Source organism: Bacillus sp. JJ1566, assembly GCF_036962685.1.
In the GTDB taxonomy this organism is placed as follows: Bacteria; Bacillota; Bacilli; order Bacillales; family Bacillaceae_L; genus Ferdinandcohnia.
In genome coordinates this window covers 79057-119474 of the sequence record NZ_JBALOP010000003.1, presented here as the reverse complement: position 1 = coordinate 119474, position 40418 = coordinate 79057, and the positions used below count along the sequence as shown (strand labels likewise).

Below are 40418 nucleotides of genomic sequence, written 5' to 3'. Positions count from 1 at the left end.
TAAAAAAATCGGGCGCAAATACGCCATGGCGCATTTGATTATTACAACTGAAAACAGGAGGTTCATTGAATATGAGCTGGATGGAAACGTATAACCAATGGCTTAATACGCCTGGGTTAGATCAAGAAATCAAAAATGCATTGCTTGAAAAGAAAGACAATCAAAAAGAACTTGAAGATTGCTTCTATAAAAATCTCGAGTTTGGAACTGGTGGAATGCGTGGGGAAATCGGACCAGGGACAAACCGGATGAATTTATATACAGTAAGAAAAGCATCTGCAGGGCTAGCTGCTTTCATCGAATCATTTGGAGAAGAAGCGAAACGTCGCGGCGTTGTCATTGCATTTGATTCCCGTCATAAATCACCTGAATTCGCAATGGATGCAGCAAAAACCCTTGCTACTCATGGAATTCAAACCTATGTTTTTGATGAACTTCGACCAACTCCTGAGCTTTCATATGCGGTTCGTCATTTAAATGCATTTTCAGGAATCGTCGTGACAGCGAGTCATAACCCACCAGAGTATAATGGCTATAAGGTCTACGGCTCTGATGGTGGACAGCTACCGCCAGAGGCTGCTGATACGGTAATTGAAAAAGTAAATGCAATTGAAAATGAGCTTGAGTTAAAAGTAGGCAGTGAGGAAGAATTAAAGGCTTCTGGACTCATTCAAATTATTGGTACAGAAATTGATAATGCATACACAGAGAAGTTAAAAACAATCTCGATTAATCCTGAGCTTTCACAGGTAGGCGTAAAAGTCGTGTTTACACCTCTTCATGGAACGGCAAACAAGCCAGTTCGTAACGGTTTAAAGGCATTTGGTTACGAGAACGTTTCGGTAGTTAAAGAACAAGAACTTCCGGATCCAAATTTTTCAACTGTTAAATCACCAAACCCTGAAGAGCATGCAGCTTTTGAACTTGCGATTAAAGAGGGGAAAAAGATTGATGCTGACATTCTAATCGGAACTGACCCAGATGCGGACCGTTTAGGGGTTGCTGTTAAAGATGACAAAGGTGAATATGTTGTATTAACAGGGAACCAAACAGGGGCTATTTTACTTCACTACATCTTATCTGAAAAGAAACAGCAAGGAATCCTTCCTACCAATGGAGTTGTTCTTAAGACCATTGTTACGTCTGAAATAGGACGAGAAATTGCCAAATCATTTGGTCTTGAAACAATTGATACACTTACAGGTTTTAAATTCATCGGTGAAAAAATTAAAGAATTTGAAAAGACTGGAGAGTATAAATTCCAATTCGGATATGAGGAAAGCTATGGCTATTTAATCGGGGACTTTGCTCGTGATAAGGATGCAGTCCAAGCTGCGCTATTAGCGGTTGAAGTCTGTGCTTATTATAAAAATAAAGGCATGACCATGTTTGAAGGCTTAGTAGAACTTTTTGAGAAATATGGTTATTATCGCGAAGGCCTAGAATCCTTAACGCTAAAAGGAAAAGAAGGTGCTGAGCAAATTAACAGTCTCCTTGCAAGCTTCCGTAGTCAGCCACCAACTGTTGTGGCTGGTCGTAAGGTAACTCTGATAGAGGACTATAAGGAAAGTGTTCGGACAAACGTTGAGGAAGATCAAAAGGAAGAAATTAAGCTTCCTAAATCAAATGTGTTAAAATACTTCCTTGAAGATGGCTCATGGTTCTGTTTACGTCCATCTGGAACTGAGCCAAAAGTGAAATTCTATTTTGGTGTTAAAGGAAATTCGCTTGAGGACAGCCAAAATGTTTTAACAAGCATTTCTTTAGATGTCATGGAACAAGTTCATAGTACTTTAAAATAAAAACAAGGCCCTCGGGTCTTGTTTTTTTATGTAAAAATAAGTGGGGAAATGATATTCCCCACTTACATATGAGCAGCTAATTCTTCCATGCTTTCTGTGGATGCATGGTCGATATACCGGAGTAGAGAATATAACTGTCGTTCAATCACAGAGTAGTCTTTTTCAAAATTATATGCATGTAAAAAGTGTTCGATTTTTTTTGAAAGGAAATCATCCTTTGTGCGAACCATTAAAATAAGTAGGTTATCCCACTGAGAACGATGTGTGTAGTAAAGTGCTTTGTCGTAGTCAACAGTATTCACTAATTTTCCCTCCTTCTAAGGAGTTGATTATAGTTTGTGAAGAAAACAATATTTTTCTCGGTGTAAATCTTGGACAAGAAACCAAAACAATTTAGATACATAAACGCAAGCCTTGGTTCTTTGGGAAAAATAAAATGACTAATTTCTCCTCAAATAGGGCAAAATACAAGTGATTTTTTACATAGGAGGTAGTGACATTGGCTAAAAAATTATTGATTCCAATTTTGTGTAGTATGTTTCTATTCGCAGGAGGTGGCATCGGGAGTGCACAACAAAAGCCGCCTCAAAAACCACCACAACAGGACCAACAACTTCCAACAGATTATGAAAAATGGGGTAAGATTGCAGTTGATATTGCGAAGTTGAATTACCCGGACAGTAAAATTAGTGATTATCAATATAAGGGGCGAGAGGAAATCACTGATAAGCAATCGAAGGATACGTTTGAATTAACAGTTCAAACAAAGGGTCGTACGCTTAAAGCTAGGGTGATGATCCTGTTTAATCCGCAAACAGAGTCCCTTTTATCGTTAAGTATTGAAGAAGTAAAATAAGACATGAAAATGGCCACAATTCGTGGCTATTTTTGGTTAAAAAAGTGTAACATTGAAATCCCCCATTCATCATTTTGATCAATTCCTCATAAATTGTGATAAGGACGAAAAGGGGGAGATCAACTGTGAGAGATTCTGATCGTCAGGCACTCCAGTATGCAATTGATGAAATTACAGAAATTGCAGAAGGGTTTGGGCTTGATTTTTATCCAATGAGATACGAAATATGTCCTGCAGATATCATTTATACATTTGGTGCATATGGCATGCCAACACGTTTTTCTCATTGGAGTTTTGGAAAGCAATTTTACCGAATGAAGCTGCAGTATGATTTGGGATTAAGTAAGATTTATGAACTCGTCATCAATTCTGACCCTTGTTATGCATTTTTACTTGATTCTAATTCCCTCATTCAAAACAAATTAATCGTCGCCCACGTACTTGCTCACTGTGATTTTTTCAAGAATAATTTTCGTTTTAGCAATACAAAACGAGATATGGTCGAAAGCATGGCTGCAACAGCTGACCGGGTTAAACATTATGAACATTTGTACGGAAAACTTGAGGTGGAGACATTTTTAGATGCTGTATTGGCAATCCAAGAGCATATTGATCCTTCACTTATGCGGCCAAAGCTTGCATGGAGTCTTGAGGATGAGGAAGAGGAAGAAGTAAAACGAAAGCCGTCACCTTATGATGATTTATGGAATTTAGATAAAAAGGCAATAAATTCAACACCGACTAACCGTAAGAAAAAGAAATTCCCTCCTCAGCCTGAAAAAGATATTTTATTGTTTATAGAACAATATAGTCGAGAGCTTGAGGATTGGCAACGCGATATATTAACGATGATGCGCGAGGAAATGCTTTATTTTTGGCCACAGCTTGAAACGAAAATTATGAACGAAGGCTGGGCTTCGTATTGGCACCAGCGTATTATTCGAGAAATGGATTTGACGTCTGATGAAGCGATTGAGTTTGCAAAGCTTAACGCAGGTGTTGTTCAGCCATCAAAAACAAGTATTAATCCCTATTATTTAGGATTAAAAATCATTGAAGACATTGAAGAACGCTATGATCATCCATCAAAAGAAATGCTAGAGAGAGGCGTAAAGCCTGGTTCTGGTCGGGAAAAAATCTTTGAGGTCCGTGAAGTGGAATCCGATATTTCATTCATTCGAAATTATTTAACGAAGGATTTAGTTTTACGAGAGGATATGTATTTGTTCCAAAAGCAAGGTCGTGATTATAAAATCATTGATAAGCAGTGGGAGCAGGTACGCGACCAGCTCGTAAACATGCGAGTTAATGGAGGCTTCCCATATATCACGGTCAATGATGGTGATTATCTAAAAAGTGGAGAGCTCTACCTAAAGCACTGGTACGAAGACATAGAGCTAGACTTAAAATACCTTGAAAAAGTACTGCCTTATATCTATCAACTATGGGGCAGACCTGTCCACATGGAAACTGTACTGGAGAATAAAATGGTTGTGTTTACGTTTGATGGGAAGACGGTGCATAGGAAGTATATCTAATAATGATGAAGCTGCCTTAGGGTGGCTTTTTTACTTTTTAAAACAATTCTGAAAAGGGTGAGGTTTCTCACAGAATTAAAATAGAAAATAGACTAAAATAGATTTCAATGAAAATCGGGAGGGAAATGAAAGTGGATAGAAAAAGTTTACCTTTAGTGTACTCGTGCTCAGGATGTTCATCTGCTGCGCAAACTGCCAATGCGATTGCGATTAAAATGGATAGAGAAGATGTAGCTGAAATGTCCTGTATTGCTGGTGTCGGGGGGGATGTCAAACCACTTGTTAAAACAGCAAAATCAGGAAGGGATATTATTGCGATTGATGGTTGTCCATTAGCATGCAGTAAGCATATTTTAGCAAGACATAATCTTGAACCAAAGCATCACTTTGTTCTAAGCAATTTTGATGTTCCAAAAAAGCAACGTGAAGATCCAGACCCTCAACTAACGGAAAAAGCTTACAACCAGATTTTGGAGCTTGCAAAATAATGGTAGAATAAAAAAAGAGTAAGGCAGTTAGGCTTTTCAATGGAAAAGTTCTAATTGCCTTTTATTTTGGAATACTGCATCTAAAAACTACCATGAAAGATTTAAGTTTCTTATAGTGTCATGGTGAAAATAAGAGAAAGATGAAGGATAAAGAAGATAATATGACCTGTGCGCGTTTACATCATGATTTCACAGAACAGCAACAATCCTATATACTTTGATATGTTCACAACGGACCCGACTTTCATGAGAGTTGAAAGTCATTAGAAAAGTGGAGACGAGCGTATAGCGACGTACGGACTGGACTGAACCCGCAGGAGATAAAGGAAACACGGAGAGTAATCGAGCCGATGTTATCGTACGGAGGGTGAGGGAAGTCTCGCTAGTCGCTGCGAGCCGGAGCTAGATAAAAAAGTTATAAACAGAAAGAGGTGCTGATTTGAATTTATCAACATATAAAAATGAATGGTTTGGCAATGTCCGAGGAGATATCCTGGCAGGGATTGTTGTTGCACTCGCACTAATACCAGAGGCGATTGCTTTTTCACTTATTGCAGGGGTTGATCCGAAGATTGGATTATACGCTTCATTCTGTATAGCGGTAACAATCGCATTTGTCGGGGGAAGACCGGGCATGATTTCTGCAGCAACAGGTGCGACTGCACTTTTAATGGTGACATTGGTTGCTGATCACGGTCTCCAATATTTACTTGCCGCAACGATTTTAACAGGGATTATCCAAATTATCATGGGTGTTTTAAAGCTAGGGAGACTCATGAAATTTGTTCCACGTTCGGTCATGACTGGCTTCGTGAATTCACTTGCGATCCTAATTTTCGCAGCACAGTTGCCACATTTTGCCGGTGAATCATGGCAAATGTACGCAATGGTAGCAGGAGCTTTAGCGATTATTTATATCTTCCCACGTTTTACAAAAGCTGTACCATCACCATTAGTTGCGATTGTAGCCATGACGATTGTTGCAGTCATGACAAATAGCGGAGTACGTACGATTGGGGATATGGGTGAACTCCCATCAACATTACCAATCTTTTTATTACCTGATATTCCGTTAAATTTTGAAACACTAAAAATTATTTTTCCTTATTCTTTATCTATCGCTATTGTTGGATTAGTTGAATCTTTATTAACGGCTTCGATTGTCGACGATATGACAGATACGGAAAGTGATAAAAATAAAGAAGCACGTGGGCAAGGTATTGCGAATATTGTCTCTGGTTTCTTTGGAGCTATGGCCGGTTGTGCAATGATTGGACAATCTGTAATCAACGTAAAATCAGGTGGCCGTAAAAGGCTCTCTACATTAGTTGCCGGTGTCTTTTTAATGGTGTTAATTCTTTTATTACAGGATTTCTTGGTTATGATTCCAATGGCAGCCCTTGTTGGGGTTATGATAATGGTTTGTATCGGAACATTTGACTGGTCTTCATTACGTACACTTCATAAAGTTCCAATCACGGATACAATTGTTATGATCGTTACAGTCATTACAGTTATACAAACCAATGACCTTTCAAAAGGTGTTTTAGCCGGAGTCATTTTAAGTGCTATTTTCTTTGCATCTAAGATTTCAAAAGTGAAAGTCACAAGTCTTTCAGCAAAGGATTCCCATAAAAAGGTGTACCATGTTTCAGGACAGCTGTTCTTTGCATCTGTCACTGATTTTGTAAATAGCTTTGATTTCAAAGAAGATGTGAAAGAAATTGATTTAGATCTGTCAAATGCCCATCTTTGGGATGATTCAGCAGTGGGTGCGATTGATAAGGTCGTTATTAAATACAATCAAAATGGAGTAAGAGTAAACATTAAGGGCTTAAATACTGAAAGTAATAAATTAATTGAGAAACTAGCGGTTTACACGAAGCAAAAGGCTCTTGATAAGGTAGTGAATCAATAAGATTGGAAAACACGCTGTACATACGCAGCGTGTTTTTGTTTATGTATTTTACGCTATAGCGTCTTCCTTACCAAAGGTTAGGATAATCTTTCTTATGAGTAGTCCAAGTACAATCCCTGGAATAACACAAATCATTGGGAAAAAGACTGGTCCAAATGTGATTCCAAAAAAAATAGCTTTCGGTGCAACCATTAAGCCGACCGTCACACAATAAGCACAGAAGGCAAATGGTAAAAAGGAATAGGGTGATTTTCCACCTCCAGCTTCTTTAAACGCATCCCACATGGCGAAAAAGTAAAGACATGGGTAAAACATGAGCCATCCATAATCAATAGATGAGAGTGCTTGCTCTGTTTCACCTAGGAAGCTAAGCATGATCGCCTCATTAAAATTTGCATAGGTATTGACCAAGAACTCTAAGAAAATAAAGGTAAGACCTTTCACATATTGTTTATTTAATAATTGTCCGAACCCCGGTAATGCAATACTCCAAAAAATACGTTCAACGGCCTTCACATTCGTTTAATCCACCACACTTGTCGTTTCTATATATATATTTTCTTATATTTGCCAGTTAATTATTCATCAAATGATTGAAAAAGCACCTAAAGATGAAGGTGCTTTCTTTTTAGCCCGTTACATATGCTCATTTGGCGGTGCTGGCATCCCATGAATTTTTGTTCTGTCAAAGGATGTGTTGTCTGGTGTTTGCTCTTGAAATGAAGGTTCTGCATATTGATCGGTATGTGTATTCACTTCTGGCTGAACCTGTGTTTGTTCGACATCATTTGAATGAGTGGCTCCGTTTGGATTAGCATCGGTTTGCTGAACCTCATTAGGTCGAGTTGGGTAGCCTTGATATTCATTTTGTTGAAAGTTTGATGGGTTCGAGGAGTTTTGTATTGCATTTTGATGTTGTTGATTGACATTCGTTTGTTGTGGTTGCGGATATCCTTGTGATTGTTGATTATTACCTGGGTTTAGATTATGTGGTGACAAACCACTAGTGGGTGGCTGATTTTGTAGTTGCTCAGTAAGTTGTGAAATAGCTTCAGCTGGTGTATCAGGAATCTTATCGAAAAATCCTTTTCCTTTTTCAGGGTTAGAAATAATCCCTAGTGCGGCAAGAAAACCGATGATAGCCGTCACATATGTTTCCCATGTCGTTAAATCGATTTGCATGCCTAAGTCTTTAAACACCATATATAGAATAGATGCAAGAGAGACCCATAATCCGTAATTTTTCCATTTCATAAGTTAATAGCTCCTTTTGGTAGTCTCTTTTTATCCTATTCAGTTTATGAAAAAAAGTGAAAAACAGGGTTAGCTTGTATTTTTAATTTTAAAAAAGCCCCTACGAGTGAGGCGACAAGGAGGCTGTAGATTCATCCTGCAGTCTTTCTAAAATTCTTCTTTTGCGGTATAGCATATTTCCAGCTTCGGTAAGATCCTGAATCATGGAGCGGTTTGAGATGGCTCCAAAAATAATACCTGCGATTGGAATCATTTGAAGAAGCTTCTTCCAACCAAATTGATCACGATATGTATACACAACCTCACGCCATCCTTGAAGTTGCGACATCATTTCGTTAGAAGAATTTCTGCCGTGATAAAAGGCTGAAAGTTCCTTTAGAATCGCTTGCTTTCCAACGACATCTGCAGATGAAAACTGTAAGCATTTAATGATAAAGATTCGTTCATTTTTTTCTTTAGGGTCAAATCCATGAATAATGGCTATTTCTTGTAGAGTTTTTAATGACATTCCCAGTAATGCAGGAATATCGACTGCAAGTGTAAAAATTCCACCGATTCCTGTTGTTGCTCCTTGAAGTGTAGCCACTTTTGTCCATTTTTCAGCATGATCATGACTGGCTTCAATCATAGCTTGAAGTGGAATTTGCCCAATATCTGAGATGCTTTCGATTGAAGTATTGGATTTGCTTTCGACAAGATTTAAAATCGATTTTTCCTGAATCAGATATTTCCCACCGGTTTGTATATAGCTGCCAATTTCATCGAGGAGTAGACCAATTTTTTCATGGATAAACTTTGGTGTCAGTTTATCAAGAATTTTAAATGGGATACGCCCAATCCGTTCCCAAAACCATAATCCACTTTGGCCTTTTTCCCAGGCTTCTATTTTTGCTAATTCAGTTTCAAGTACTTGTTTGGATTCCATTTGCATACCTCTTTCTTTATTATCCATATGTGTATTACGTATGTAGGAAAAAAATAGTTTCAAAAATTTCAGGACCCACATTGAAAAATGGTATAATATTCTAACCATAATAAGGGCAGTGATTAGATGAATGTATTTTTTGTGATGATCGGTGGATTTCTTGGGGCTATTAGCCGTTATTTACTTGGCGAGTGGGTACCTGCCCCCAATGGTTTTCCGATTGGAACTTTAACTGTGAATTTAATTGGTTGTTTATGTTTAGGATGGTTATTAACCTTTCTGGCTAATCAAAAAAATGTAAATCCGAAAATATCCTTGATGTTTGGTACAGGTTTTATTGGATCGTTCACGACATTTTCTACTTTCTCAGTTGAAGTGGTTCATTTATTAGAAGATGGAAATGTCAGACATGCCTTATTATATGTCGTTATTAGTCTCTTTGCGGGAGTCATGCTTTCTTTTATTGGCTATCGATTGGCTATTTTGCGAAAAGCAGGTGAGGAGTCTTGATGATATTAGTTGGAATCGGAGGGGCAGTCGGAGCCGCATGCAGATATCTTGCGGGAATATGGATTGGTAAGATAACCGGAACAAAATTCCCATATCCAACCTTATTCATCAACATTGCAGGATCCTTTTTATTAGGAATCTTAACAGGGATGAAGCTAATTCAAATCCTTCCTGAATGGTGTTGGTTACTACTAGGAATAGGCTTTTGTGGAGCATTCACGACTTTTTCAACTTTTGGTTATGAAGCCATTCAATTATTTCTTTCTAATCAATCAAAGAAAGCTTTTCTATACATTGCCTCATCGACGGTTATATGTACCATTTCTGCCTTTATAGGTATCCTTATAATAACGTAAAAAATCCAGGTGTACATTAAAGTCACCTGGATTTCATATGCAAATTATTATTTTTTCAATACGTCATGGTCAACATAACGTTCGCCATTTATTTCACTGATTACATTAATTGCGACCTTAGCACCGTCACCAGCTGTAATAATTGTGTGAACACTTACACCTGCACATGTACCTGCAGCCCAAATGCCATCTACATTTGTTTTACCAGCTGCATCAACATCAAGAACTGTTTTAATACGTGGCTCCGTGCCTTCTTTAGTTGCAACACCTGCTGCTGCAGCGACATCCGTTAAAGCACCTGTTGCAAAAATGACGTATTTCCCTTCGTGTTCACCATTTTCAGTTACTACCTTAAAACCATTTTCAGTTTTTTCAACAGAAGTAACCGCTTGTTGGACAACTTCAGCACCGAATTTTGCAGCTTGTTTTTGCCCAGTTTCCACTAACGCTGGACCTTCAACTTCCATAACGCCATAATGGTTTTCAACCCATGCGCGTTTAGTCATCCCTTTATCACTATCTAAAAGTAATGTTTTCTTTCCAGCTTTTGCAGTAAATAATGCTGCACTTGCACCAGCAGGTCCAGCACCCACAATAATAATATCGAACATTGCCCAATCACTCCCTATGTAAAATAGTATTCAATGATAATTATACCCATTTATACCATGCCAATCTAATTTTTTGCTTAAAAAAAGGTATAAAAAGGAACTCCTTTTTATCCTACATTGTCTCTGATGTCTGGTTATAGGTTTGTTTTGTTTGAACAGCTGGCTTTGTGTTACGGTCATGAAGAAAATAATAAAGCACAATACCGAGAAGCACATAAAAGCCACTAAAGAAATAAAACGTACCAAGCCCGATTTTTGCGCTAAGAAGTCCGACAATAGAGGATCCTAAACCAATTCCGGTGTCATAGATTGATAAGAACGTAGCTGTTGCTGTACCTCTGCGTCTTGGCGCCGCAGCTTGAACAGCAATTGTTTGGAAGCTTGGAAATAAAGTTCCCCAGCCTAAACCGATTAAAGCCGCAGCAATTAAAAACATAAAGGATGTTGATGAAGTACCTAGGAACAGCATTCCAATCGCAAACACTACTATTGATGGATAAACAATTTTATTTGCTCCATATTGGTCAAACCATCTTCCTGTGAACGGTCTTGATATCAGAAGTACAACTGCATATACCATGAAAAAGAAGCTTGAAACCTCTAATAATCCAATTTCCTGAGCGTATACGGAAACGAAGGATAGGAGGGATGAGTAGACAATCCCTAATAAACCACCGACAATTGAGATTTTAATCGCTGGAACTTCAAACAGATCCGAAAACGATAATTTTGTTTTCGCTGCTACTTGATGTGTTGGTTTTTCTTTTCCTCTTGCAGGTACTTTTACAAAATAGCCTGTTAGTAATGCAAGAATGGCACAAATTGCACCCACGATAAACACGCTATTCATTCCAGATTGATTCATTAGTGTTAAACCTAAAAATGGGCCAATTACCATAGCTAGGTTGTTTGACATTATAAAGTATCCCATTCCTTCACCTTTGCGAGAATCTGGGATAATGTCTGCCACGATTCCTCCAGCTGCTGTTGTTGCCATACCAAATCCGATTCCATGAAACAAACGTAAAAGTAAAACGGAATAAATGGAAGGAGTGAAAAAATAAAAAAGCGAGGAGATCATGAAAATAAGTAAGGAAAGAGAAAGGACTTTCTTTCTTCCAATCGTATTTAACCATTGTCCCGCAAATGGACGGATGATAATTGCAGAAAATAAAAATACAGTAATCATGAGTCCTGCTTCTAATTCATTTCCACCTAAATCATTTAATGTATAAACCGGTAATGTAACCAATAAATAATAAAACGTTAAAAAAACAAAGAAGTTACTTAAAGAAAGGTTGAGAAAATCTTTCGTCCAAAGCTTTTGTTTCCCCATAATGACTCCTCCTGTTGTTATTTGGTAATTTGATGGAACCAATGGTTTAAAAGCCCATTGAGCTGGTCCTGCATTTCTTTTGGGAAATTCTCTACTAGCCTTTGATTCATTTCAACCATGGCTAGCTCCCAATCTGGGTACTCAGCTAAAGCCTTTTCGGTCAATTCAATATGTTTCGTCCGCTTGTCCGTTCCTTGAACTTGTCTTACATATCCAAGCTTAACAAGCTTTTGAATATTTCTTGTCATAGGCGGCGCTTCAACCGTTAAATAGTCACATAGCTCAGTTTGTGTTAAGGTTCCTTTTGTTTTTAAAACAAATAAAACGGACCATTGTGCGCTAAATAGTCCGAAGGGTTCCAAAGTTTCATTCACATGTTTCGTAAGCTGACGTGACAATTGATGCACTGCGTGAAACAGGGTGTGACCTATTTGCATAAAATCACCTCAATGCATATTTCTTCGCAAATTAGTTACCTAGGTAACTATATCCCTTTTTCGATTAAAAAGCAAGTGGAATGATGTAAACAATTTAGCGCCAATGGGATAATTCATATACATAAATCAAAAACTAGCCATAACGAATTCATTAGGGGGACTTTTAAGTGATATCTAAAGAAATTATTTCAATTCTACAAGAAAAAATTCAGCTAATTGAAAGAGGAGATAAAGCCATTTATTTAGTTGGACCAATCAAGCTTCCTGTTAATTTAGATGGGGAGACTGTCCTCTTCAATTGGTATTGTTGGCTTCTTTGTGATGAAGTGACACTTGATGCAAATCGAATCATTGAAAAGCTTTCATCTACAAACCTAGCTGAAAGGCAGCAATCGAGTGTTTTAGTATATGGGGATTTTGAAAATGCGGATGAGGCTCTAATTCGGATGCACAGCATATGTCACACAGGTGATATTTTTGGAAGTAAACGGTGTGATTGTGGATATCAATTAAAACAATCGATGCGAATCATTGTAGACCATGGGGTAGGGGCATTGTTTTACCTAGCTAATCATGAGGGGCGTGGGATTGGATTATTCAGTAAAGCGATGGCCTATATTCTTCAGGAAAATGGCTTAGATACAGTTGAAGCGAATATCCAACTAGGGTTTAAGGATGATGCCAGAAATTATGATGATGCGATTCGCGTATTAAAAACATTACGCACGAAACCTGTTTCGCTAATAACGAATAATCCGAGAAAAATGAACGCCCTAAAGGATGCCGGAATGAATGTTTCTGAACGGATGCCAATCTGGGGAGATGTATCTGATTATAATCGAAAATATTTGAGGACAAAAGTAGAGAAAGCTGGTCACCTAATCGAAATGGCACAAGATGAACAACCATTCTAAAGTCAAATGAGCTAACCTAAATTAGGGTAGCTCATTTTAATGTCTAGCTTCAGGTGCCATCGGCTCTCTGGTCTAGCCAATCGCTTCGGAAGGTTGGGGTCGTCTATGCTTGACTTGCGCAGGACAAGGAAAGCTTCGACAGCATGATCCTCGCACGAAGAAAATGCATAGCATTTTCGAGGAAGTGCTGACATCGACGTTCGCCACAGGACGTGGCGGTAGTTAGTCGATGTTCCTCAATCCGGGCGCCTTACGCTTTTCTATTAATCATATGGAAAGTTTTCCCCTTCCGTATTTCGGAATGGAGGAAGAAATTGAATCACGATCACAACAGGTAACAAATAGCCGATCAATGCCTCAGCAATTGCCACAGCCCTTGAAATCCCAAATGGAGTCACGTCCCCGTATCCAACCGATAAAAGGGTAATGGCACTAAAATATAAAGAGCGTGTCACGATATCAAGTGGCTGCTCCTGATGGGAATCAGAGGCATAATGGTCATGCACCGAACCAAGATCAAGTAAATCTAACAAAATATATAAAATGGCAAATGTTAATAATGTATTAAGATACACAACAATAAAGATCAACGCTCGATAAAGAGTCTTCCGTCGATGAATGAACGACTTCATCATACTCACATCCTTAAAGCCAGCCTTTCTATATGTATATTAAGAAATCAGTAGAATAGACTAGCCCCTCGTAAGGCCATTTCTCAAAAATAAAACCCGGCAAAATTAAGCCGGGTAAGGTGGTTAGTATTCACGGATAGTGTTTTTCTCTTCAAGCAAGTTACTCATTTCATGTAAAAAAGCCTCTTTGTCATCAACTGTTACGTAAAGTTTCGTCATTTCTTTTTTCATTCCAAATGGGAGGGAGGCTAAAACTGGTTCCGTTAATTCAATCTCGAATTGTGGGTCCTCCTCAAATAAATTTGGTAACGTGATAGCAAAGCTATGATTTTCTCGCGCTCTTTCCTTTTTGCCGGTGATGGTTGGTTGAATAGATTTAATGGTTTTTAAATCAACTTCAATTTCACGTCTGATTCCAACCTGGGCAAAAAGTTTATCATCTTTAATTACAATGGGTGAAAGTCGTACAGCATGGTAGTCAGCGATAATCCAAAGCAACGCATACAAATCTAATGCCGTAAAAATCCACGCAGCAGTTGGACTCCAAAAATGGGCGATTAAAAAGTGGACGCCAATCACCTCAATCACCATTGCATGGACAAGCATGATAAAAAGACCAAAATATCCTGAATTTATGTGTATTGTAAATGAACGGGTATGGGTTCTGTCCACCCATTTTTTCTTCCAAGCAAAGAATCCATAATAGAAGATTGAAAAATCATAGACGAGAATATCGATTAGTTTTTTCTGTCCAAACGTAGTTTTTAGTGCCCTCCGCATTGCGGTAGGGTAGTAATAATCGATTTCTGTCTGCTTTTTATAATTTTGATAGAGTGTAGGAATTTTGCGTAATAACATTGCTGCTAATAACAGCTCAATAACAATAAATAGACCCTCAAGTCCATATATCCCGTATTTTACATAATCAAATATGGCTAATTCACGGTTTGGAACAATGAAATAAGCAAACCAAAATCCGCCAATTATGACTGGGAGTAAAGTGACTAAAGAAAGTCTGTTACGTACTACAAATAGATAGAAAAAAAGGGGTAACACAATTGTTAAATCGAATAAGGATGCCAATATGAGTGGTTCTGTAATAGGTCCTAATGGCTGAAGAATCATCAAGGTGTAGTTTGAACTAAGAATAAGTAGTGCAAGGAACACAAAAAGATAAATCGACCTGTTCTTTTTAAAAGATTGCACCATAGGATTGCCTCCCTCTCGGCTTTGCTTACAAATTCATTATACCAAATACAAAAAGGTGGCAAAAGCCACCTTTTAGAAAAATATGTTAAGAATTTGGTAAATGATTCCTGCCAAAGCTGCCGAAATTGGCAAGGTAATAATCCAAGTAAGGACGATTTTTCGAGCAACGCCCCATTTAACTCCTTTTACACGTTGGGCTGAACCAACACCCATAATCGCTGAAGAAATAACATGGGTTGTACTTACTGGTAAATGAATATAAGTGGCGCCAAAAATAATTAAAGCAGAAGATAGGTCTGCTGCAGCACCATTGATTGGCCGGATTTTCATAATTTTCCCACCGACGGTTTTAATGATTTTCCAACCACCAACAGATGTACCGAGCCCCATTGCCGTTGCCGCAGCAATTCTTACCCATAGTGGAATATCTGTCGAGGTTGTAAAACCTCCGGCAATCAAAGCCATTGTGATAATTCCCATCGCTTTTTGAGCATCATTTGTACCATGAGTAAATGATTGAAGGGCTGCTGTGAAAATTTGAAAGGTTCGAAACCCCCTATTCGTTTTATAAAGATTAGAATTTCGAAAAAGAACTTTAAAAAGGCTCATCATAAGAAAACCAACTGCTAAGGCAATAAAGGGTGAAAGAATAAGTGCTTGTAATATCTTTAAGAAACCGGTGTAATTTAAGATTCCAAATCCTGCTGCTGAAAGAGCTGCACCAGCAATCGAACCAATTAGGGCATGGGAAGAACTACTTGGAATCCCGTAGTACCAAGTAATTAAATTCCATGCAATGGCCGAGAGTAATGCTGCAAGGATAACGACTGTTCCGTTTTCTATGGCAAACGGGTCTACAATATCCTTCGTAATCGTTTTAGCCACACCTGTAAAGGTTATGGCACCGATGAAGTTCATTGTCGCTGCAAGGACAATCGCCACTCTTGGCTTTAGTGCCTTCGTTGAAACACTAGTCGCAATCGCATTAGCCGTATCATGAAAGCCGTTAATGAAGTCAAATGCTAATGCAAAAATAACAATTAAAATCGTTAATAATAGTAAAGTATCCATGTTGATAAGATTCTCCCTTATGCATTTCTCATAATAATGGTTTCGAGTGTATCAGCAACATCCTCACAGTAATCCGAAATGCCTTCAAGAATCTCATAAATTTCTTTCACCTGGATAATTTTTATTGGGTCTTTTTCAGTATGAAAAAGCTGTTTGATTGATATCCGTAAAATTTCATCACATTGGGATTCATAGTCATTAATTTTAATAGCATGTTTACGCATGTCTAATAATTTCTTGTTTGTAAGTAGTTGAATGGCAGAGAAAATTTCAATCGTGCTTTTGTGAATTAAATCAGCGTATGTAGTCATATATTCGTCAGTATCAGTTAAGGAATACATCTCAAACCGTGCCGCACATTGCTCCATTCCATCTAATACATCATCCATCTTCATAGCCAATTGTAGAATATCCTCACGCTCAATCGGAGTGATGAAAGATTTATTAAGTTCAGTAATTAAGCCATGAATGATATCGTCGCCTTTTTTCTCGAAGATTTTCATTTCACTTGAAAATTCTTTCAGGTCGCTTACATTTTTTATTTTAAATTGTACAAAATAGTCTGCGGCTTCCTTTACATTTGTAGAGATTGACGTAAGTGCATCAAAAAATACATCTTTTTTCTTTTTAGCGAACATATGATTGTTCCTCCAATAATGAGATTAATAAACACAAAGTAGATTTTCCTCTAAATTTGTCGAATTTACAATGGGAAATTTACAAAGTTTACAAAAATGTAATAAAAAATTTACTAGGTGTTTTTCTAGAGAGTACAACTGTAATTTTAAGGAGTGCATATATAAACTTTGTTCTTTTATTATCTATTGAAAATTAAGGAAATATACTTGAAATTTATCTAGAATAGTGTAAAATTACACTAAATAGAATGGTGTAATTTTACACTGTAGGAATTGGTTGGTGTGAATGTATGGCACAAGCATTGAATATTGAAAGGATCGATACAAAGGGATTATTAATAAAACAGAAAGAAGAAATGATATCGCTCTCAAAGCGTGTTTGTAAAGTCCGAGAAGATTACCTTCTTTCAAGATTTGAAATATATGATCAAGTCATTTGCTTAAGGCGGAATCAAAAGCTTCTTGCCTTTCAGCTTGTTCAAACCTTTGAACAGGAAGATGAAAGGTTTATATACTTTGGTCCTTTGTTTTCAAGAATGAGTTGTTTTCTTGAGCTTTTTTTAACATATCTTCAAGTTGTAATGGAAGAGAATCATGGTCGGAAGACCCATCTTCTTGCTGAAATCGAGAATCCAGAAGTGTTGTTGCTTTTTAAAGCATTGTTTGAGGATTACGCTTATCCGAAATTTCAGGAACGTCTGGTGCCAGATAAAATTAAAGAGAAAGTTTTCATTTTTTCAGAAAAACTTACCCATATTCACGAACTTGATGTTGAAAAAATGACCACAAAATCAAAGGAATCACTTGGTCAATTTCAGCCTACTCAATCACCAGTAGGGAATTGGCTGCTTTCAAGACAAATCGATTTGTCACAAGGGATGAATGTTGTACTGTATTCTCACATACCAGCCGAATCAAATACACGTGAAGAATTATTGCTTCAACTTGAACGCGGAAGAAACCGGATGGCCAATTGGAAGGAAGGGAAAAAAGAAGTGCTAGCTTTATTTGAAGAAGGGGTGATCAGCAATGTCTAATATCTTTTTTTCTCAAATTAGAGAGGATAGTTTAGTAGAAAGAGAGATTTCAAAGGTTGTAGAACCGAAGAAAGTTCTAGTGATTGGTTCTGGAGGATGTACGGCATTTTCGCTCCTAAATGACTCAGTTGTTCAAGTTCTTTGTGTCGATGTGAATCCAGCACAATGTGCTTTAATTGAGCTGAAAAAAGCAGTAATCGAACATTTTACGCGGAAGGAGTTTCTCGCTTTTATCGGGGAAATTACTTGTAATAATCGTGTGGAAATGTATAAAACAGTGGACGAAAATTTACCTGACTATGCCAGGGATTATTGGCAACAGCATCTTCCTGAAATTGAATTAGGTATTAATCACTGTGGTGTAAATGAACGCTTTTATAGGTTCATAGGGGAAAATATTTGCCGGAATATATATGACGAATCCGTTTGGGAAGTGTTGTTTTCTGCAAAAAATCTTGAGGAGCAACGGGATTTTTATGAACAATACTTGACTACATCTGAATGGAGAACAGCTGCGAAAATCTTGTTAAGTAAAACGACACATCTCCAATTCTTTCCGAGTTTTATGTTTGCGAATGCAAGTGAAAATGACTTCGCAACTTTCTTTTTAAGTCAGTTTGAGAAAGAAGTGAAAACGAAGCCGATTCACAATAATTACTTTTTAACTCAGATTTTGTTTTCATCCTATCTGTATGACCAGGACGAGGGAGTGCCATTTTATTTATCTGAGGAAGGATTTAAAGCTGCTAAAAGGAATATGGGTAAACTTTCAATTCATCCTGTGAGTATTCAAGAGCTTTTAAGTAAGGAAGATTCCATTGATGCTTTTTATTTGTCAAATGTATTTGATTGGTCAGATATAAATGGAAAGGAAGCGATTTGCAACGGAATTTTACGGGCGAAGTCTGATAAAGCGGTAGTTCTGTTCCGAAATATGCTCAGTTCGAGTCAATTGCCTGACGTTTTTATGAAGCGATTTATTCTTGATAAGGAGCTTTCAAAGCGTTGTGAAGGGTTAGAACGTTCGATGTTATATCAAAAAATAACAGTGGGGCAGTGTGTATGACCTATGAATTTTTGGAGCTTGATGAAACCCATCATCAACAATTACTTTATTTAACGAAAAAGACAAATACGGGAAGCGAACTTTTCTATGTTGACCGTTCTCCCAATTTCTTTGGCTTGTCTCAAGAATTTGGTATGACAAGGCATTTCGGGTTGTTTAAGAAAGATGAATTAATCGGCTGTGTCGCCGTTAGTGAGCAAAAGCGGGTCCTTAATGAAGCTTGTGAAAAAGTGTATTACTTAAATGATCTACGAATTCATCCTGACTATCATCGGACTTTTGCTTTTTACCGCTTGGCAGAACAATTATTGTCTCATTATCAAAACGAAGGAACTGTGAAATGGATGTTTTCCACCGTTCTTGATAGCAACACCAACAAAACATCTATGACAAAAGGAAATGAACTCCTTCCGGGTGGAATTGAAATTGGTAAAACCATTCATATTGGTGCACCGATGTTTATGAAATATCGGAAAAGCCGTCATCATATAAACGAAGTTGACGGAGAAGAAGCATGGGAAATTTATAAAAATTTGGCGAGACATCAGCCATTTGCTCCATGTGGAAAACAAATGTTTTTTAAAGAAAATGGTGTGTTTTTAAGTTTGAGGGATGAGAAAAACGAAAGCCTTGCCATTTGCAAGCTCGTGGATCAATCCAATGCACGAAAGCTCAGGCTTTCTAGGAAACTTCCTTTTTCGTTCAAAATAGTGAATTTGTTTTGTAGGATAGCAGGTTGTCCACCGCTTCCAAATCAAGGGGAGGAATTTCGGCATGGCTATTTGGCGTTTTTCGCTGCAAAGGAAGAGCCACAAAACTATCAAAAGGAATTCATCTCTTTTATTCAAAACAAGTTTAAGCAAAAGTTCACCTATTTGTTTTTTGGAGTATCGGGTGAGGAAGCTGAGCACTACCGAAGTAATCCATTTTATATAAAACTTTCATCAACGACGTTTGCGTATGGCGATATTCCGGCAAACCTTTCAATGGATTTTCACGAATTAACACTTATTTAGGGGGATTTTATGATGGAGAAATTTGTAGAGCTAAAGAAAGTAACAGATCGAATGTTTCAAGAAAAGAAAATTGAAGAGCATCCATTGTTTATAGCGTTAGGTAATGGTGAATTCTCAATAGAACAACGAAAGGTAATTGCCCTTCAAATTTATCATGTTGTTCTTTATTTTCCACGGTTTTTATCAGCGATTATAACAAATATGTCAGACTACCGGATGAGAATGCCTCTAGTGGAAAATTTGTTTGAAGAGCATGGAAAAATGAACGAAAAATATGTTCATAGCCAGACCTATAAGGAATTTTTAATAGGGATTGGTGTTTCAGAGGATGAAATAAAAAGAAGTGAGCCAAGCATCCCAGTTATCGCTTATAATCGTGGATTGACTGACTTATGCCTTCATTACCATTATTTAGAGGGACTTGCAGCACTGGGTGTAATCGAAGAAATTGTTGCCCGAGTGTCTCCATTGGTTGGTCAATTTGCAAAAAGTAATTATGGTAGCGAAAACAAATCACTTGTTCATTTTTCGGACCATGAGGTACTAGATGTTCAGCATGCTAATGAAATTTATGAAGTTGTTGCGTTAAGTTATGAAGGAGACCAAAAGCAAATCATTGAACGTGGCTTGCAGTTTGGCATGTACTACCATTCAAGAATGTACACTGACATCCTAGAATGCGTACGCTAATACAATACCTCCTCAGGGTGCCTATCACATTAGGCACCTTTTGCTTCCGAAATTTACTGAGCGACCATAACTTTGACAGGATACTGTTAAAAAATATCTCACGTGTTGAAAAGTTGGAGCATATTTTAGTTTAGTAGCCTGTGGAGGTGTTGAAAATGGGGATAATATCTGGTAAAGACTATATTGATAGAATTAATAAACTTCATTCCAATCTATGGATTGATGGGGAGAAAGTAAAAGGGAATATTTCTGAGCATCCTGCTTTTTGTGGAGTGATGGAAAGTCAGGCAAAGCTTTATGACATTCAATGTGATTCGACAATCCAAGACATCATGACTTTTACCTCTTCTAAAACAGGTAATCAGATTGGTACCTCTTATCTAGAACCAAAGACTAAAGAAGATTTAGAAAAAAGACGCCGGATGATTCAAACATGGGCAAAAAGTACACTTGGAATGATGGGGCGCTCTCCCGACTATATGAATACGTCCTTAATGGCGATTAATGCAGCTGCTGATTTATTTTCTTCTAATAATCCGGAGTTTGTGAAAAATCTACACAGATTTTATGAGGAAGCATGCGAAAAGGATTATTCATTTACACATACATTTATCAATCCACAAACAAACCGTTCTCTTTTCCATATGGATGACGAAGATAATATTATAGCGGCCAAAGTTATCGATGAAAATACAGATGGGATTATTGTCCACGGTGCAAGATTACTAGCTACACAAGGTGGCATTACAGATGAATTAATCGTCTTTCCATCAGGTGGAAATTTATTTAATAAAGACTATGCTTATGCTTTTTCAATCCCAAGTAACACGCAAGGATTAACTTTTCTTTGCAGAGAATCATTTGCATATCGAGAGTCATCCTTTGATCATCCCCTTGGCTCGAGGTTTGAAGAAATGGATACAATCATCGTGTTCAACAATGTTCATGTTCCGCGGGAATGAATCTTTATGAATGGATGTATGGATTGTGCGAATAAAATGTATACTGAAACAAGCTTTTTCCCATTAGTCCTGCATCAGGTTATTTCTAGACAGGTTGTAAAAGCGGAAAGTCTGTTAGGGGTAGCTCAAGCTTTGGTTGATACCATTAACATCGGGGGCTACCAGCATGTTCAAGAAAAAATCAGTGAAATTATCATTGGACTAGAGACTATGAAAGCATTATTGTTAACATCAGAAATTCAAGCGAAAATGGATAAATGGGGTACAATGGCCCCTGCACTTCACCCTCTATATACTGCAATTAATTTATTCCCTCGTCTGTATCCTCGTTTTACTGAGATATTACAACTATTGGGTGCTAGCGGCCTTGTTTCAATTCCAACTGAAAAGGATTTTGCTGGTGAAAGAAGAGCCGATCTTGATCAATATTTACAGGCTGCAAACGCTAATTCATATGATCGAGTCAAACTTTTTAGACTTGCATGGGATCTTTCTATTAGTACATTCGGTTCTAGGCAAACCTTGTACGAACGCTTTTTCTTCGGTGACCCAATACGTCTTGCAAGTAATCTATACAGCAGCTATGACAGAACTGAACTAACAGACCGAATCAATAAATTCTTAAAAAACTAATTTAAATTTTATTTCCGTTTGTATGCTCATAAATTTTTTCTTTGTTCGAATAAATATATGTAGCGCTATTTTTGCCTTATTTTTTATTTGTACAATCTGGAGGGCATTCGAATGGGAAAAAATTTCATCAAGACTTTGTCCGGGGTGGGAAGAGTAAAAATCATCCTGTTAGTGGGGCTGCTTTTTATTTTATTCGTTGCGATTGGGCTCAACATGTATATCAATTCTCGGGATGTTAGTGCTTTAAATAATCCGTTACCGGAACCAACTATTATTTATGATAAAAATGGGGAAATTGCAAGCAAGGTACCTGGACCTAAAATTGAAGGCGTCGGCTATGAAAAAATTCCCCCTCATGTGATTCAAGCGGTAATCGCCATCGAAGACCGGAGATTTTACAAGCATCCTGGTGTCGATTACATCGGGATCTTTCGTGCGCTTTTCCGGAATTTAAAAGCGGGTGAAATCGTTGAGGGTGGAAGCACGATTACCCAGCAATTAACAAAGAATGTATTTCTAACGCATGAACAAACATTGAAACGTAAAATAGAAGAATTCTTCCTTGCACAAAAAATTGAACGTACTTTCTCAAAAGAGAAAATCATTGAGATGTATTTAAACCAAATTTATTTTGGTGAAGGGGCATGGGGGATAAAAAACGCCGCAAGAACGTATTTTGGTAAAGAGGTTAATGACTTAACGGTGAGTGAGGGTGCCATTCTTGCTGGATTAATCAAATCACCATCTAGAATGAATCCGTTAATCGACCAAGAAAAATCATTAAACAGAAGAAATCTTGTCTTAGCCATGATGGAAGAGGAAGGATATCTGACTTCCAATCAAGTAAAGGAAGCAAAAGCGCAAGAGATGGTGTTTAAGGGGCGTCAGCTTGACCCCTATGAAGGAAAGTATCCATACTATGTTGATCATATTATTGAAGAAGCGATTGAAAAATATGGTCTCACACAAAATGAAGTTATGTCTGGCGGCTTAGAAATCTATACGGAGCTTGATCCTCATATGCAGGAATCTGTGGAAAATATCTATAAAAATGACAGTTTATTTCCTGCTAGCCCTGAGGACCAATTGCTTCAAAGTGGTGCTATATTAGTAGACCCTAAGACTGGTGGAATTAGTGCATTAGTTGGGGGACGAGGTGAGCATGTGTTTCGAGGTTTCAATCATGCGACCCAATTAAGAAGACAGCCAGGTTCAACAATTAAACCACTTGCTGTGTATACACCAGCACTTGAGCATGGCTACAGCATATATGATGTATTGCCGGATAAACCAATGAGCTTCAACGGTTATCAACCATCAAATGTCTCTGGAAAATTTAAAGGCAGTGTGACCATATATGATGCAGTAAGGGACTCAGATAATGTTCCGGCGGTATGGCTTTTAAACAAAATTGGCCTGAAAACAGGTATAGAATCTGTAAAAGAGTTTGGACTTCCAATTACAGAAAATGATCAAAACTTAAGTATTGCCCTTGGCGGCCTTGATAAAGGGGTTGCCCCGATTCACATGGCCGAAGCCTTTACAACTTTCCCGAATGAAGGGAAAAAGACAAAAGCCCATGCCATTTCAAAAATTGTTGATACAAGTGGAGAAATCATAGCCGAGTGGAAGGAAGAACCGGTCCAAATTACGACCTCCGAAGTTTCCAAAAGAATGACATTTATGTTAAAGGGTGTAGTTGAAAACGGATCTGGTAGCCATGCTAAAATTGAAGGAAGAGAAGTGGCAGGAAAGACTGGTTCTACCCAGGTACCCATCGATGGTATTAATGGTGCAAAGGATATTTGGATGGTCGGATATACACCAGAGCTTGTTGGTGCAGTCTGGCTTGGATATGACAAGACAGATGAGAGTCATTACTTAACAAATACCAGTTCTACTGCCGCCACGATTTTTAGGGAAATGTTCCAACAATCTTTAAGTAATGTACCGCCAAGTTCTTTCAATCTTCCTGCCTATCAGCCTCCTATTAAAAAGAAGGAAAATGAATGGAAGGAAAGCGAAGGGCAAGAAAAGAACAAAGATAAGTGGAAAGATGAAAAGAAGAACCAGAAGGAAGAAGAGAAAAAACGGAAAAAAGAAGAGAAGGAACGGAAAAAGGAAGAAAAAAAGAAAAATAAAGATGATGACTAAGAGCAAGTCCCTAAATAAAGGGGGCTTGCTCTTTTTTTATGATTATAATGAAAAAATTATTTATTTCGGTATGATTGTAGAGTATTGTAAAAATAGGGATAATTTGTATGTTTCTTGAAACGATACCAAATCGACAACCTTTTACATAGATTTCAAAAATAATTCATAAAAAAGTGAAACCTTTTGCTTCTTATTATCGTAAATGAAAATGTAAAGAAAATTACAAAATTACAACTTTATTCAGTCGGGTTTTAATTCCGACTGAAAAAAAGTTAAGTCTCCGGAGGATGCATCAAATTTTAAAAGGGCGTTTTTTGAGTAAGTTCGCATAAAATCTGGGTACAAATGCGCCAAGGCTCATTTGATTATAAATATGGAGGTGAAGCTATGGAGTTATTTGGATACGATATTCAAACCATATATCTTATTGGGTTAGTCTTAAGTGGGATTGGTACTCTGCTTTTTATCCTATTTGGTGATTTTTTAGAGGGAATCTTCCCAGACAGCTTTTTGAGCCCGACACTCATTTTCTCATTCCTCACATTTTTAAGCGCATCTGGTTACATTTTTGAAAAATTGCTTTCCTTTCATAGTTTTTTAATTTTTGTTATTTCACTCGTATTAGCACTCATTTTAGTCACATTATTGAATGTATTCGTCTTGATTCCATTGTCGTCTGCAGAGGAATCAATGGTTTACAAAGAAGAGGATTTGAAAGGACGAATTGGCAAGGTCATTACGTCAATTCCTGTTGATGGCTTCGGTGAAGTGGTCATTGAAGGAATCAGCGGAACCATCGCGAAATCAGCAAAAAGCTTTGATAATGAACCTATTCCCTACGATGAAAAGGTTCTTATTATAGATATCAAAGAAGGCGTTGCATACGTCTTACCTTATCAAAACATGACAATTAAAGGGGGAAATCATTCATGACAACAGGAATTTGGATCGTTATTGGTGTAGTTGCATTTTTACTTCTTGCACTTATTGGAGTATTTGTTACAAAGTACAGAACAGCGGGTCCTGATGAAGCTCTTATTGTAACAGGAAGCTACTTAGGAGGAAAAAATGTTCATGTGGACGAAGCGGGTAATCGAATTAAAATTGTCCGCGGTGGCGGTACATTCGTACTTCCAGTCTTCCAGCAGGCTGAACCACTAAGTCTCTTATCTAGTAAACTTGATGTTCAAACACCTGAAGTATATACAGAACAGGGTGTACCGGTAATGGCTGATGGAACGGCGATTATTAAAATCGGTGGATCGATTTCTGAAATTGCAACCGCAGCTGAACAATTTTTAGGAAAACGAAAAGAAGACAGAGAAAATGAAGCAAGAGAAGTATTAGAGGGTCATCTTCGTTCGATTCTCGGTTCGATGACAGTTGAAGAAATCTATAAAAACCGTGAAAAGTTTTCACAAGAAGTACAGCGTGTTGCATCGCAGGATTTAGCAAAAATGGGGCTTATCATTGTATCGTTCACAATCAAGGATGTTCGTGATAAGAACGGCTACCTCGATTCATTAGGTAAACCAAGAATTGCTCAGGTAAAACGTGATGCAGATATTGCGACCGCAGAGGCTGATAAGGAAACACGAATTAAGCGTGCAGAGGCAGATAAAGAAGCCCAAAAATCTGAATTAGAGCGCGCAACAGAAGTAGCAGAAGCAGCAAAAATAAACCAATTAAAAATGGCTGAGTACCGCAGAGAGCAAGATATTGCAAAAGCACGAGCTGACCAAGCCTACCATCTAGAAGAAGCTAGAGCAAAACAAGAGGTAACCGAGCAACAAATGCAAGTTCAAATCATTGAAAGACAGAAGCAAATTGAACTCGAAGAAAAAGAAATTTTACGTCGTGAAAAGCAATACGATTCAGAGGTTAAGAAGAAAGCGGACGCTGATCGCTATGCAGTCGTTCAAGCCGCAGAGGCGGAAAAAGCGAAGCAATTGGCAGAAGCAGATGCAAATAAATATCGTATTGAAGCAATGGCGAAAGCAGAGGCTGAGAAAATCCGTATCGATGGTCTTGCAAAAGCAGAAGCCCAGCGTGCACAAGGGGAAGCAGAAGCAGATATTATCCGTTTAACGGGTCTTGCCGAAGCGGAAGCAAAGCAAAAAATCGCCGAAGCATTCGAGCAATATGGAAGAGCAGCTATCCTCGATATGGTTATTAAAATGCTTCCTCAATATGCGAAAGAAGTGGCTGCGCCATTATCAAATATTGATAAAATTACAGTTGTGGATACTGGTAGTAGCGGGGAAAACGGCGGTGCCAATAAGGTAACTGGCTATGCAACAAACTTAATGTCTACCTTGCAAGAATCATTAAAGGCATCTTCAGGTATCGATGTAAAAGAAATCATTGAAAACCTGTCAGGAAAAGGGAATGTCAGAAACAGCATCGACAATTTAACCGAAGAAATAGCCCAAACAAGAAAAACTACAACAGCAGATAACGAATAAACTATTAAAAAGATGCCAGACCTATCTATGGTTTGGCTTCTTTTTTGGGTTAAACAGGGTAAAATGAATGTAATCAAATTTTTTTTAGCTGAAGTGAACTTTTTAACTTTCTTATTCGTATTATTAATGAAAATCTAGATAAAAAATCTTCTTAGGGGAGAATTCATTGCATGGATGAAAAGGAACTAATTCGGAGTGCAAAGCGTGGTGACTCGCTCGCGTTTGCAATGCTTTTTAAGGAGCACTATCCTTTTTTAGTGAAATATCTAATAAAAGTTACAATGAAGCCTGATATTGCCGAAGACCTGGCACAGGAAGCAATGATGAAAAGCATGGAAAAAATCAAAATGTATAATGGAAAAGCAAAATTCTCCTCATGGCTCATCACAATTGCGACGAACTTATACATTGACGATCTACGTAAAAAGAAACGCGAACAAAACTATCAGCATCAGGAACAGGCATTACGCAAAATGAAATGGCATTTTGAAAACCAGTCAGAGGATTGGAATGATGTTCTTAATGCACTAGGCAGGCTATCAGATGAAATTCGGATTCCTATTGTTCTAAAACATTACTATGGGTATTCATATGAAGAAATAGCGGAAATGCTTCATATCGCAATCGGTACTGTTAAATCGAGAATACATAACGGAATTCAAACAGTAAGAAAGGAGTTGAGACCCAATGAAGAAAAACAAGCTAGTCTTACTAAAGAACGAACAACAACATGAAGAAGACGTGGAAACGATTCGGGAAATAAATGAAGCACTAACTAAAATAGATCATCATTATTCGGTTTTCACTCCTGATTTGCGAGCTTTTGAACAAATGGCAGAAGCTGAACAACAAAAACAAAAGAAGAAATTTAGACGAGAGCTAACTGCTTTTATATTAATTGCTTTATTCATTATGACGGGTTTAATCACTGCATTTTTCCAACTTCCCTTTGCCTTTATCATTATTCAAGGCATTGCAACTATAAGCTTTCCAGTATATAGCTTCTATCGATATCGGAAACGGGTGATGCGTACATGAATACGTATGATATCAAATTCTGGATCTTAATCGTCATTATCTTACTTATCCAAAGCTTTTGGTTATTTTTAGACGCAAGAAAACGGGGCCATAATTACTGGTTTTGGGGAATTTGGGGATTAATTCAAACACCAATGCCAATTGTTTTTTATCTTTTATTTGCAAGAAAAATATATCGAGGCAGAAGCAGGTAGGGAATGATGAGAAATATTGCGAAATATATTGTATTGATGATAGCCGTTGTTGGACAAATCGTAGGAATAGTTTTTTTGTTCATTGATATTTCAAAGGCGCTGACGTTCTATGCGTTTTACATGGTTGCCATTGTTTTATTGTTTGCTTTATTAGTTTGGGAACGAAAACGTGAGAAAGAGGAGGATGACGAAAATGATTATCGTGACTACTGATTATGTACCAGGTAAAGAAGTGAAAGAACTAAAGGGGTTTGTAAGAGGGGGAACGGTTCAGTCCAAGCATATTGGTAGAGATATTATGGCGGGATTGAAAACAATTGTCGGTGGAGAAATTTCCGATTACACCGAAATGATGGAAGAAGCTCGTCAAAAAGCAATTGGTCGATTGGTAGAAGACGCGAAGGCAAAAGGAGCAAATGCAGTTATCGGGTTGCGCCTACAAACCTCATTCGTTATGCAAAATGCATCTGAAATTATTGCATATGGTACGGCCGTATATGTAGAATAATACTTTCTGAGCTGGGAACGTTTTTCTATCCTAGCTTTTTCTTTTATATATAAGTCTTTCCTATGGTACTATAGCAACAAGAACTATATTAGAAGGAAGGAATACGAGTTGACTGAACGCTACTCTCGGCAAGAGTTATTTACTCCAATTGGAATCCATGGTCAAAAGAAAATTAGAAGTAAACATGTTCTTATAGTCGGTGCTGGTGCGCTTGGTACGGGAAGTGCTGAGGGGCTTGTGCGTGCCGGTATTGGAAAGCTGACATTAGTTGACCGTGACTACGTAGAGTGGACGAATTTACAAAGGCAGCAGCTATATAGTGAAGAAGATGCAGCCAATCGTTTACCAAAAGCAATTGCAGCTAAAGAACGCTTGGAAAAAATAAATTCAGAGGTAGATATCCAAGCTCATGTAATGGATGTTTCGATTCAAGAAATAGAGAATATCGTTGCCGGCGTTGATTTAATCATCGATGCCACCGACAATTTCGATATTAGAATGCTTCTCAATGACGCATCCCAAAAATACAACATCCCATGGATTTATGGGGCATGTGTCGGGAGCTATGGGATTAGCTATTGTATAATGCCAGGAGAGACACCTTGTCTTCATTGTCTCCTAGAAACCGTACCAATGGGAGGACTTACTTGTGACACGGTAGGAATCATTAGTCCAGCTGTTCAAATGGTTGTTGCCTATCAGGTAACAGAGGCACTTAAAATCTTGGTTGAGGATTACGATGCTCTCCGAAAAAAATTAGTATCCTTTGATTTATGGAAAAATCAACATACTGCGATTAAAGTTGATCGCGTAAAAAAGGAAGACTGTCTTTCATGCGGAACAAATCCAACCTATCCTTTTTTATCGTTTGAGAATCAAACAAAATCAGCCGTTTTATGTGGAAGGGAATCAGTTCAAATCCGACCAAGTGAAAGAATGGAAAGAGATTTAGATTCTCTTGCAGAACTATTAACTATTCAAGGTGGCAAAGTAGAAAAAAACACATACTTACTATCATTTACAAAAGCTCCGCATAGAATTGTTATTTTCAAGGATGGTCGAGTACTTATCCATGGAACTAAGGATTTATCTGAAGCAAAGAGTCTATATCATCGGTATTTAGGATGATTTCAAATTGGCTTGCACAACGTGCAGATTCACAAAATGTTCATTCCTTTGACAAAAAACTGCCTTAATAATGAACCTGATTTTTCCACATTTGATGATACTCTTATACCATAGAACAGATAATGGGGGAGTCATTGTGGACGAATTATCAATTACATTTAATATTGCGGCAGCTTTAGTGTTAGTGTTTTTTATCGGTGCGATTATCATCGAATCATAAGAAAAATCCACGATTTCTCGTGGTTTTTTTTGTTGTCTAGCTATATTAATCAGCCGTATTAACCATTATACCTGCCACTTGTTGAAGGCGAGCATAGAAGGCTTCAGCTGCATCACTAGTCAGGCCGGTTTCCTCGAATGCTTCTTTCATACAGCGTAGCCAAGCTCTGGCACGTGTAGGTGTGACCTCAAAAGGCATATGGCGATGTCTCATTGCAGGGGCTCCAAATTCGTTGCTATATAATGTTGGTCCACCAGTAAATTGCGTTAAGAACATATATTGCTTTCTTTTAATTTCCTCAATATCACCTTCAAACAAAGGTGCTAAATCAGGATCTGCATATACCTTAGGATAAAATGTATTCACTAAATTTTGGATAGCTTCTGCGCCACCAATTTCTTCATATAAAGTATTGAGTTTAAAGTCCATGTTAATCACCGCCACGAAATATTTTACTTATTAGTACTATATCAATACTAAAAATCACTCGGTGTGATATAAATCACACCTAACTTTATTAAGTTGAGGCTCCTACTACTATAGGTGGGAATGAATGCAGAAAACTTAACAATTCAGTTGAGAGTTCAAATCCAGACTGAATAAAGTTAGAGCCTCCGGCAGATGCCACGATTTTTCAAAGGTAATTTTTCGGTCAATTAAGATCAAAGACTATGTACGCCACTTCCTGTGGCAACGTCTTTATGGCTCACTTCCTGTGGGACAAAAAAATCGGACGCAAATACGCAAAGGCGCATTTGATTAGATAATCATTCCCATATAAAAGAATGTTTGCTATTATAAAAATAATCGATATTTTTGTATGACCCTTATTATCTCCATCATAAACAAAAACAAAGTCAATTACAATTTAGGAGTGTGAAATTTAAGTGGACGATTTGCCACAGAGTACCATCATTTTGTTACTCGTTCTAATCATGTTATCAGCGTTTTTCTCAGCAAGTGAAACAGCCTATTCGAGTCTTAACCGAATACGACTGAAGAATTACGTCGATGAAAAGCGACGTGGAAGTAAGAAAGCATTTTATATTACGGAGCACTTTGATAACACCCTTTCAACTATTTTAGTTGGAAAAACTGTCGTAAATATTGCTGCTGCATCAATTGCTTCGAAGCTAGCTTTAGATCTTCTTGGAGGAAATCCTGGACTTGTTATTAGTACGTTTGTGATGACGTTACTCATTTTAGTATTTGGAGAAGTTCTTCCAAAATCATTCGCAAAAGAAAATGCGGAAAGCTTCTCATTACGTGTTTCTGGGGTATTGTTTATTTTAATGAAGCTACTAACTCCAGTTACTTATCTTATTGGATTACTAAAAGCATTTGCAGCCAAGCTTAGCAAAAGTAATATTGATACTCCGTCCTTTACCGAAGAAGAAATCAAGGTAATGGTTGATTTGAGTGAGGAAGAAGGAGTTATTGATAATAAAGAAAAAGAATTAGTACATCGCTCCCTTGATTTTAATGATATTTTAGTGGGAGAGATTTTGACGCCCCGTATCGATATGGTTGCGGTTGAAGTCAATGATTCCATTGAAAAAATAAGAGATATGTTCTTTGAGGAACGCTATTCTCGTGTGCCAGTTTACGAAGACAATACTGATAATATCATTGGGATTTTATCAGAACGTGAATTTTTAAGTCTTCTCGTTCAACAAAAGAAAATCAATGTTCGTTCAATTATCCGCAAACCATTTTTTGTGGTGGAGTCGATGAAAATCTCAACCTTACTCCCTGAACTTCAAAAAAGCAAAACACATTTGGCGATTGTAGTTGATGAATTTGGTGGAACATCGGGTTTGATTACATTAGAGGATATCATCGAGGAAATCGTCGGTGAGATTTGGGATGAACATGATGAAAAAATTAAATATATTACACAAATAGATGAAAATACATATGAAATAAATGCTGATATGCCACTTGATGATTTTGCGGAAATCATCGGTATTGAAGAACCGGAAAGCTCACACCATTCAGTTGGTGGTTGGATATTTGAAACCTTTGAAAAAATTCCTATTTCTGGAGACACCTTTGATTACCTGCATCTAACCTTAACAGTCACAGAAGTGGAAAACCGCCGTATCAGAAAAGTAAATGTAGGTGTAAACCAACCAATATAGGGACCAGAGGGACGGTTCTTGTGGTTTTCAAATAAATGGAAAACCAGCAGAACCTTCCCCTTGGTTCCCTTTTTACTGAATGATATTGGATAGGGCTGCTGGGATAGGGACTTTTTCGTCCACTCCATATTTCTTTTCGAAAGAATGGTATTCAAAAAGTTTACCTTCGTTTGACGCCACAGACAGGTCTAAAATATAGTCACTCTGTTTGCCTTTTGTTTCGAGATAAAAGGTAGTATCTGCTAACTTAAGGTGGTAAAAATGATACTGAAACCCAAGAAACTCTTTTTTATCGAAACTTGTATCTGGATGGGTTGAAATATAGTGTGCTAGGTCATCTATTGTAGCCATTGGCCTATGCAATACTGTATTTATTTTTTCTTTTACGATTTGGGATGTATTTGAAAATGTTTCTTTTGCCTTTGTTGTTATATCCCGTATAAATTGATTTACTTCGCTCAAATTAGATCTCTCCTAAAAGGAAATTCGATGCTTATGAATAGTAATCCTGGTAGCCGTCACTTGTAGCTTCTTCCTTTTTTGCCTTCGAATTATTGAAAGGTGCTGTAATTTCACCTTCCATATAAGAATCGCTCACTTGTTCATGGGTTGTTGCAAGTCCGGAGGATAATTCATCGTTCTTTTCATAATCTCCAGGCTGGTAATGTCGTGCAGCTAATCCTTCAGTGTTGTTTTGTAATTTGTCCTTCAAAGCAAACTCCTCCTAAAAAATAGTATCTTCATGGCTTAGTATTCCAACAATATTATGTAATAAATCTAGTCAAAAGTTGGGAAGAGTAATACCGAGAAAAAACAAGAGGCACCCATTGAAGGGTGCCTCTTTAGCCAAAATATTTAATTGTAATTAAGCTCTTCCACCCATAGATTGTTGAGCGAATGATACTAAACGTTTTGTGATTTCTCCACCAACTGATCCGTTTGCGCGAGATGTAGTGTCAGCACCTAAGTTAACACCAAATTCTGTTGCAATTTCATACTTCATTTGGTCGATAGCTTGTTGAGCACCTGGTACTACTAATTGGTTACTATTGTTGTTTGCCATTTTCCTTCATCTCCTTAAACTGATTTTTTTTGGTGGGTTACTCCGGAATTGCACCAGATATAAGGGTTTCCTTAGCCTCTAGGCTAACCCGTTTGTAATAAAGTTTTTTCGGTGTTGCTTGGGTGAGTTGTGTATTGCTGTGTTTGTACTAAGTATTATGTGACGAAGCAAAGATTATATTCGAAAATGGCATTGCCAATTAATTCCTATGGGAAAGAAAGCATAACAGCCATGCTTCATCGAAAAACTAGGTAAAAACGAATATGAGTAGGAGAGAAAATCATGCCTATTTGTCCATTATGTAATGGCTTTAACAACGCTAGTTTCTCATGCGCACAATGTGGGAATTCTTTAGAGGATTCTGGTCGTATTATCGATTATTTTGATGATTATAGTGCATATATGCAAATTGATGACATGAAAAAAATAGATGGCATCCAAACAACCTTACAAAACAAAGAATGTGCCCATCTATTTTATTGTACAAACTGTCATTACGAAGAGGTAAAGTTAATCAAAGAATAGGGACCATGGGGACGGTTCCTATGGTTTCCCCTCTGGTCCCATAAAAAAAAGTCGCCCAACAAATGTAAACTGTACCCTATAGAGTAGACACTAAAAAAAGGTCTGTCCTATAGGGTGCTTTTTTGTATAATGAACAAAACGGGGAATCGGAGAATAATAAAATGACAAAAAAATACTTTTCAGAGAAAGAAATAAAATTACTTTCTAATAATCCATATGCTAAATCTGTTAGTTCAAAGGGTATTACTTATTCAGATGAATTTAAAAGAATATTGATAGCTGAAACAGAGGATGGAAAGACACCTAGACAGGTTTTTGAAGACCATGGTTTTGATGTTGAACTGATTGGAATGGTCAGAGTTCAAAGGGCTGCCTATAGATGGAGAAAAGCATTTAAAGAATCTGGGGTATTGGGACTTCAGGATACACGTACGACCAATTCTGGGAGACCGTCTGAAAAAGAACTTTCACTAGAAGAAAAAAACGCAAAGTTAGAGGCTCAGATTCATCTTCTTCGTGCGGAGAACGAGTTGTTAAAAAAGTTAGACATGATGGAAAGGGGAGTGGAGATAAACAAGTAAAGGTTTCTTCTGAACAGAAGTTTCTTTTAATTCACTCGGTGATTGAAGAGTACGTGCTTAAAAATATGGTTAGCTATTTGTGCGAACTTTCGGGGGTTTCACGATCAGGGTACTATAAATATTTCTCTGTAGAATCTCAGGAAAGTAGAAATCTACTGGAGAAAAAAGATTTGTTACTGAAAGATAATATTTTAAAGGCTTTTCATTATAAACGCCGTAGTAAAGGCGCAAGACAGATTAAAATGACCTTAGAAAAGCAGTTTAATATTACATACAACTTAAAGCTAATACGAAGAATCATGAGGAAATATAATATTGTATGTCCAATTAGAAGGACTAATCCCTATAAGAAAATGTTAAAGGCTACTCAGGAACACTCTGTATTGCCAAATTTACTAAACAGAGAGTTCAAACAAGATATTCCAGGTAAAGTGCTGCTTACAGACATCACTTATCTTTATTATGGAAAGAATCAAAAGGCTTATTTATCCACTATTTTAGACGGGTCAACGAATGAAATAGTGGCCTATAATGTATCCGATAAACTTACATTGGATCTAGCTACTGATACATTAGTAAAGTTAAAAAATAATAGAAAAATAGAGTTTGCAGAAGGAGTATTTATTCATTCGGATCAGGGCGTGCATTACACCAGTCCTACTTTTCAAAAACAAGTAAAACAACTGGGGCTAAGGCAATCGATTTCGAGAAAGGGAAACTGTTGGGATAATGCACCTCAAGAATCATTTTTTGGTCATTTTAAGGATGAAGCTAATATAAAGACATGTAGTTCTTTAGATGAACTTAAAAAGGAAATAAGAAGTTATATGACTTACCACAATAATTTTAGGTATCAATGGAATTTAAAGAAGATGACTCCTGTTGAATACAGAAATCATCTTCTCCAAGTTGCATAACCTTTTTTAAATGTCCTTTACAAAGGGTACAGTTTAAATGATTCGGGCGACTTTTTTCTATATTAGCGAATTCTCTTTTCAGTTTCTGCATCAAAGAAGTGGCATTTGTTCATGTCAAATGCAAGTTCGATTGTTTCACCTGGTTTTGCTTGCGTACGTGAATCAACACGTGCAACAAAGTCATTGCCAGCAAGCTGTGAATAAAGCATTGTTTCAGCACCAGTTAATTCAGATACTTCGATTTGGGCATTGATTTTAGAACCTTGAGCAGATTCAATGAAAACAGGCTCATCATGAATGTCCTCTGGACGAATACCAAGGATGATATCTTTGTTTACATAGCCTTGTTCACGAAGGACCTTCATTTTACCTTCTGGAACAGTAACTTTTACATCACCAATTGTGAATGTACCATCCTGTAATGTACCTGGGAAGAAGTTCATCGCAGGTGATCCGATGAAACCAGCAACGAATACGTTTTCTGGATTGTCATAAACATCTTTTGGTGCTCCAACTTGTTGAATAATACCATCTTTCATAACAACAAGACGAGTAGCCATCGTCATTGCTTCTGTTTGGTCATGAGTTACGTAGATAGTAGTTGTTTGTAGACGTTGGTGAAGCTTAGAAATTTCAGCACGCATTTGTACACGAAGCTTTGCATCAAGGTTTGATAAAGGTTCGTCCATTAAGAATACCTTTGCATCACGAACGATTGCGCGTCCTAATGCAACACGCTGACGCTGACCACCTGATAATGCTTTAGGCTTACGAGCTAAGTATTCTTCAAGTCCAAGAATTTTTGCAGCTTCTTTCACACGACGGTCAATTTCATCCTTCGGGAATTTACGAAGCTTCAATCCGAATGCCATGTTATCATATACACTCATATGTGGGTATAGCGCATAGTTTTGGAATACCATCGCAATGTCACGATCTTTTGGAGCAACATCATTTACACGCTTATCGTCGATAAAGAAATCCCCTTGAGAAATTTCTTCTAATCCAGCAATCATACGTAAAGTTGTTGACTTACCACATCCAGATGGACCTACGAATACAATAAACTCTTTATCTTTAATATGAAGGTTAAAATCTTCTACTGCAGTTACTTTATTGTCGTATACTTTATAAATATGATCTAAAACTAATTCAGCCATTTTTTATCCTCCTAGTGTAAACGTTTTCGATAATTAAAGTTTACTTTAAAGAAAAAAATGCGTAAATGTGTAAATTGCACAAAACGATGAAAGGGTTTTCGTGCATGTCTACGAATCAATAATTAAATACCCTTGGCGTATTTGCGCCCGATTTTTAGGCCCACAGGAAGTGGGTCATAAAGACGTTGCCACAGGAAGTGGCGTACTTAGTCTTTGATTTTAATTGATCGAAAAATTTCCTCTGAAAAATCGAGGCACCCATTTATAAAAGCGGGACTACTGATATGAATAAAGTTAAAAATGTTCTAAGTCCAGAATAGCTAAATAGGTCGTTACGGCACCGTGAAAATGCTTTATATCAATCCCAGTCTTTTCAATAAATTTCTCGATTCGGTACTGCAAACTATTACGGTGCATATATAGTCGCTTCGATGCATTCGATACATTTAAATCACTTTCAAAGAATACCTTTATTGTTTCAAGTAATTCATGGTCAGCTCGTAGTTCTTCAGGAATTACATTTTTTAGTTGGTTACGAAAATCTGCGTCCATTCCCTCAAGTATTAAAAAAGGCAAAATATCATGTAATCGATAGACCTTTAGTTTATGTAAATATTGTATTCCCTTTTGGAACCACTCTTTTTCACTATGAAAAAGGGAACTCAGATTGTCAGAAAGGGGATGGATTTGGCCAATGAATAAACGCATGTCCGTATAAAAATCACTCGTTAACGTAACGGTGATTTCATCGAAGAAGACGTCCTCCATCATTTCCTCATTTCTTGTTTCAATAAGAACACCACTTGAATCATTTTCCCACAAAAAGACGGAATCTCTTGGTAAAAGTGCCTGAATGGCCTCCTGGAATTCAAGTTGGTCAGTAATCGGTTGATCAGCATAAAATTGAATAAACCGGCACTGAGAAAAAGAAAATTGATCAGGTGATAGGCTGCCTTGCTGTAAAAATAAAAGGTTATACCAAAATGCCTGTGTATCGTTCATATCATTGACATGAGTTCCATATGGTGTGAAAAGGGAAGATAAAAGGGAAGTCTCTTTTGTAGAAAGACGGTCCTTTTTAATGCCAAAAAATACTCCATTATCTGTTAGAAACCACGAATACAAATCTGTTTTATATGGGGAATCAGATGTAATCAAAGCATCCTTATAATGCATCATTAAATTTTCAATCATGTAATAAGCTCCTTCAAACTATTCAAAAAATCTCCTTCTATTATAACAGAAGGAGACTGAGTCGCTAACTTGTTATTCAATTACGTTCGGTGGTTCCTCTTTCTCAAAATCGCGTGCTTCCTCTATATTTGGTTCATCATGATAACGGTGGACGCTACCACCAGCCATTCCTTCATTTATGAAGCGATCCACATCCATAAATACTTCATCTTTCCCTTCATTTTGAAGGTCTTCACGTTCTTTTCCTTTTTCAGACATAAAAAAAACCTCCTTTGTTGCTTAGTTTGCGAAGGAGGCGAAGAAATAATTCTTATTCGTAAACATGAAAAAGCATTAATTCATGAATTTGTTTTGTAATGTCATTAATGACTTTCAAATCCGGATGGTTGCCATGCCAATCAATGCTTCCATCCTTATTATAGATTCCATTATATTTTGTTCCTTGAAAATAAAATGAAAAGCTCCAACCGGGAATTTTGCTGCTTTTATATAAAGGCTTCCATTGAAAATGTGAGATCATCGTAAGCGCTCCCTTTAGGTTTGTGTTGATTTCATTATAAGGAGTTTGGTTAAATTTTCAAGACCCTTCTCGCGAATATGTGGCTCATCAAACACCATTGGTTTTGAATTAATTTCGTAAATAAACAATTTTCCTTCCTTCGACCGACCAAGGTCAATAGAAAATTCTCCGATAAAATGAGCAGTTTCATCCATAAGTGTCTTTCCAATTTCAAACACTAGCTTTTTCAAAATAGCTTCGTCAAATCGAGGACGAACCAAGTTGTAGGGAATAATCGACCCTCCATTTGGAACATGTGTTGTCACTCCGTTTTCACCAGAAACTCTTACTCCGGTGCCGCTAATACAATGTCCGTTTTCATGATAATGACATAAAATTCGCAAATCATAACGATTCCCCTCATAGGTGTCGGCCTCAACGGCTTCCTGCAAAAGATAGTCATTTTTTATAAAGTCATCCTTAAACGTCTCCCAAAATGAGGTGAGTGTTGGATAACTTTGTTTTCCTAGCGGTGTTTCTATATTTATTTCATTTTGAAATGCTTTTAGTCTGTAAAGATCAATTCCTTTATGTCCGGTTGAGCTTTTTATATAGAGGATTTGATATTTTGCCAACATTTCTTCAAGGTCACTTTCATCTTTAATGAGGGTGGTCTCTGGAAGAAATGGTTGAACAAAATCATTGCCCTTTAAAATTTGATAAACCTCCCATTTTGAGAAAAAGTACGGATTAAAAAAGGGAATATCATTTATTTTTAAAAAGGAAACGACGTCATTAAAGTCCTGCGATTTCTCCATGTGACGATATGGAATTCGATTATACACAACATTTGGAAGGGGAGTTTGTAATTTAATCCACTTTTGTAAGGGGTGATAAAAGGTAAATGCCTCAACTGAATGTCCCCGTATTGAATTTGGGGTAAGGACGATTCCGAATGCACCATTTTCCTGTAGTAAGGACAGAATTCTTTTCAGTACCTTGGGATTTCCAATAAATGCATTGTCTTTTGAAGGACCTGTAAGAATTCCAATAATAGGGCCAACTATATTTCCATCTTTTTTAACAGGAAAAGGGAGCGATTGCTCTGGGCTGCTCCCTAAATAAGAAATGAGTGTTTTTGTCTTTCCGAAGAAAAGTCCAGTCTTTTCCTCACATTGATACCATTTCTTTTTTTCAATGTGATAATAAATGGTGCTCATTTGAAAACTTCCTCAGGGGACTTAATCGTCGTTTCTGTTAAATATACGGCATATTGCAACGGAAGCCTGCTTGAGAGCTTATCATATTTTCTAAGCTTTGGATGTGAAAATATCGAGCGGCCCGGCTTTGAGTTTGCCTCGAAAAGCCACACACTGCCATTTTTATCTACACCTAAATCAAACCCAATTTCCCCAATATGTCCTTTTTGTCTTGAATCAATGGCTTCGCTCAGCGAAAGTGCTGCCTGTTTAAGAGAATTCGTCACCTTCTTACATTCTGAGTCATCCGGAAAAATTTCAGTGAGTGTACGAACGATACCCCCGTTGTTTAGATGTGTTGTCACACTCCCGCGCCCAGAGATCTTACCTGCCATTACACTGACCTGCCATTTGCCTTTTTCATCTTTATTTGTATGGATTCTAAAGTCAATCGTTTTATGATTGCTTCGAAGCAAATGAATTCCTTGTTGGACGATATAATGCTCTAATTGTTTGTCGCGGAAGTGAGTGTTGATAAATGACTCAATGGAAGAAAAGCGCTGGAGACGATTTTTCCCATCTCGGTCACGAAAGCGACTATAATAATCACCGGTTTCGCGATCAAATAGAATTTGATAAATCCCTAAACCTAGACTACCGTTAGCAGGTTTAATATAAACATGCTGATATTTCCCTAGCATCCGCTCAATTAAGGTGAAGGTTGGACTTTTATGAGTTTCCGGTAAATACGTTGCAACACGGTGGTCACCCTCTAACAGTTGGTGAATTTCCCATTTGTCAAAAAAACCGGGATTAAACCATGGTATTAAATACTCATGATGCAAACGTTGCTTGATTTCGCGTAAGGCTTTATGTTTTTCAGTTCTGCGGTTCGGAAGGCGGTCATAGACCACATTAGGAAATGGGACTTCAATCGTTTCCCAGCCATTATGATTATGAAAAAGTCCATGAATGGTTCCTTTAACCCAATCAATATGTTTGGCCCCAAAAATAAAAACATATGCTCCAACTGCTTTTTCTTGGGCCAAAAGTTTTGCGAAGAACAAGGTTCGATCCCCAATGGGTCGAATCATCGACTCACTAAAACCTGCCGTAAAAATCCCGACAAGCGGCCCAATGTAAAGATGATCTTCATGAATAAATACTTGAGTTGTACTTGTGTATGGGATATTTAAGGATGAAAAAAGATCCTCAGATACTATAATTTCCTGTTTATTAGCTTGGATGACCTCACATTCACAGGAGGATGTTCCAAACAGAATATGCTTAATCGGTGTTTTTAATTGAATGGTTTTTGGAATATACACTTTTCCGTTTTCTTCTTGTGTAATTTTAAGTGGCAACGGTGTTCGCATTTTTTCAGCTCCTTTTTAATGGTGTCTAGCTTCAGGCGCCATCGGCTCTCTGGTCTAAGCCATTCGCTTCGGAAGGTTGGGGTCGTCTTATGCTTAACTTGCACAGGACAAGGGAAGCTTCGACAGCATAATCCTCGCACGAAGAAAATGCATAGCA

At 37.5% G+C, this 40418-nt stretch carries 45 protein-coding genes and 1 pseudogene; 25 read left to right on the top strand and 21 right to left on the bottom strand.

The genetic code is table 11. The features are described 5' to 3' along the window. Positions 1-71: 71 nt before the first annotated feature. Positions 72-1802: a phospho-sugar mutase gene (locus tag V7112_RS02930; RefSeq protein WP_335415178.1), complete on the top strand. Its 1731-nt coding sequence runs from the start codon at positions 72-74 to the stop codon at positions 1800-1802. Between the two features lie 62 nt (positions 1803-1864). Here the strand turns inward: V7112_RS02930 and V7112_RS02925 are convergent, their stop codons facing one another. Further along, positions 1865-2104, bottom strand: a complete 240-nt coding sequence (locus V7112_RS02925; RefSeq protein WP_099353313.1) for a YhdB family protein — start codon at positions 2102-2104, stop codon at positions 1865-1867. A gap of 197 nt (positions 2105-2301) precedes the next feature. Here V7112_RS02925 and V7112_RS02920 point away from each other — a divergent pair, with 197 nt between their 5' ends. The 4 genes from V7112_RS02920 to V7112_RS02905 all read left to right on the top strand — a co-directional run bounded on the left by V7112_RS02920 (position 2302) and on the right by V7112_RS02905 (position 6602). Then, positions 2302-2658, top strand: a complete 357-nt coding sequence (locus V7112_RS02920) for a DUF3889 domain-containing protein (RefSeq protein ID WP_335415175.1) — start codon at positions 2302-2304, stop codon at positions 2656-2658. 125 nt (positions 2659-2783) lie between these two features. Next, the gene (locus V7112_RS02915) at positions 2784-4196 is read left to right on the top strand and encodes a SpoVR family protein (RefSeq protein WP_335415172.1); all 1413 of its coding nucleotides are present in this window, start codon (positions 2784-2786) and stop codon (positions 4194-4196) included. A gap of 131 nt (positions 4197-4327) precedes the next feature. Further along, the gene (locus V7112_RS02910) at positions 4328-4684 is read left to right on the top strand and encodes a putative zinc-binding protein (RefSeq protein ID WP_335415166.1); all 357 of its coding nucleotides are present in this window, start codon (positions 4328-4330) and stop codon (positions 4682-4684) included. Positions 4685-5123: 439 nt separating this feature from the next. After that, on the top strand, positions 5124-6602 hold the full coding sequence (locus V7112_RS02905; RefSeq protein ID WP_335415164.1) for a SulP family inorganic anion transporter: 1479 nt from the start codon (positions 5124-5126) through the stop codon (positions 6600-6602). A 48-nt stretch (positions 6603-6650) separates the two neighbouring features. On the opposite strand, the gene V7112_RS02900 is transcribed toward V7112_RS02905, so the two are convergent. From V7112_RS02900 to V7112_RS02890, 3 genes are all read right to left on the bottom strand, one after another. After that, a complete protein-coding gene (locus V7112_RS02900) occupies positions 6651-7118 on the bottom strand; it encodes a hypothetical protein (RefSeq protein ID WP_335415161.1) in 468 nt (155 codons plus the stop codon). Between the two features lie 120 nt (positions 7119-7238). After that, the gene (locus V7112_RS02895) at positions 7239-7856 is read right to left on the bottom strand and encodes a hypothetical protein (RefSeq protein ID WP_335415159.1); all 618 of its coding nucleotides are present in this window, start codon (positions 7854-7856) and stop codon (positions 7239-7241) included. A gap of 100 nt (positions 7857-7956) precedes the next feature. Beyond that, on the bottom strand, positions 7957-8781 hold the full coding sequence (locus V7112_RS02890; protein ID WP_335415156.1) for an EcsC family protein: 825 nt from the start codon (positions 8779-8781) through the stop codon (positions 7957-7959). Between the two features lie 126 nt (positions 8782-8907). On the opposite strand from V7112_RS02890, the gene crcB (V7112_RS02885) reads away from it, so the two are divergent. Both crcB (V7112_RS02885) and crcB (V7112_RS02880) read left to right on the top strand, forming a co-directional pair. Beyond that, a complete protein-coding gene (gene crcB, locus V7112_RS02885) occupies positions 8908-9291 on the top strand; it encodes a fluoride efflux transporter CrcB (protein WP_335415153.1) in 384 nt (127 codons plus the stop codon). After that, positions 9291-9647, top strand: coding sequence for a fluoride efflux transporter CrcB (crcB, locus tag V7112_RS02880; RefSeq protein WP_335415150.1), 357 nt, complete (start codon positions 9291-9293; stop codon positions 9645-9647). Before crcB (V7112_RS02885) ends, crcB (V7112_RS02880) begins: the two co-directional genes overlap by 1 nt. Positions 9648-9694: 47 nt before the next feature. On the opposite strand, the gene V7112_RS02875 is transcribed toward crcB (V7112_RS02880), so the two are convergent. From V7112_RS02875 to V7112_RS02865, 3 genes are all read right to left on the bottom strand, one after another. Further along, entirely contained in the window at positions 9695-10258 is a 564-nt protein-coding gene (locus V7112_RS02875; protein ID WP_335415147.1) for an FAD-dependent oxidoreductase, read from the bottom strand. A gap of 112 nt (positions 10259-10370) precedes the next feature. Next, a complete protein-coding gene (locus V7112_RS02870) occupies positions 10371-11594 on the bottom strand; it encodes an MFS transporter (RefSeq protein ID WP_335415145.1) in 1224 nt (407 codons plus the stop codon). A gap of 17 nt (positions 11595-11611) precedes the next feature. Next, on the bottom strand, positions 11612-12031 hold the full coding sequence (locus tag V7112_RS02865; RefSeq protein ID WP_335415143.1) for a MarR family winged helix-turn-helix transcriptional regulator: 420 nt from the start codon (positions 12029-12031) through the stop codon (positions 11612-11614). Between the two features lie 167 nt (positions 12032-12198). Between V7112_RS02865 and V7112_RS02860 the strand changes: the two genes are divergently transcribed. After that, the gene (locus tag V7112_RS02860) at positions 12199-12945 is read left to right on the top strand and encodes a GTP cyclohydrolase II (RefSeq protein WP_335415140.1); all 747 of its coding nucleotides are present in this window, start codon (positions 12199-12201) and stop codon (positions 12943-12945) included. 263 nt (positions 12946-13208) lie between these two features. On the opposite strand, the gene V7112_RS02855 is transcribed toward V7112_RS02860, so the two are convergent. The 4 genes from V7112_RS02855 to V7112_RS02840 all read right to left on the bottom strand — a co-directional run bounded on the left by V7112_RS02855 (position 13209) and on the right by V7112_RS02840 (position 16495). Beyond that, on the bottom strand, positions 13209-13577 hold the full coding sequence (locus V7112_RS02855; RefSeq protein WP_335415137.1) for a potassium channel family protein: 369 nt from the start codon (positions 13575-13577) through the stop codon (positions 13209-13211). 123 nt (positions 13578-13700) lie between these two features. Further along, a complete protein-coding gene (locus tag V7112_RS02850; protein WP_335415134.1) occupies positions 13701-14786 on the bottom strand; it encodes a hypothetical protein in 1086 nt (361 codons plus the stop codon). A gap of 72 nt (positions 14787-14858) precedes the next feature. Beyond that, positions 14859-15857, bottom strand: a complete 999-nt coding sequence (locus V7112_RS02845) for an inorganic phosphate transporter (protein WP_335415132.1) — start codon at positions 15855-15857, stop codon at positions 14859-14861. A gap of 17 nt (positions 15858-15874) precedes the next feature. After that, a complete protein-coding gene (locus V7112_RS02840) occupies positions 15875-16495 on the bottom strand; it encodes a DUF47 domain-containing protein (protein ID WP_335415129.1) in 621 nt (206 codons plus the stop codon). 290 nt (positions 16496-16785) lie between these two features. On the opposite strand from V7112_RS02840, the gene V7112_RS02835 reads away from it, so the two are divergent. The 14 genes and pseudogenes from V7112_RS02835 to V7112_RS02770 all read left to right on the top strand — a co-directional run bounded on the left by V7112_RS02835 (position 16786) and on the right by V7112_RS02770 (position 29386). Next, positions 16786-17532: a hypothetical protein gene (locus V7112_RS02835; protein ID WP_335415128.1), complete on the top strand. Its 747-nt coding sequence runs from the start codon at positions 16786-16788 to the stop codon at positions 17530-17532. Beyond that, positions 17525-18598 (top strand): DUF3419 family protein, encoded by a 1074-nt coding sequence (locus V7112_RS02830; RefSeq protein WP_335415125.1) that lies wholly within the window; start codon positions 17525-17527, stop codon positions 18596-18598. Before V7112_RS02835 ends, V7112_RS02830 begins: the two co-directional genes overlap by 8 nt. Continuing rightward, entirely contained in the window at positions 18595-19614 is a 1020-nt protein-coding gene (locus tag V7112_RS02825; protein ID WP_335415121.1) for a GNAT family N-acetyltransferase, read from the top strand. The genes V7112_RS02830 and V7112_RS02825 overlap by 4 nt, the downstream gene beginning before the upstream one ends. A 12-nt stretch (positions 19615-19626) precedes the next feature. Then, positions 19627-20304: a TenA family transcriptional regulator gene (locus tag V7112_RS02820; RefSeq protein ID WP_335415118.1), complete on the top strand. Its 678-nt coding sequence runs from the start codon at positions 19627-19629 to the stop codon at positions 20302-20304. Positions 20305-20459: 155 nt separating this feature from the next. After that, positions 20460-21899 (top strand): annotated as a pseudogene (gene hpaB, locus V7112_RS02815) (4-hydroxyphenylacetate 3-monooxygenase, oxygenase component). A gap of 111 nt (positions 21900-22010) precedes the next feature. Then, on the top strand, positions 22011-24053 hold the full coding sequence (locus V7112_RS02810; protein ID WP_335415116.1) for a transglycosylase domain-containing protein: 2043 nt from the start codon (positions 22011-22013) through the stop codon (positions 24051-24053). Between the two features lie 387 nt (positions 24054-24440). Beyond that, positions 24441-24986 (top strand): NfeD family protein, encoded by a 546-nt coding sequence (locus V7112_RS02805; protein ID WP_335415112.1) that lies wholly within the window; start codon positions 24441-24443, stop codon positions 24984-24986. Further along, a complete protein-coding gene (locus tag V7112_RS02800) occupies positions 24983-26518 on the top strand; it encodes a flotillin family protein (RefSeq protein WP_335415109.1) in 1536 nt (511 codons plus the stop codon). Before V7112_RS02805 ends, V7112_RS02800 begins: the two co-directional genes overlap by 4 nt. Positions 26519-26688: 170 nt before the next feature. Continuing rightward, entirely contained in the window at positions 26689-27252 is a 564-nt protein-coding gene (gene sigY, locus V7112_RS02795) for an RNA polymerase sigma factor SigY (protein ID WP_335415106.1), read from the top strand. After that, positions 27206-27556 (top strand): YxlC family protein, encoded by a 351-nt coding sequence (locus V7112_RS02790; protein WP_335415104.1) that lies wholly within the window; start codon positions 27206-27208, stop codon positions 27554-27556. The genes sigY and V7112_RS02790 overlap by 47 nt, the downstream gene beginning before the upstream one ends. Beyond that, positions 27553-27750 (top strand): sigmaY antisigma factor component, encoded by a 198-nt coding sequence (locus V7112_RS02785; RefSeq protein WP_335415101.1) that lies wholly within the window; start codon positions 27553-27555, stop codon positions 27748-27750. The genes V7112_RS02790 and V7112_RS02785 overlap by 4 nt, the downstream gene beginning before the upstream one ends. 3 nt (positions 27751-27753) lie before the next feature. Beyond that, positions 27754-27963: a hypothetical protein gene (locus V7112_RS02780; RefSeq protein WP_335415098.1), complete on the top strand. Its 210-nt coding sequence runs from the start codon at positions 27754-27756 to the stop codon at positions 27961-27963. Further along, on the top strand, positions 27944-28258 hold the full coding sequence (locus V7112_RS02775; RefSeq protein ID WP_335415093.1) for a YbjQ family protein: 315 nt from the start codon (positions 27944-27946) through the stop codon (positions 28256-28258). Before V7112_RS02780 ends, V7112_RS02775 begins: the two co-directional genes overlap by 20 nt. Before the next feature lie 108 nt (positions 28259-28366). Next, positions 28367-29386 carry a thiazole biosynthesis adenylyltransferase ThiF gene (locus V7112_RS02770; protein WP_335415090.1) on the top strand — a complete coding sequence of 340 codons (1020 nt, stop codon included), beginning with the start codon at positions 28367-28369 and terminating at the stop codon, positions 29384-29386. A gap of 265 nt (positions 29387-29651) precedes the next feature. Here V7112_RS02770 and V7112_RS02765 read toward each other — a convergent pair whose 3' ends face one another. After that, entirely contained in the window at positions 29652-30035 is a 384-nt protein-coding gene (locus V7112_RS02765) for a globin (RefSeq protein ID WP_335415087.1), read from the bottom strand. A 458-nt stretch (positions 30036-30493) separates the two neighbouring features. Between V7112_RS02765 and V7112_RS02760 the strand changes: the two genes are divergently transcribed. Continuing rightward, positions 30494-31747, top strand: a complete 1254-nt coding sequence (locus tag V7112_RS02760) for a hemolysin family protein (RefSeq protein WP_335415085.1) — start codon at positions 30494-30496, stop codon at positions 31745-31747. Positions 31748-31819: 72 nt separating this feature from the next. Here the strand turns inward: V7112_RS02760 and V7112_RS02755 are convergent, their stop codons facing one another. From V7112_RS02755 to V7112_RS02745, 3 genes are all read right to left on the bottom strand, one after another. Beyond that, positions 31820-32209, bottom strand: a complete 390-nt coding sequence (locus V7112_RS02755; RefSeq protein WP_335415083.1) for a hypothetical protein — start codon at positions 32207-32209, stop codon at positions 31820-31822. A gap of 31 nt (positions 32210-32240) precedes the next feature. Continuing rightward, complete coding sequence (locus V7112_RS02750; RefSeq protein WP_335415080.1) at positions 32241-32459, bottom strand: YozQ family protein; 219 nt, start codon at positions 32457-32459, stop codon at positions 32241-32243. Positions 32460-32612: 153 nt separating this feature from the next. Next, positions 32613-32810 (bottom strand): alpha/beta-type small acid-soluble spore protein, encoded by a 198-nt coding sequence (locus V7112_RS02745; protein ID WP_335415078.1) that lies wholly within the window; start codon positions 32808-32810, stop codon positions 32613-32615. 282 nt (positions 32811-33092) lie between these two features. Here V7112_RS02745 and V7112_RS02740 point away from each other — a divergent pair, with 282 nt between their 5' ends. Both V7112_RS02740 and V7112_RS02735 read left to right on the top strand, forming a co-directional pair. Then, entirely contained in the window at positions 33093-33335 is a 243-nt protein-coding gene (locus V7112_RS02740) for a hypothetical protein (protein ID WP_335415075.1), read from the top strand. A gap of 161 nt (positions 33336-33496) precedes the next feature. Continuing rightward, positions 33497-34833 (top strand): IS3 family transposase gene (locus tag V7112_RS02735; RefSeq protein ID WP_438823854.1). Its coding sequence is split into 2 segments (ribosomal slippage): positions 33497-33881 and positions 33881-34833, totalling 1338 coding nucleotides; the frame shifts between segments, so codons are not numbered across the junction. A 62-nt stretch (positions 34834-34895) separates the two neighbouring features. Here the strand turns inward: V7112_RS02735 and V7112_RS02730 are convergent. The 6 genes from V7112_RS02730 to V7112_RS02705 all read right to left on the bottom strand — a co-directional run bounded on the left by V7112_RS02730 (position 34896) and on the right by V7112_RS02705 (position 40261). Continuing rightward, complete coding sequence (locus V7112_RS02730; RefSeq protein WP_335415068.1) at positions 34896-35993, bottom strand: ABC transporter ATP-binding protein; 1098 nt, start codon at positions 35991-35993, stop codon at positions 34896-34898. Positions 35994-36287: 294 nt separating this feature from the next. Then, complete coding sequence (locus V7112_RS02725; protein ID WP_335415064.1) at positions 36288-37187, bottom strand: PucR family transcriptional regulator; 900 nt, start codon at positions 37185-37187, stop codon at positions 36288-36290. Between the two features lie 72 nt (positions 37188-37259). Then, entirely contained in the window at positions 37260-37445 is a 186-nt protein-coding gene (locus tag V7112_RS02720; RefSeq protein WP_335415061.1) for a hypothetical protein, read from the bottom strand. Positions 37446-37497: 52 nt separating this feature from the next. After that, entirely contained in the window at positions 37498-37707 is a 210-nt protein-coding gene (locus V7112_RS02715; RefSeq protein ID WP_335415057.1) for a YheE family protein, read from the bottom strand. 14 nt (positions 37708-37721) lie between these two features. Continuing rightward, positions 37722-38906 (bottom strand): YheC/YheD family endospore coat-associated protein, encoded by a 1185-nt coding sequence (locus V7112_RS02710; protein ID WP_335415054.1) that lies wholly within the window; start codon positions 38904-38906, stop codon positions 37722-37724. Then, the gene (locus tag V7112_RS02705; protein ID WP_335415051.1) at positions 38903-40261 is read right to left on the bottom strand and encodes a YheC/YheD family endospore coat-associated protein; all 1359 of its coding nucleotides are present in this window, start codon (positions 40259-40261) and stop codon (positions 38903-38905) included. Before V7112_RS02705 ends, V7112_RS02710 begins: the two co-directional genes overlap by 4 nt. Positions 40262-40418: the final 157 nt, after the last annotated feature.

Bases quoted from the DNA above. Each gene is read 5' to 3' on its own strand.
- V7112_RS02930 (WP_335415178.1), top strand. From the start codon at position 72: ATGAGCTGGATGGAAACGTATAACCAATGGCTTAATACGCCTGGGTTA.
- V7112_RS02895 (WP_335415159.1), bottom strand. From the start codon at position 7,856: ATGAAATGGAAAAATTACGGATTATGGGTCTCTCTTGCATCTATTCTA.
- V7112_RS02890 (WP_335415156.1), bottom strand. From the start codon at position 8,781: ATGGAATCCAAACAAGTACTTGAAACTGAATTAGCAAAAATAGAAGCC.
- crcB (WP_335415153.1), top strand. From the start codon at position 8,908: ATGAATGTATTTTTTGTGATGATCGGTGGATTTCTTGGGGCTATTAGC.
- crcB (WP_335415150.1), top strand. From the start codon at position 9,291: ATGATATTAGTTGGAATCGGAGGGGCAGTCGGAGCCGCATGCAGATAT.
- V7112_RS02875 (WP_335415147.1), bottom strand. From the start codon at position 10,258: ATGTTCGATATTATTATTGTGGGTGCTGGACCTGCTGGTGCAAGTGCA.
- V7112_RS02870 (WP_335415145.1), bottom strand. From the start codon at position 11,594: ATGGGGAAACAAAAGCTTTGGACGAAAGATTTTCTCAACCTTTCTTTA.
- V7112_RS02865 (WP_335415143.1), bottom strand. From the start codon at position 12,031: ATGCAAATAGGTCACACCCTGTTTCACGCAGTGCATCAATTGTCACGT.
- V7112_RS02855 (WP_335415137.1), bottom strand. From the start codon at position 13,577: ATGAAGTCGTTCATTCATCGACGGAAGACTCTTTATCGAGCGTTGATC.
- V7112_RS02850 (WP_335415134.1), bottom strand. From the start codon at position 14,786: ATGGTGCAATCTTTTAAAAAGAACAGGTCGATTTATCTTTTTGTGTTC.
- V7112_RS02845 (WP_335415132.1), bottom strand. From the start codon at position 15,857: ATGGATACTTTACTATTATTAACGATTTTAATTGTTATTTTTGCATTA.
- V7112_RS02840 (WP_335415129.1), bottom strand. From the start codon at position 16,495: ATGTTCGCTAAAAAGAAAAAAGATGTATTTTTTGATGCACTTACGTCA.
- V7112_RS02835 (WP_335415128.1), top strand. From the start codon at position 16,786: ATGGCACAAGCATTGAATATTGAAAGGATCGATACAAAGGGATTATTA.
- V7112_RS02830 (WP_335415125.1), top strand. From the start codon at position 17,525: ATGTCTAATATCTTTTTTTCTCAAATTAGAGAGGATAGTTTAGTAGAA.
- V7112_RS02825 (WP_335415121.1), top strand. From the start codon at position 18,595: ATGACCTATGAATTTTTGGAGCTTGATGAAACCCATCATCAACAATTA.
- V7112_RS02820 (WP_335415118.1), top strand. From the start codon at position 19,627: ATGGAGAAATTTGTAGAGCTAAAGAAAGTAACAGATCGAATGTTTCAA.
- V7112_RS02810 (WP_335415116.1), top strand. From the start codon at position 22,011: ATGGGAAAAAATTTCATCAAGACTTTGTCCGGGGTGGGAAGAGTAAAA.
- V7112_RS02805 (WP_335415112.1), top strand. From the start codon at position 24,441: ATGGAGTTATTTGGATACGATATTCAAACCATATATCTTATTGGGTTA.
- V7112_RS02800 (WP_335415109.1), top strand. From the start codon at position 24,983: ATGACAACAGGAATTTGGATCGTTATTGGTGTAGTTGCATTTTTACTT.
- sigY (WP_335415106.1), top strand. From the start codon at position 26,689: ATGGATGAAAAGGAACTAATTCGGAGTGCAAAGCGTGGTGACTCGCTC.
- V7112_RS02790 (WP_335415104.1), top strand. From the start codon at position 27,206: ATGAAGAAAAACAAGCTAGTCTTACTAAAGAACGAACAACAACATGAA.
- V7112_RS02785 (WP_335415101.1), top strand. From the start codon at position 27,553: ATGAATACGTATGATATCAAATTCTGGATCTTAATCGTCATTATCTTA.
- V7112_RS02780 (WP_335415098.1), top strand. From the start codon at position 27,754: ATGATGAGAAATATTGCGAAATATATTGTATTGATGATAGCCGTTGTT.
- V7112_RS02775 (WP_335415093.1), top strand. From the start codon at position 27,944: ATGATTATCGTGACTACTGATTATGTACCAGGTAAAGAAGTGAAAGAA.
- V7112_RS02765 (WP_335415087.1), bottom strand. From the start codon at position 30,035: ATGGACTTTAAACTCAATACTTTATATGAAGAAATTGGTGGCGCAGAA.
- V7112_RS02745 (WP_335415078.1), bottom strand. From the start codon at position 32,810: ATGGCAAACAACAATAGTAACCAATTAGTAGTACCAGGTGCTCAACAA.
- V7112_RS02740 (WP_335415075.1), top strand. From the start codon at position 33,093: ATGCCTATTTGTCCATTATGTAATGGCTTTAACAACGCTAGTTTCTCA.
- V7112_RS02730 (WP_335415068.1), bottom strand. From the start codon at position 35,993: ATGGCTGAATTAGTTTTAGATCATATTTATAAAGTATACGACAATAAA.
- V7112_RS02725 (WP_335415064.1), bottom strand. From the start codon at position 37,187: ATGATTGAAAATTTAATGATGCATTATAAGGATGCTTTGATTACATCT.
- V7112_RS02720 (WP_335415061.1), bottom strand. From the start codon at position 37,445: ATGTCTGAAAAAGGAAAAGAACGTGAAGACCTTCAAAATGAAGGGAAA.
- V7112_RS02715 (WP_335415057.1), bottom strand. From the start codon at position 37,707: ATGATCTCACATTTTCAATGGAAGCCTTTATATAAAAGCAGCAAAATT.
- V7112_RS02710 (WP_335415054.1), bottom strand. From the start codon at position 38,906: ATGAGCACCATTTATTATCACATTGAAAAAAAGAAATGGTATCAATGT.
- V7112_RS02705 (WP_335415051.1), bottom strand. From the start codon at position 40,261: ATGCGAACACCGTTGCCACTTAAAATTACACAAGAAGAAAACGGAAAA.